This window comes from Streptomyces sp. Ag109_G2-15 (genome assembly GCF_900215565.1).
In the GTDB taxonomy this organism is placed as follows: domain Bacteria; phylum Actinomycetota; class Actinomycetes; order Streptomycetales; family Streptomycetaceae; genus Streptomyces; species Streptomyces diastatochromogenes.
In genome coordinates, this window is the sequence record NZ_OCNI01000002.1 from 1,938,714 (window position 1) to 1,995,204 (window position 56,491).

50 protein-coding genes (2 of these 50 only partly in view) are annotated in these 56,491 nt (G+C 72.1%); 23 read left to right on the forward strand and 27 right to left on the reverse strand.

Annotated features, from left to right (window positions below; translation table 11 throughout):
• The 5 genes from CRP49_RS44975 to CRP49_RS44995 form a co-directional block, all read right to left on the reverse strand.
• Positions 1-1,442, reverse strand: the 5' portion of a protein-coding gene (locus CRP49_RS44975) for a glycosyltransferase family 2 protein (protein ID WP_373560435.1). 154 nt of this gene lie to the left of the window's left edge; the window shows 1,442 of its 1,596 coding nt (coding positions 1-1,442); it begins with the start codon at positions 1,440-1,442; its stop codon lies beyond the left edge, outside the window.
• 124 nt (positions 1,443-1,566) lie between these two features.
• The gene (locus tag CRP49_RS44980) at positions 1,567-2,286 is read right to left on the reverse strand and encodes a class I SAM-dependent methyltransferase (RefSeq protein ID WP_097259083.1); all 720 of its coding nucleotides are present in this window, start codon (positions 2,284-2,286) and stop codon (positions 1,567-1,569) included.
• A gap of 77 nt (positions 2,287-2,363) precedes the next feature.
• Entirely contained in the window at positions 2,364-4,814 is a 2,451-nt protein-coding gene (locus CRP49_RS44985; RefSeq protein WP_097259084.1) for a SpoIIE family protein phosphatase, read from the reverse strand.
• A gap of 153 nt (positions 4,815-4,967) precedes the next feature.
• Entirely contained in the window at positions 4,968-7,364 is a 2,397-nt protein-coding gene (locus CRP49_RS44990; protein ID WP_097259085.1) for an MFS transporter, read from the reverse strand.
• Positions 7,365-7,518: 154 nt separating this feature from the next.
• The gene (locus CRP49_RS44995) at positions 7,519-7,962 is read right to left on the reverse strand and encodes an SRPBCC family protein (RefSeq protein ID WP_097259086.1); all 444 of its coding nucleotides are present in this window, start codon (positions 7,960-7,962) and stop codon (positions 7,519-7,521) included.
• A gap of 134 nt (positions 7,963-8,096) precedes the next feature.
• Here CRP49_RS44995 and CRP49_RS45000 point away from each other — a divergent pair, with 134 nt between their 5' ends.
• The 4 genes from CRP49_RS45000 (at position 8,097) to CRP49_RS45015 (ending at position 11,881) form a co-directional block, all read left to right on the forward strand.
• Positions 8,097-9,170 carry an Rv2578c family radical SAM protein gene (locus CRP49_RS45000; protein WP_097259087.1) on the forward strand — a complete coding sequence of 358 codons (1,074 nt, stop codon included), beginning with the start codon at positions 8,097-8,099 and terminating at the stop codon, positions 9,168-9,170.
• A gap of 136 nt (positions 9,171-9,306) precedes the next feature.
• Complete coding sequence (locus tag CRP49_RS45005; RefSeq protein WP_097259088.1) at positions 9,307-10,869, forward strand: alpha/beta hydrolase; 1,563 nt, start codon at positions 9,307-9,309, stop codon at positions 10,867-10,869.
• Positions 10,870-10,924: 55 nt separating this feature from the next.
• Entirely contained in the window at positions 10,925-11,323 is a 399-nt protein-coding gene (locus CRP49_RS45010) for a RidA family protein (RefSeq protein ID WP_097259089.1), read from the forward strand.
• A gap of 39 nt (positions 11,324-11,362) precedes the next feature.
• Positions 11,363-11,881, forward strand: coding sequence for a GNAT family N-acetyltransferase (locus CRP49_RS45015; protein WP_097259090.1), 519 nt, complete (start codon positions 11,363-11,365; stop codon positions 11,879-11,881).
• Positions 11,882-11,888: 7 nt separating this feature from the next.
• On the opposite strand, the gene CRP49_RS45020 is transcribed toward CRP49_RS45015, so the two are convergent.
• Positions 11,889-12,470 carry an adenylosuccinate lyase gene (locus CRP49_RS45020; protein WP_097259091.1) on the reverse strand — a complete coding sequence of 194 codons (582 nt, stop codon included), beginning with the start codon at positions 12,468-12,470 and terminating at the stop codon, positions 11,889-11,891.
• A 379-nt stretch (positions 12,471-12,849) separates the two neighbouring features.
• On the opposite strand from CRP49_RS45020, the gene CRP49_RS45025 reads away from it, so the two are divergent.
• The 9 genes from CRP49_RS45025 (at position 12,850) to pssA (ending at position 23,822) form a co-directional block, all read left to right on the forward strand.
• On the forward strand, positions 12,850-14,655 hold the full coding sequence (locus CRP49_RS45025; protein ID WP_097259092.1) for a 3-hydroxyacyl-CoA dehydrogenase family protein: 1,806 nt from the start codon (positions 12,850-12,852) through the stop codon (positions 14,653-14,655).
• 169 nt (positions 14,656-14,824) lie between these two features.
• Positions 14,825-15,643 carry a TetR family transcriptional regulator gene (locus CRP49_RS45030; RefSeq protein ID WP_179852059.1) on the forward strand — a complete coding sequence of 273 codons (819 nt, stop codon included), beginning with the start codon at positions 14,825-14,827 and terminating at the stop codon, positions 15,641-15,643.
• Positions 15,644-16,080: 437 nt separating this feature from the next.
• Complete coding sequence (gene ccrA, locus CRP49_RS45035; protein WP_097259366.1) at positions 16,081-17,418, forward strand: crotonyl-CoA carboxylase/reductase; 1,338 nt, start codon at positions 16,081-16,083, stop codon at positions 17,416-17,418.
• A gap of 9 nt (positions 17,419-17,427) precedes the next feature.
• A complete protein-coding gene (locus CRP49_RS45040; protein ID WP_097259094.1) occupies positions 17,428-19,455 on the forward strand; it encodes a protein meaA in 2,028 nt (675 codons plus the stop codon).
• Positions 19,452-20,411, forward strand: coding sequence for a CoA ester lyase (locus tag CRP49_RS45045; RefSeq protein ID WP_094220830.1), 960 nt, complete (start codon positions 19,452-19,454; stop codon positions 20,409-20,411). The genes CRP49_RS45040 and CRP49_RS45045 overlap by 4 nt, the downstream gene beginning before the upstream one ends.
• Positions 20,412-20,416: 5 nt before the next feature.
• On the forward strand, positions 20,417-20,944 hold the full coding sequence (locus tag CRP49_RS45050) for a MaoC family dehydratase (protein ID WP_097259095.1): 528 nt from the start codon (positions 20,417-20,419) through the stop codon (positions 20,942-20,944).
• Between the two features lie 4 nt (positions 20,945-20,948).
• Positions 20,949-22,154 carry an acyl-CoA dehydrogenase family protein gene (locus CRP49_RS45055; protein ID WP_031168227.1) on the forward strand — a complete coding sequence of 402 codons (1,206 nt, stop codon included), beginning with the start codon at positions 20,949-20,951 and terminating at the stop codon, positions 22,152-22,154.
• 170 nt (positions 22,155-22,324) lie between these two features.
• Positions 22,325-22,981, forward strand: coding sequence for a phosphatidylserine decarboxylase (locus CRP49_RS45060; protein WP_094220828.1), 657 nt, complete (start codon positions 22,325-22,327; stop codon positions 22,979-22,981).
• Positions 22,982-23,003: 22 nt separating this feature from the next.
• Entirely contained in the window at positions 23,004-23,822 is an 819-nt protein-coding gene (gene pssA / locus CRP49_RS45065; protein ID WP_097259096.1) for a CDP-diacylglycerol--serine O-phosphatidyltransferase, read from the forward strand.
• Positions 23,823-23,959: 137 nt separating this feature from the next.
• Here the strand turns inward: pssA and CRP49_RS45070 are convergent, their stop codons facing one another.
• Positions 23,960-25,111, reverse strand: a complete 1,152-nt coding sequence (locus CRP49_RS45070; RefSeq protein ID WP_257033847.1) for a glycerate kinase — start codon at positions 25,109-25,111, stop codon at positions 23,960-23,962.
• A 149-nt stretch (positions 25,112-25,260) separates the two neighbouring features.
• On the opposite strand from CRP49_RS45070, the gene CRP49_RS45075 reads away from it, so the two are divergent.
• From CRP49_RS45075 to CRP49_RS45090, 4 genes are all read left to right on the forward strand, one after another.
• On the forward strand, positions 25,261-26,334 hold the full coding sequence (locus CRP49_RS45075) for an ADP-ribosylglycohydrolase family protein (RefSeq protein WP_097259098.1): 1,074 nt from the start codon (positions 25,261-25,263) through the stop codon (positions 26,332-26,334).
• A 28-nt stretch (positions 26,335-26,362) separates the two neighbouring features.
• Positions 26,363-26,857, forward strand: a complete 495-nt coding sequence (locus CRP49_RS45080; protein ID WP_097259099.1) for an NUDIX hydrolase — start codon at positions 26,363-26,365, stop codon at positions 26,855-26,857.
• 3 nt (positions 26,858-26,860) lie between these two features.
• Positions 26,861-27,172 (forward strand): hypothetical protein, encoded by a 312-nt coding sequence (locus CRP49_RS45085; protein ID WP_097259100.1) that lies wholly within the window; start codon positions 26,861-26,863, stop codon positions 27,170-27,172.
• 106 nt (positions 27,173-27,278) lie between these two features.
• On the forward strand, positions 27,279-28,031 hold the full coding sequence (locus CRP49_RS45090) for a Sir2 family NAD-dependent protein deacetylase (RefSeq protein WP_097259101.1): 753 nt from the start codon (positions 27,279-27,281) through the stop codon (positions 28,029-28,031).
• A 13-nt stretch (positions 28,032-28,044) separates the two neighbouring features.
• Here the strand turns inward: CRP49_RS45090 and CRP49_RS45095 are convergent, their stop codons facing one another.
• Both CRP49_RS45095 and CRP49_RS45100 read right to left on the reverse strand, forming a co-directional pair.
• A complete protein-coding gene (locus tag CRP49_RS45095) occupies positions 28,045-28,536 on the reverse strand; it encodes a methylated-DNA--[protein]-cysteine S-methyltransferase (RefSeq protein WP_097259367.1) in 492 nt (163 codons plus the stop codon).
• A gap of 22 nt (positions 28,537-28,558) precedes the next feature.
• Positions 28,559-30,046 carry an AlkA N-terminal domain-containing protein gene (locus CRP49_RS45100; RefSeq protein WP_097259102.1) on the reverse strand — a complete coding sequence of 496 codons (1,488 nt, stop codon included), beginning with the start codon at positions 30,044-30,046 and terminating at the stop codon, positions 28,559-28,561.
• A 182-nt stretch (positions 30,047-30,228) separates the two neighbouring features.
• Between CRP49_RS45100 and CRP49_RS45105 the strand changes: the two genes are divergently transcribed.
• On the forward strand, positions 30,229-31,383 hold the full coding sequence (locus CRP49_RS45105) for an MFS transporter (protein WP_097259103.1): 1,155 nt from the start codon (positions 30,229-30,231) through the stop codon (positions 31,381-31,383).
• Here the strand turns inward: CRP49_RS45105 and CRP49_RS45110 are convergent.
• Genes CRP49_RS45110 through CRP49_RS45120 form a run of 3 tightly spaced genes read right to left on the reverse strand, consistent with a single transcriptional unit; the run spans position 31,368 to position 36,459 of the window.
• Complete coding sequence (locus CRP49_RS45110; protein WP_143670119.1) at positions 31,368-33,122, reverse strand: hypothetical protein; 1,755 nt, start codon at positions 33,120-33,122, stop codon at positions 31,368-31,370. The genes CRP49_RS45105 and CRP49_RS45110 overlap by 16 nt on opposite strands.
• 26 nt (positions 33,123-33,148) lie before the next feature.
• A complete protein-coding gene (locus CRP49_RS45115) occupies positions 33,149-34,705 on the reverse strand; it encodes a serine/threonine-protein kinase (protein ID WP_097259105.1) in 1,557 nt (518 codons plus the stop codon).
• Positions 34,702-36,459 carry an FHA domain-containing protein gene (locus CRP49_RS45120; RefSeq protein ID WP_097259106.1) on the reverse strand — a complete coding sequence of 586 codons (1,758 nt, stop codon included), beginning with the start codon at positions 36,457-36,459 and terminating at the stop codon, positions 34,702-34,704. The genes CRP49_RS45115 and CRP49_RS45120 overlap by 4 nt, the downstream gene beginning before the upstream one ends.
• 83 nt (positions 36,460-36,542) lie before the next feature.
• Here CRP49_RS45120 and CRP49_RS49010 point away from each other — a divergent pair, with 83 nt between their 5' ends.
• Positions 36,543-38,261 (forward strand): hypothetical protein, encoded by a 1,719-nt coding sequence (locus CRP49_RS49010; RefSeq protein WP_179852060.1) that lies wholly within the window; start codon positions 36,543-36,545, stop codon positions 38,259-38,261.
• A gap of 151 nt (positions 38,262-38,412) precedes the next feature.
• On the opposite strand, the gene CRP49_RS45130 is transcribed toward CRP49_RS49010, so the two are convergent.
• The 6 genes from CRP49_RS45130 to CRP49_RS45155 form a co-directional block, all read right to left on the reverse strand.
• Positions 38,413-39,288, reverse strand: coding sequence for a methylenetetrahydrofolate reductase (locus CRP49_RS45130; protein WP_179852061.1), 876 nt, complete (start codon positions 39,286-39,288; stop codon positions 38,413-38,415).
• 142 nt (positions 39,289-39,430) lie between these two features.
• A complete protein-coding gene (locus CRP49_RS45135; protein WP_218893032.1) occupies positions 39,431-40,858 on the reverse strand; it encodes an MFS transporter in 1,428 nt (475 codons plus the stop codon).
• Positions 40,851-42,770, reverse strand: coding sequence for a glycoside hydrolase family 15 protein (locus tag CRP49_RS45140; protein ID WP_097259107.1), 1,920 nt, complete (start codon positions 42,768-42,770; stop codon positions 40,851-40,853). Before CRP49_RS45140 ends, CRP49_RS45135 begins: the two co-directional genes overlap by 8 nt.
• A gap of 33 nt (positions 42,771-42,803) precedes the next feature.
• Positions 42,804-43,256 (reverse strand): hypothetical protein, encoded by a 453-nt coding sequence (locus CRP49_RS45145; protein ID WP_097259108.1) that lies wholly within the window; start codon positions 43,254-43,256, stop codon positions 42,804-42,806.
• 33 nt (positions 43,257-43,289) lie between these two features.
• A complete protein-coding gene (locus CRP49_RS45150; RefSeq protein ID WP_097259109.1) occupies positions 43,290-43,757 on the reverse strand; it encodes an SHOCT domain-containing protein in 468 nt (155 codons plus the stop codon).
• 198 nt (positions 43,758-43,955) lie between these two features.
• Positions 43,956-44,603 (reverse strand): HdeD family acid-resistance protein, encoded by a 648-nt coding sequence (locus CRP49_RS45155; protein WP_097259110.1) that lies wholly within the window; start codon positions 44,601-44,603, stop codon positions 43,956-43,958.
• Between the two features lie 242 nt (positions 44,604-44,845).
• On the opposite strand from CRP49_RS45155, the gene CRP49_RS45160 reads away from it, so the two are divergent.
• Entirely contained in the window at positions 44,846-46,255 is a 1,410-nt protein-coding gene (locus CRP49_RS45160) for a DUF2252 domain-containing protein (protein WP_097259111.1), read from the forward strand.
• Between the two features lie 26 nt (positions 46,256-46,281).
• On the opposite strand, the gene CRP49_RS45165 is transcribed toward CRP49_RS45160, so the two are convergent.
• The 5 genes from CRP49_RS45165 to CRP49_RS45185 all read right to left on the reverse strand — a co-directional run bounded on the left by CRP49_RS45165 (position 46,282) and on the right by CRP49_RS45185 (position 52,657).
• Complete coding sequence (locus tag CRP49_RS45165) at positions 46,282-46,479, reverse strand: hypothetical protein (protein WP_097259112.1); 198 nt, start codon at positions 46,477-46,479, stop codon at positions 46,282-46,284.
• A 101-nt stretch (positions 46,480-46,580) separates the two neighbouring features.
• Positions 46,581-47,093, reverse strand: coding sequence for a hypothetical protein (locus tag CRP49_RS45170; protein ID WP_257033848.1), 513 nt, complete (start codon positions 47,091-47,093; stop codon positions 46,581-46,583).
• 14 nt (positions 47,094-47,107) lie between these two features.
• Positions 47,108-49,819 carry a LuxR C-terminal-related transcriptional regulator gene (locus CRP49_RS45175; RefSeq protein ID WP_097259370.1) on the reverse strand — a complete coding sequence of 904 codons (2,712 nt, stop codon included), beginning with the start codon at positions 49,817-49,819 and terminating at the stop codon, positions 47,108-47,110.
• 481 nt (positions 49,820-50,300) lie between these two features.
• Positions 50,301-51,632, reverse strand: coding sequence for a hypothetical protein (locus tag CRP49_RS45180; protein ID WP_097259114.1), 1,332 nt, complete (start codon positions 51,630-51,632; stop codon positions 50,301-50,303).
• A 110-nt stretch (positions 51,633-51,742) separates the two neighbouring features.
• Positions 51,743-52,657, reverse strand: a complete 915-nt coding sequence (locus CRP49_RS45185) for a YhjD/YihY/BrkB family envelope integrity protein (RefSeq protein WP_097259115.1) — start codon at positions 52,655-52,657, stop codon at positions 51,743-51,745.
• 265 nt (positions 52,658-52,922) lie between these two features.
• Here CRP49_RS45185 and CRP49_RS45190 point away from each other — a divergent pair, with 265 nt between their 5' ends.
• Together CRP49_RS45190 and CRP49_RS45195 are read left to right on the forward strand one after the other, a co-directional pair.
• A complete protein-coding gene (locus CRP49_RS45190; protein WP_257033849.1) occupies positions 52,923-53,348 on the forward strand; it encodes a DUF6325 family protein in 426 nt (141 codons plus the stop codon).
• Between the two features lie 148 nt (positions 53,349-53,496).
• Positions 53,497-53,805 carry an SHOCT domain-containing protein gene (locus CRP49_RS45195; RefSeq protein WP_097259116.1) on the forward strand — a complete coding sequence of 103 codons (309 nt, stop codon included), beginning with the start codon at positions 53,497-53,499 and terminating at the stop codon, positions 53,803-53,805.
• 12 nt (positions 53,806-53,817) lie between these two features.
• Here CRP49_RS45195 and CRP49_RS45200 read toward each other — a convergent pair whose 3' ends face one another.
• Together CRP49_RS45200 and CRP49_RS45205 are read right to left on the reverse strand one after the other, a co-directional pair.
• A complete protein-coding gene (locus tag CRP49_RS45200) occupies positions 53,818-54,231 on the reverse strand; it encodes a CBS domain-containing protein (protein ID WP_097259117.1) in 414 nt (137 codons plus the stop codon).
• Positions 54,232-54,348: 117 nt separating this feature from the next.
• A complete protein-coding gene (locus tag CRP49_RS45205; RefSeq protein WP_257033850.1) occupies positions 54,349-54,828 on the reverse strand; it encodes a flavodoxin family protein in 480 nt (159 codons plus the stop codon).
• A 181-nt stretch (positions 54,829-55,009) separates the two neighbouring features.
• Here CRP49_RS45205 and CRP49_RS45210 point away from each other — a divergent pair, with 181 nt between their 5' ends.
• Entirely contained in the window at positions 55,010-55,486 is a 477-nt protein-coding gene (locus CRP49_RS45210; protein WP_094215051.1) for an SRPBCC family protein, read from the forward strand.
• Between the two features lie 203 nt (positions 55,487-55,689).
• Here the strand turns inward: CRP49_RS45210 and CRP49_RS45215 are convergent, their stop codons facing one another.
• Entirely contained in the window at positions 55,690-56,118 is a 429-nt protein-coding gene (locus CRP49_RS45215; RefSeq protein WP_097259118.1) for a VOC family protein, read from the reverse strand.
• 96 nt (positions 56,119-56,214) lie between these two features.
• Positions 56,215-56,491, reverse strand: the 3' portion of a protein-coding gene (locus tag CRP49_RS45220; protein ID WP_097259119.1) for an O-acetyl-ADP-ribose deacetylase. Its footprint extends 233 nt past the window's final position; the window shows 277 of its 510 coding nt (coding positions 234-510); the start codon falls outside the window, past its right edge; it ends in the stop codon at positions 56,215-56,217.

The window sequence follows — 56,491 nt, forward strand, 5'->3', positions numbered from 1 at the left end:
CACAGCCACATCCCGCCCCAGAAGCGGCGGGTCTTGTTCTTCTTGGCACCGCTGGATCCGGTGGGCTGCCAGCCCATCGGGCGGCGGCGTACGACGTCCCAGATGGCGAAGACGTGCGCCCATCCGTACATCACCCGGGTCGCCCAGGCCTCCAGCCGGTAGGGGTTGCGGTGCCACAGGGGGTAGACCACCGTCAGGTAGAGCACGCTGGGCAGGACCATCCAGTAGTTGGTGGCCTGCAGCTGGTCCGGGTAGTGGATCAGCAGGGTCAGCGCGATGAGCGGGGTGGTGAAGGTGAGCAGGGCCGTCTCGATGTAGTAGATGAATCCGGACATGTAGCAGAGGCGGCTGGCGAAGCGCATCCGCACCTGCCAGAAGTCGCGCAGGCTGCCGAGCATGCTCATCGAGGCCATGCACCAGCGGTACTGCTGGTTGTAGTAGGCGCCCACGGTGTCGGGGCAGATGCCGGTGGACAGCGCGAGCGGTACGTAGCGCAGGTCCCAGCCGCGGGCCCGCAGGTCGAAGCCGGTGTGCATGTCCTCGGAGTGCTCGATGAGGCTGGTGCCGCCGATCTCGTCCAGGGCCGCGCGCCGGTAGACCGCGCAGGAGCCGACGCAGATGGAGCCGTCGCTGCGCTGCCGGGAGACCTGCACCGAGCGGTAGAACAGCTCCTGGACGGCGCCGGCGCCGCGCTCGATCCAGTTCTGCTGGTCCAGCACCCGGAAGAACTGCGGGGACTGGACGATGGCGCAGCGCGGGTCGTCGTCCAGGTACGGCATCAGCTCGTGCAGCAGGTCCGAGCGCGGGACGAAGTCGGCGTCCAGGATGAGGATCGCCTCGCCGGAGGAGTTCTCGAAGCCGTGGCGGAGGTTGCCGGCCTTCTTCATCCAGCCCCGGTTGGGCCGCACCAGGTGACGGAAGCCGAAGTCGGCGGCCATGGCGGCCGCCTCCGCACTGTCCCCGTCGTCGAGCACCAGGACCTCGACCTGGCCGGGGTAGGTGTCGGCCAGGATCCGTACGTGGCGCCAGGTGTTGTGCAGCACCTCCAGGGGCTCGCCGCACACCGGCAGGAAGACGTCGACGCTCGGGTAGTGCTGCGGCTGCCAGCGGCGGACCAGACGCCGGTGCGCCTTGAGGTCGAAGCTGGGCGCGAACGCCTCCAGGCGCAGGGATATGAGGAAGCCGACGACGGCCAGCAGCAGGGTGGGCGCGAACACCCAGATCCACCCGCTGTGCCGGGCGGTGTCGGCCTGGCTGTACAGCACGCAGGCGAAGCCGAGGAAGGAGCTGGAGGTCAGCACCCACGTGTGGCGCTTGACGTAGCTGTACTTCTCCCGTTCGTCGGGGGGCGTGGGCAGCAGCCCTGCGGGGGCCTTCGGGCGCCCGGAGCGCGGAGCACGCCGCCGCCCTCGGCTGCGCACTTCGGCCGTACGGACGGTCACGGCTAAGGGCCCCCTCTACACCTTCGGGTGAATCAGCGAAGGGAATGCTATAGGAGGGATCTTCACGCAAGGGACACGGCTTAGTCACGGCCGGACCATCCCGTTCCGGCCGTGACGGGCCTGCTTACTTTCCGGCCAGGACGAACCAGCGCGCAGGCAGGTCGATGCGGGTGCCGTCGGCGTGGTACTCGGTCTGCGGCAGGGTCGTCTCGCCGCTCGCCAGGACCTTGAGGCCGGCCTCGCCGAGCAGCTGGGGGATCTCCTCGTCCTCGGCGTCGGCGGGCTTGAGGCCGTGGTGGAAGACGCGGCGCAGCTTGGGCGGCGGGCCGTCAGGGCCGGTGGCCGCCCGCTTGAGGACATCGCGTGAGCCGGAGGTGAGTTCGACGACGAAGGCGCGTCCCTCGGTGCCGATGATCTCGGCGACCGCGGCGGCCACCGCGGCGCGTGCGTCCGGTTCGCTCTGGTGGATGACGGCCCGCATGTACACGTTGCTGTCGCCGAGCCGCTCGTGGAGGGCCCGTACGGCGTCGGTGTCGGTCAGGTCGAGCTGCTGGAACTCGACGGTGTCGCCGTGGCCGACGCGGCGGGCGTGCTCGATGGCGGCGGGCGAGAGGTCGACGCCGACGGCTCGGGCGAACCGGGTGGCCAGGTAGCGGGTCTGGGTGCCGTTGCCGCAGCCCAGGTCGACGATGGCGCGCGCGGTGTCCGCGTACGGCAGGAGCAGCTCGCTGTGCGGCTCGGCGGTGAGGGAGGGATCGGAGTCCCAGATCGCCTCGCCCGTCGCGTCGGAGGTCTCGCGCCAGTAACTCTCCCACGCATCACGGTAGTTGTCCGAAACGTTCATGTCGATCTCCCCACGGTCGGTTCCGTGATCGGGATATCGCGACGGCCGTCAGTGGGGCAAGGGGCGGGCGGTCACCTTCACCTTCCGCTGACCGCCTGTTCGAACCAGACGGTCTTGCGGTGCCCGGTCGCGCTGGCGCCCCACTCCCGGGCCAGCCGGCTGACCACGCGCAGACCGCGGCCCGATTCGTCGTACGGTCCGGTGGCGAGCATGGCGGGCAGGCCGGGTTCGTCGTCGGTGACCTCGAACAGCAGGGCGTCGGTGCGGACCACCCGCAGTCCGACCCGGCCGCCTCCCGCGTGCTGGACGGCATTGGTGACGACCTCGCTGACCAGCAACTGCGCCGTCTCCACCGTCTGCGGCAGGCCCCATTCCAGCAGCCGGTCCCGGACCAGGCGCCGGGCCCGGGCCACTTCGCGCGGGTCGGCGTCGAGGTGCCACTCGGCGACGTGGTCGTCGGGGATGCCGTTGAGCCGGGCCATGAGCAGGGCGACGTCGTCCTTGCGGCCGCCGCGCGTGTTGAGGGCGCGGATGATGGTGTCGCAGGCGACGTCCATGGAGGCCGCGGGGTGGGCGGCGGACTCGCAGAGCGCGGCGAGGCCCTCCCCGATGTCGGAGCCGCGCACCTCGACCAGCCCGTCGGTGCACAGCACCAGCCGGTCGCCGGGTGAGACGCGGACGACGGTGGACTCGAACGGGACGCCGCCGACCCCTATGGGAGCGCCGGTGGGCAGGTCGAGCAGTTCGCTGCGGCCGTCCTCGGCGCGCACCAGGACGGGCGGGATGTGTCCGGCGTTGGCCAGGTGCAGTTCGCCGCGGATCGGATCGTAGACCGCGTACAGGCAGGTGGCGAGGTAGTTCTCGCCGAGTCGCCGGGCCAGGTCGTCGAGGTTGCGCAGCAGTTGGGCCGGCGGGGTCTCCATGGTGGCCATGGTCTGTACGGCCGTACGCAACTGGCCCATCATGGCGGCCGAGTTGAGGCCGTGGCCCATGACGTCGCCGACCACGAGGGCGGTGCGCGAGCCTGGCAGCTTGATGGTGTCGAACCAGTCGCCGCCGATCCGGCCGAGCCGGGTGCCGGGCAGATAGCGGGTCGCCACGTCACAGCCGGCCATCCGCGGGTTCACCTGCGGCAGCATGCTGTCCTGGAGGGTGTCGGCGACGTTCTCCTGGTACGTGTACATGCGGGCGTTGTCGAGCACGAGCCCTGCGCGGGCGGCGAGTTCGGCGCCGGTGGTGCGGTCCATGTCGTCGAAGGCCGGGCGGTCGGGGCGGCGCATCAGCACCATGAAGCCGAGCACGACGTTGCGTGCCTTGAGCGGCACGATGAGCAGGGAGCGGCCGGTGATGAGCGGCCTGAGGTCGCGCTTCTCGAACTCGCCGGAGATGCGGTTGGAGAGTTCCTCGGTGACCCTCGGGATGAGGACCGGTTCGCCCGTGACCATGCACTTGTAGAACGGGGTGTGTTCGGGGAAGGCGAAGGCCTCGCCGACCGGCACGGTGTCGTCCCAGCGGCCCGGTTCGTCGTTGTGCTCGACCCAGACGCGGAACATCACGGTGCTCGTGTCCGGCGGGCCGTCCGGGAAGCCCTCGCCCGCGAGGACGGCGGCGCGCAGATGGGTGCCGGCGAAGTCCGCGAAACGGGGCACGGCGGCGCTGGTGACCTCGCGGATGGTCTCGCCGAGGTCGAGTGAGGACCCGATGCCGGAGCTGACCTCGTTGAGGAACTCCAGCCGCTCGCGCACGGCGACGTACTCGAGGTCCTGCTCGGCGCCGACCGGGATCACGGCCGCCGTGCGCTGCTGCGGTACGACGGCTTCGGCGGGGCCGCGGCCGAGGCGGCGCGGGACGCCCCAGTACGGGGTGACGGGCACCCGGTCGTACTGGCTGAACTCCAGGACGGGATAGCCGAGTTCGAGGACCTGGGAGACGATGCGGCCGCTGAGTCCGGGGCCCATGTTGGGCAGGATCTCGGGGAGCCGGCGCTCCAGTTCCGCGGAGGCGGGCAGTTCGGTGTGGCGGGCGAAGCCGGGCGAGATGCGTTCGACGGTCTCGTCGTCGTACCCGCGCTCGTCGCGCAGCCGGGTGGCGTCGGCGGCGAGCACCAGCAGCCGCGAGGGCCCCGGGCCGACCAGCGGGTAGGCCCACCACAGCACGTCGATGCGGGTGCGGTGGTCCGCGTGCGGGAAGAGGCGGGCGCGGCCCGCCGTCGCGTAGCCGGTACGGCCGTCGAGGGAGGCCTCCAGGTCGGGGCCGAGCCCGTCGTGCGCCTGGTGGAGGCCGTAGGTGTCCGGCAGCGCGTCGCCGGGGAGGTCGTCGGCGAGTGCGCCGGAGACCGGGAGCAGGTCGGCGGCGGGGTGCCCGATCGCGTCGTCCCGCTGCACGCCGAACAGGCGGCGCGCGCCGCTGCTCCAGTGGGACACCAGGCCGTCGCGGTCGACGACTACCACGGCCAGCGGAACCCGGCCCGCGGCCGCGTCGCCTGCGCCGCGGCCGGGAGGTTCGTCCCGCTCGCTGCCACGGTCCATGGCCCAGACCCTCTCTCCCCACGGCTGTTCGCAAACGATCTGTGCTGCCCGTCACTACGGTACGGCGGCGGCCGGTAGCAATGTGTGGCAATCCTGGAATTGGTTTCACCGGATCACCCCGGCGCGCAGCTCAGCGCCCTGCGGGCGCCCCCCTCAGTCCTCGTGGCCCAACTGCAGGTCACGCTCGGTTCGGCCGCCGCCAGCGACCCGGAGGACCGTGGCGACCGGTGGGTAACCTGCGGCGATGACGGTGTACTCGCCGGAGGAGAGATCCACGAACCGGAACGTTCCGTCCGTTCCGGTGGTGAGGGTGTCGACGACGTTGCCGGCGGCGTCCAGGAGCGTGACGCGCGCGTCCTCGACGGGGCGGCCGCCGTTCGCCCGGACGGTGCCCCTCAGGACGGCGCCGCCCGCGAGTTCGATGTCCTGCCGGGTCTCCCGGGCGGCCTGGACGGTGACCGGCAGGGCCGCGGGGCGGAAGGCGGGGGCACTGGCGGCGAGGGTGTACTCGCCGGCGACCAGTTCGGTGATGACGTAACTGCCCTCGCGGCCGCTGCGGGTGGCGGCGACGACCTCGCCGTGCACGTTGGTGAGGGTGACGGTGGCGTCCCGGACGGCGCTGCCGTCGGCGGTGAGCACGCTGCCGGCGAGGCGTCCGGCGCCGCCGAGGACGACGTCGAGTTCGACGGGCCGCTCGCCTACGGTCACGGAGACGGCCTGCGGCTGGTGGCCGCCCGCGGCGGCGATCAGGACGTACGAGCCGGTGCCGGGGGTGGCGAGCGCGTACCGTCCGTCCTCGCCGCTCGCGCCCCGGCCGACCTGCTGTCCGGCGATGTCGATGAGGGTGAGCGCCGCGCGGGGCACCACGGTCCCGTCGGGGTGCTGCACCGTGCCGCACACCGGGATTCCGGCGGTGTGCGGCGAACGGGCCTGCGGGATGGGGGCGTTCACGGTGACGGGCTCCGTCTCGGTGGTGTGGTGGGACACCAGCGGTTTCTCCTTGAGGAAGCAGGCGATGACCAGGCCGAGGACGAGCACCGGGACGAGGTAGAGGAAGATCCGGGGCATCGCGTCGGCGTAGGCGCGGATGTAGGCGTCGCGCAGGGCCGGCGGCAGCGCGTGGACGAGCTGCGGGGTGAGCGACTCGGGGTCGGGCAGCCGGACGCCCGCGCGCGGGGGCAGTTCCTCGCGCAGGGAGTCGGTGAGCCGGTTCGCGAAGAGGGTGCCGAAGACGGCGGCGCCGACGCTGCCGCCGATCTGCCGGAAGTAGGTGTTGGCGCTGGTGGCGGTGCCGAGGTCGGCGGGGCGCACGGAGTTCTGCACGGCGAGCACGAGGACGGGCATCACCAGGCCGATGCCGGCGCCGAGGACGGCCATCCAGATGCTGTAGTGCAGCCGGGGTGTGTCGGTCTCCAGGCGGGACAGCAGCCACATGCCGACGGCGGAGAGGGCGCCGCCGAGCAGGGGGAAGATCTTGTAGCGGCCGGTGTGGGTGATGAGCTGCCCGCCGATGACCGAGGCGCCGACGATGCCGGCCATCATCGGCAGCATCAGCAGCCCGGACTCGGTGGCGCTGGCCCCGTCGACCATCTGCAGGAAGGTCGGCAGATAGCTGGCCGCGCCGAACAGGGCGACACCGATCACCAGGCCGACCAGGCCGGTGACGTTGAAGACGGAGTCCCTGAACAGCCGGAGCGGGATGAGGGGTTCGGCGGCGAAGTGCTCGGCGACGAGGAAGAGGACGGTGGCGGCGAGGGCGCCCGCGCCGAGGCCGAGGATCTCCCGGGAGTCCCAGGCGTACTCGGTGCCGCCCCAACTGGTCAGCAGCACGAGGCAGGTGGAGGCCGCGGCGAGCAGCAGGGCACCGAGGACGTCGAGGCGGGCCTTGGCAGCAGGCTTGGGCAGCTTGAGGACGACGGTGACGACGGCCAGGGTGACCAGCCCGAAGGGGACGTTGACGTAGAAGCACCAGCGCCAGGAGAGGTGGTCGGTGAAGTAGCCGCCGAGCAGCGGTCCGGCGACGGAGGCGAGGCCGAAGACGGCGCCGATCAGGCCCATGTAGCGGCCGCGCTGCCGGGACGGCACGATGTCGGCGATGATCGCCTGCACGCCGATCATGAGCCCGCCCGCGCCCACGCCCTGGAGGGCGCGGAAGGCGATCAGCTGGTCCATGGTCTGCGCCCGCCCGGCGAGCGCGGAGCCGACGACGAAGACCAGGATCGCGAACTGGAAGACGCCCTTGCGGCCGACGAGGTCGCCCAGCTTGCCGTACAGGGGCAGGCCGATGGTGGAGGTCAGCAGATAGGCCGTGATGGCCCAGGACATCCGGTCCAGGCCGTGCAGCTCGCCGACGATCTTCGGCAGCGCGGTGGCGACGATCATCTGGTCCAGCGCGGCGAGCAACAGCGTGAGCATGAGCCCGAAGAAGACCAACCGCACTCGGCGCGTGCCGAGTTCGGCGGCCGGGGCGGGGGGCGGAGGTTCGTCGGCGGTCTCCGCCGGGGCCGGCGCCACGGCCGGCTCGTGCTGCACCAGAGTCGTCCCGCCCACGTACGGCTCCCCTCGTCGCGCCTGTCACACATTTCCCGCGTTAAGCGACAACTGCGAACAAGTACGGCGAGTTACGGCGCAATTCCGGACGGCGCCGAGAACCACCCGAACCGGTGAGGGGGCGCAACGCCCCCTCACCGGCCGGTGTTTGACGTTACTTCTCCACCTGGGCGGCGAGGTTGGCGAGGATCGCGTCGTAGATCCGGCCGAGACCCTTGGGGGCGAAGGTCTTCTCGAAGAAGCCGCCGATGCCGCCGGCGCCCTTCCACGTGGTGGTGACGACGACCCGGGAGCTGCCCTCGCCGGCCGGGGTGACGCGCCAGGTGGTGACCATGGAGGAGTTGCGGTCCTTCTCCACGAGCTCGCCGTCGGTGGGCTCGCTGACCTCCAGGAGGCAGTCGCGCACACGCTTGCTGGTGGCCTGGAGCTTCCAGTGGACGAGGGTGCCCTCGCCGTCGCCGCCCTCGCGCACCTCGTACTCGCTGAAGTGTTCGGGCAGCAGCTGCTGCCGCGTACCGCTGTAGTCGGCGAGCGCGTCGAACACCTTCTCCGCGTCCGCCGCGACGACCCGCTCCGTGGTGGCCTCGACCTGCGCCATTGCGTTCCTCCAGGACCTGGTTTCTCGGGGTTGGGGCAAGCCAACCACCCCGGCGCCCGGCCGCCCAAATCGGGGTCGCACGATCATGGGAACGTATGTTCTATTCTGTGCCCGAGCGCTACCTAGGAGGCGTCATGCGCTGGGAGAACCTCACCGTGGAATCCGGGGAGTCCGGGGAGTCCGGCGGTCACGGCCGGGCCGCCGATGCCGCGCTGTTCGGCGCGGACGCCGTCGTCACCCGCACCTTCGACACGCCCGAGTTCCGCGGGATCACCTTCCACGAGGTGCGGGCCCGCTCGATCCTGAACCGGGTGCCGGGCGCCTCGCGCATGCCGTTCGAATGGACGGTGAACCCCTACCGCGGCTGCACGCACGCGTGCGTGTACTGCTTCGCCCGCAAGACGCACAGCTACCTGGACCTCGACACGGGGCTCGGCTTCGACACCCAGATCGTGGTGAAGGTGAACGCGCCCGAGGTGCTGCGCCGCCAGCTGGCCTCGCGCCGCTGGCAGGGCGACCACGTGGCGATGGGCACCAACGTCGACTGCTACCAGCGCGCCGAGGGCCGCTACCGGCTGATGCCGGGCATCATCACGGCCCTCACCGAGCACGCGAACCCGTTCTCGATCCTGACCAAGGGCACGCTGATCCTGCGCGACCTGGAGCTGCTGACCCGGGCGGCCCAGGTGACGGACGTCGGCATCTCGGTCTCCGTGGGCTTCACCGACACCGAGCTGTGGCGCACGGTGGAGCCGGGCACACCGGCGCCCGAGCGCCGCCTGGACGTCGTGCGCACCCTCGGCGAGCACGGCATCGGCTGCGGGGTGCTGATGGCGCCGGTCATCCCGTTCCTGAGCGACCATCCGGCCCAACTGCGGGACACCGTGCGGGCGATCGCGGCGGCCGGGGCCACCTCGGTCACCCCGCTGGTGCTGCATCTGCGGCCGGGCGCCCGGGAGTGGTTCATGGCCTGGCTCGGCCGGCACCACCCGCATCTGGTGCGCCGCTACGAGCGGCTGTACGCGGAGGGCGCCTACGCGCCCAAGTGGTACCAGCGCCGGATCACCCGTCAGGTGCACGAGCTGGCCCAGGAGTACGGCATCGGCCCCACGCGCGCGGGGACGGCCCGGCGAATCCGGCCGACCGAGGCCTCCGCTGCCGCCGAGCCTCCGGCCACGTCCGAACCGACCCAACTCACCCTCATTTGAGAGCGTTAGAGCGCATCCCTCGACCCAATTGGGTCAACTATTGACAGAACGGGTTCTTCAGGGCGCTCTCTTCGGGACGATGCGGCGAGAACCGTGACCCTCGCGGTTCGCATCACCCTCCGTCCCGGGAGGACCCATGAGGACACGCGCAGCCATGCTGTGCGCAGCCGCCGCCATGGTGGCGGGCTCGGTCACGGCCGTGCCCGCGCAGGCGGCCCCCACCGCTCCGGCGGCGAAGCTCGCCTGGAAGACCTGTGGCACCAGCGACTACCCGACGCTCCAGTGCGCGTCCGTGAAGGTGCCGCTGGACCACACGCACCCGTCCGGCAAGCAGATCACCCTCGCCCTGTCCCGCGTCCCGCACACCGCGGAGACCTCCCAGGGCCCGCTGCTGGTCAACCCCGGCGGCCCCGGCGGCAGCGGTCTGACGCTCGCCGGATTCGTCGCGGCCGCGCTGCCCAGGAGCGTGGCGGCGCAGTACGACGTGATCGGCTTCGACCCGCGCGGGGTGGGCCGCAGCACCCCGGCCCTCGACTGCTCGCCCCGCCACTTCAAGACGGTGCGTCCGGACACCGTCCCCGCCACCACCGCGCTGGAGCAGAAGAACCTGCAGCGCGCGCGGTCCTTCGCCGCCGCCTGCGGCCGCAAGTACGCGAGCGTGCTGCCGTACATCAACACCGCCGAGGCGGTCCAGGACATGGACTCGATCCGGCAGGCGCTGGGCGCGCGGAAGATCAGCTACTTCGGCTACTCCTACGGCACCTACCTCGGCGCGGTCTACGCCAAGCTCTTCCCCGAGCGGGTCCGCCGCCTGGTGCTGGACTCGATCGTGAACCCGACCGGCGTCTGGTACGAGGACAACCTGGGCCAGGACTACGCCTTCAACGACCGCCACCGGGCGCTGATGGCGTGGATCGCCAAGTACGACTCCACGTACCGGCTCGGCAAGGACCCCGAGAAGGTCGAGGCCGCGTGGTACGCGATGCGGGCGGCCCTGGCGAAGAAGCCGGCCGGCGGCAAGGTCGGCGCCGCCGAACTGGAGGACACCTTCATCCCGGGCGGCTACTTCAACGGCTACTGGCCCTACCTCGCCCAGGCGTTCTCGGCCTACGTCCGCGACGGGAACGCCGAGCCGCTGGTGGAGGCGTACCAGAACTTCGCCGCCGTGGACGCCTCGGGCGACAACGGCTACAGCGTCTATACGGCGGTGCAGTGCCGTGACGCCTCCTGGCCGCGCTCGTGGAACCGCTGGCGGACGGACACCTGGGGGGTGTACGCGAAGGCACCCTTCATGGCCTGGAACAACGCCTGGTACAACGCACCCTGCGCGTACTGGCCGGCCAGTACGCGCAAGCCGGTGAACATCGCCAACAGCAAGCTGCCCCCGACGCTGCTGTTCCAGGCGACGGACGACGCGGCGACCCCGTACCCCGGCGGGGTGACGGCTCACCACCTGCTGGCCCGCTCCAGCCTGGTGGTCGAGGAGGGCGGTGGCAACCACGGCGTCACGCTGAGCGGCAACAGCTGCCTGGACAAGTACCTGGCCGCCTACCTGACGAGCGGCACGCTGCCGCACGGCACCGGCACGGTGGACGCGGTGTGCCAGAAGTCCCCGGACCCGAAGCCGCTCAAGTCGAAGGCGGCCTCGACGTCGTCGCACGGCTCGACCCTGCACGGCCTGCTGGGCTTCCGCCGGTAGCCAACCCTCCCGGCCCGTCGGGGGCGTTGTCGGACCCGTGGTCCACCATGGAGCCATGAGTGAACCGACCCGGATCCCCGCCCCCGACGGGGTCGCGCCCGCGGCCCAGTACAGCCACGTGGTCTCCGCGACCGGCCGCTTCGTCGCCGTCTCCGGCCAGCTCGCCCTGGACGAGGACGGCAAGCTCGTCGGCGAGGGCGATCCGGCCGCGCAGGCCCGGCAGGTGTTCGAGAACCTGAGGCGCTGTCTGGCCGCCGCCGGGGCCGGTTTCCAGGACGTCGTCAAGCTGACCTGCTTCGTCACGGACGTGGCGTACCTGCCGGCGATCCGCGCGGCCCGCGCCGCGCACATACCCGACGACCGGCTTCCGGCGGCCTCGGCCGTCCAGGTGGCCGCCCTGGTCGCTCCGGAGTTCCTGATGGAGGTCGAGGCGTTCGCGGTGGTCGGCGAATAACCACGGGCGCCCGCGGGAGCGGCTCTCTAGGGTGCCGGCATGGACACCCCGCTCCCACACATCCGTCCGATGACCCTCGGCGACTGCGACCGCGTCTCGGAGATCCGTATCCGTGGCTGGCAGCACGCCTACCGGGGGCTCATGCCGCAGCCGTACCTCGACGCGCTCAGCGTGGCGCGGGACGCCGAGAAGCGGCGGGCCTGGTTCGGGCAGGGGGACGGCTCCGTGGTGAACCTGGTCGCCGAGCGGGGCGGCCAGGTCGTCGGGTGGGCGGCGTACGGGCCGTACCGGGACGGTGGAGTGCGGACCGGGGACGCCGAGTTGTACGCCATCTACATCGATCCCGTGCACCTCGGCAGCGGGGTCGGGCGGGCGCTGCTGGCCGCGTCGGTCGAGCGGTGCTCCGGGTTCCCGCGCATGTTCCTGTGGGTCCTGAAGGAGAACACGCGGGCCCGCCGCTTCTACGAGCGGGCCGGTTTCCGTGCGGACGGCGCCGAGGAGCCCTTCGACGTGGACGGGGTGGCCGTCCCCGAGGTGCGGTACGCCAGGGAGCTGTGAGCGGGCGTCACCTCTGCCTCTGCTGCGGGATGCGGGCCAGCGCGTGCACCGCCGCCTCGGCGAGCGCCGGATGCGCGAGGGCCTCGCTCAGGACCCGGCGGGCGCGGGCGTCGCCGAGGGTGCCGAGGCCCTCCACGCAGGCCAGGGCCACCCGCCGGTACGGGTCGTGCGGGCTCAGCCGCCGCTCCAGGGTGGTGATCAGCGCGGGCACGGACTCGGGCGCGCGCAGCTCGACCAGGAGCCGTACCGGGTGCAGGGCGTAGGCGACGCGCAGTTCGTTGGTGGCGAGGGCGGCGGCCGCGCGGGCCGTGCGCGGGTCGCCGAGCCGGGCGAGGGCGTGGGCGGCGGAGGCGCAGCGCGGCGGGTCGCGGTGGTTGAGCAGCAGCACCAGGGACTCGAAGGCGCGCCGGTCGCCGGCGACGCCCAGCCGGAAGGCGGCCAGTTCCCTGGCCCACAGCGGCTGTCCCGGCGCGATGAGCACCTCCGCCAGTTCGTCGTGGTCCTCGGTCGCCGCCAGCCGCTCGTACGCCACCGAGCCGCGCGACTCCTGCCGTACGCGTTCCGTGAGTGATCGCCACTCTTCGTCCACGACGACCAGCGTAGGCGGGTCACCCCCGCCGAGGGAGCTACATCACAAACTCGGTCCGGCTCAGGGCTGGCGCGCTCGTTACCCGCCAGTTAAGCTCATTCGAGCGAGTTACCCACTCGCACATCCACTGACGACGGTTTGGTGACGCAGCCGTCGTGAGCGTGGTCGGTTCGGTACATCGGTACCGCTTGCACGACCCGGCTCCGGGACAGGGCCGGTCGGATTCAGCCGCTCCCGGGCGTGTGCACGCCCGCGGCGACGGCCCCCGGGCGTGTGCGCTCGCAGCCCGGCAACACCCGCACTTCTTTCCGCACCGGTGTGCGCCTTCCGGCGCACCCGGCGCGTTCCCAGTCGTCACCCTCATTCCTGGAGTCCCGCGATGGCCACTCCCCTGTCCGACACCCCTCTGTCCCCGCTCAAGACGATCGCCGTCGTCGGTCTCGGCACCATGGGCACCGGCATCACCGAGGTCCTCGCGAAGGCCGGCCGCGAGGTGATCGGCATCGACGTCAGCGAGGCCCAGGCCACGAAGGCCGTCGCCGCCCTGGAGGCCGCCACCGCCCGCGCCGTGGAGCGCGGCCGGCTGACCGAGCAGGAGCGCGCGGACCTCCTGGCCCGGGTCCGCACCTCCACCGACCTCGGCGCGGCGGCCGACGCCGACCTGGTCATCGAGGTGGCCCCGGAGTCGTACGAGATCAAGCACCAGATCTTCCGCGAACTGGACGGCATCGTCCGCCCCGAGACGATCCTCGCGACCGGCACCAACGCCCTGTCGGTCACCCGGCTCGCCGCCGACTCGGCCCGCCCGGAGCGCGTGCTCGGCCTGCACTTCTTCAACCCGGCCCCGGCGATGAAGCTGGTCGAGGTGGTCTCCTCGGTGCTGACCGCGCCGCAGGCCGTCGCCGCGGTCACCGACCTCGCGATCGAGCTGGGCAAGGAGCCGGTCGCGGTCGGCGACCGCCCCGGCTTCGTCGCGGACGGGCTGCTGTTCGGCTACCTCAACCAGGCCGCCGCGATGTACGAGGCCCGGTACGCCTCCCGCGAGGACATCGACGCGGCCATGCGGCTCGGCTGCGGCCTGCCGATGGGCCCCCTCGCCCTGCTGGACCTCATCGGCGTCGACACCGCGCGTACGGTCCTGGAGGCCATGTACGCCGAGTCCGGCGACCGGCTGCACGCCCCCGCCCCGATCCTGAAGCAGCTCAGCGAGGCGGGCCTGACCGGCCGCAAGTCGGGGCGCGGCTTCTACACGTACGAGGCACCGGGCAGCGCCGTGACCGTCCCGGACGCGCTGACCCCGCAGGAGGGGAACACGCAGGTCGCGGCCCGTTCCGTGCGCTCCGTCGGCGTCGCGGGGTCGGGCACGATGGCCTCCGGGATTGCCGAGGTGTTCGCCAAGGCCGGGTACGAGGTCGTCCTGGCCGCCCGCAGCGAGGAGAAGGCCCAGGTCGCCAAGGCCCGGATCGGCAAGTCGCTGGCCCGCTCCGTCGACAAGGGCCGGCTGACCGCCGAGGCCGCCGCCCAGGCGCTGGAGCTGATCACCCCGGCGGGTTCGTACGACGCCTTCGCCGACGTCGACCTGGCCGTCGAGGCGGTCGCCGAGGACCTGGAGATCAAGCAGCAGCTGTTCGCGACGCTGGACAAGGTCTGCAAGCCGGGCGCGGTGCTCGCCACCACCACCTCCTCGCTCCCCGTGGTCGCCTGCGCCCGCGCCACCTCGCGCCCGCAGGACGTGATCGGCATGCACTTCTTCAACCCGGCCCCGGCGATGAAGCTGGTCGAGGTCGTGCGCACGGTCCTGACGGCCGACGACGTCCACGCCACCGTCCGCGAGGTCTGCGCGAAGGTCCGGAAGCACGCCGTGGACTGCGGCGACCGGGCCGGGTTCATCGTGAACGCGCTGCTGTTCCCGTACCTGAACAACGCGGTCAAGATGGTCCAGGAGCACTACGCGTCCCTGGACGACATCGACGCCGCGATGAAGCTGGGCGGCGGCTACCCGATGGGCCCCTTCGAGCTGCTGGACGTCGTCGGTCTGGACGTCTCGCTCGCGATCGAGAAGGTGCTGCACCGCGAGTTCCGCGACCCGGGCCTGGCCCCGGCCCCGCTGCTGGAGCACCTGGTGGCCGCGGGCTGCCTCGGCCGCAAGACCGGCCGCGGCTTCCGCGAGTATGCCCGCCGCTGACGGGCTCGGTGACTGGTTCGACGGTGCCTCGGAGGGCGCGGACTGGGGCGGGCTGCTGGATCCGGTGGCGTTTCCCCCGCTCTCCCGAGCCGGCGGTCCCCCGCCCTCCACGGGCGGGGGAAACCCCGGACCTGCGCATCGAGCTGCGGACATGCAGTACGTTCGGGTCATGCCCCAGCCCGCCAAGTCCTCACGTACACCAGCCACGCCCGACGCGCCGGAAAGTGCCGCAGGCAGTCGCGCCGCCGCCCAGCGGCTGAAAATGCGCCGGGAACTGGCGGCCGCAGCGATGGAACTGTTCGCGACCAAGGGGTACGAGGCGACCACCGTCGACGAGATCGCGGCCGCGGCCGGGGTCGCGCGCCGTACCTTCTTCCGCCACTTCCGCTCCAAGGAAGAGGCGATCTTCCCGGACCACGACGACACGCTGATCCGCGCCGAGGCGGTCCTCAACGCCGCCCCCGCGCACGAGCACCCGCTCGACACCGTGTGCCGAGGCATCAAGGAAGTCATGAAGATGTACGCGGCCCGGCCGGAGATCTCGGTCGCCCGCTACAAGCTGACGCGCGAGGTGCCCACCCTGCGCGAGGCCGAGATCGCCTCGGTCGCCCGTTACGAGCGTCTGTTCACCCGCTATCTGCTCGGCCACTTCGACGAGCACGCGCACGCCGACGACGCCAACGACGACCCGCTGCTCGCCGAGGTGGCCGCCTCGGCCGTCGTCACCGCCCACAACCACGTCCTCAGGCGCTGGCTGCGGGCCGGCGGCCAGGGCGACGTGGAGGCCCAGCTCGACCACGCCTTCGCGATCGTGCGCAAGACCTTCGGCACCGGCATCGGCGCCGGACGCGGCTCGGCGCACAGGCCCGCCGCCGCGGCCCCGGCGACGGTCTCCGCGCACGGCGAGGTGCTCGTGACGGTCGCCCGCACGGACGCCCCGCTGGACGAGGTGATGCGCACCATCGAGGAGGCGCTCAAGGAACGCTGAGCGCGCTGAGCACGCGTTCCCCGCTGTGACGACGGCCACCCCACCGGGTGGCCGTTTTGGCATGTCAGGGGCCCTTTTCCAGCAGATTTCAGAGGCCGTTCGATCGATCATCGCTCATTTGTTACGTAAAGATTTCATCTGAGGCCATCTTCTGGCACTCAGTGCCTTGCGACCTGACACGCGGTGTCATACGTTGAAGGAGTCCGGGCGGCCGGCGCGCAGAGACCAATCGCGCGTCGGCTGTCCCAGCAAGCCGATGGCCTGCACGCCCGGACGCCTGCGTCACAGGCAACCTCCCGCGCCACAAAGCGCTGCCGAAGCACCACCCGCCGAACCGACGGCATCACCCAAAACCCTCAGCAGCACTCTCAGCAGCACCGACGAACCCTCAGCGCCCCTCCCTCAGGGCGCTCACCGCCGGAGGCAATACCGTGACCATGAAGGACATCCTGGACGCGATCCAGTCGCCGGAATCGACGCCGGCCGACTTCGCAGCCCTGCCGCTCCCCGAGTCGTACCGCGCGATCACCGTGCACAAGGACGAGACGGAGATGTTCGCGGGCCTGGAAACCCGCGACAAGGACCCGCGCAAGTCGATCCACCTGGACGAGGTCCCGGTGCCCGAACTGGGCCCGGGCGAGGCCCTGGTGGCCGTCATGGCCTCCTCGGTCAACTACAACTCGGTGTGGACCTCGATCTTCGAGCCGCTGTCCACCTTCGGGTTCCTGGAGCGCTACGGCCGGCTCAGCGAGCTGACCAAGCGCCACGACCTGCCGTACCACATCATCGGCTCCGACCTCGCGGGCGTCGTCCTGCGCACCGGCCCCGGCGTGAACGCCTGGAACCCCGGTGACGAGGTCGTCGCGCACTGCCTGTCCGTCGAGCTGGAGTCCAGCGACGGCCACAACGACACGATGCTCGACCCCGAGCAGCGCATCTGGGGCTTCGAGACCAACTTCGGTGGTCTCGCCGAGATCGCACTCGTCAAGTCCAACCAGCTGATGCCGAAGCCCAAGCACCTCAGCTGGGAGGAGGCCGCGGCCCCGGGCCTGGTCAACTCCACCGCCTACCGCCAGCTGGTCTCCCGCAACGGCGCCGGCATGAAGCAGGGCGACAACGTCCTCATCTGGGGCGCGAGCGGCGGACTCGGCTCGTACGCCACGCAGTTCGCGCTCGCGGGCGGCGCCAACCCGATCTGTGTCGTCTCCAGCGACCAGAAGGCGGACATCTGCCGGTCCATGGGCGCCGAGGCGATCATCGACCGCAACGCCGAGGGCTACAAGTTCTGGAAGGACGAGCAGAACCAGGACCCGCGCGAGTGGAAGCGCTTCGGCAAGCGCATCCGTGAACTCACCGGCGGCGAGGACGTCGACATCGTCTTCGAGCACCCCGGCCGCGAGACCTTCGGCGCCTCGGTCTACGTCACGCGCAAGGGCGGCACCATCGTCACCTGCGCCTCGACGTCCGGCTACAACCACGAGTACGACAACCGCTACCTGTGGATGTCGCTGAAGCGGATCATCGGCTCGCACTTCGCCAACTACCGCGAGGCCTGGGAGGCCAACCGGCTCATCGCGAAGGGCAAGATCCACCCGACCCTGTCGAAGGTCTACTCCCTGGAGGAGACCGGCCAGGCCGCCTACGACGTGCACCGCAACCTCCACCAGGGCAAGGTCGGCGTGCTGTGCCTCGCCCCCGAGGAGGGCCTGGGCGTGCGCGACGAGGAGATGCGCGCCAAGCACATCGACGCCATCAACCGCTTCCGGAACGTCTGAGAGCCTTAGATGACAGAGCGTCAGAAGGACCGTCCGTGGCTGATGCGGACGTACGCCGGCCACTCCACGGCCGAGGCGTCCAACGAGCTGTACCGGCGCAACCTCGCCAAGGGCCAGACCGGTCTGTCGGTGGCGTTCGACCTGCCGACGCAGACCGGCTACGACCCCGACCACATCCTCGCCCGCGGCGAGGTCGGCCGGGTCGGCGTGCCCGTATCGCATCTTGGTGACATGCGCCGTCTCTTCCAGGACATCCCCCTGGAGCAGATGAACACCTCGATGACGATCAACGCCACCGCCATGTGGCTGCTGGCGCTCTACCAGGTCGTCGCCGAGGAGCAGGGCGCGGACATCACCAAGCTCCAGGGCACGACCCAGAACGACATCGTCAAGGAGTACCTGTCCCGGGGCACCCATGTGTTCCCGCCGGGGCCGTCGCTCCGTCTGACGACGGACATGATCGCGTACACGGTCTCCCACATCCCGAAGTGGAACCCGATCAACATCTGCAGCTACCACCTGCAGGAGGCCGGGGCCACGCCGGTGCAGGAGATCGCGTACGCGATGTCCACCGCCATCGCCGTCCTCGACGCCGTGCGCGACAGCGGCCAGGTGCCGCAGGAGCGCATGGGCGACGTGGTCGCGCGCATCTCCTTCTTCGTGAACGCGGGCGTCCGCTTCGTCGAGGAGATGTGCAAGATGCGGGCGTTCGGCCGCATCTGGGACAAGGTCACGCGTGAGCGGTACGGCATCGAGAACCCCAAGCAGCGCCGGTTCCGCTACGGCGTCCAGGTCAACTCGCTCGGCCTGACCGAGGCGCAGCCGGAGAACAACGTCCAGCGGATCGTGCTGGAGATGCTGGCCGTGACCCTCTCCAAGGACGCACGCGCGCGTGCCGTGCAGCTGCCGGCCTGGAACGAGGCCCTGGGCCTGCCCCGGCCCTGGGACCAGCAGTGGTCGCTGCGCATCCAGCAGGTCCTCGCGCACGAGAGCGACCTGCTGGAGTACGAGGACATCTTCGAGGGCTCGCACGTCATCGAGGCGAAGGTCTCCCAGCTGGTCGAGGACTCCCTCGCGGAGATCGAGCGGATCCAGGAGATGGGCGGCGCGATGGCGGCCGTCGAGTCCGGCTACCTCAAGTCGCAGCTGGTTTCCTCGCACGCCGAGCGCCGGGGCCGGATCGAGTCCGGCCAGGAGAAGATCGTCGGCGTCAACATCTTCGAGACGACCGAGCCGAACCCGCTCACCGCCGACCTGGACGCCGCGATCCAGACGGTCGACCCGGCCGTCGAGGCCCGGGTGGTCGCGGCCATCGGGACCTGGCGCGACACGCGCTACCAGCCGCCCTTCAACCACCCGCGCCCGTGCAAGGCGCTGGAGCGGCTGAAGGAGGCCGCCAAGGGCACCGGCAACCTGATGGAGGCCACCCTGGAGTGCGCCCGTGCCGGGGTCACGACCGGCGAGTGGGCGGGCGCCCTGCGGGAGGTGTTCGGCGAGTTCCGGGCGCCGACCGGGGTCTCCTCCGCCCCCATAGCCGTCCCCGTCGAGGCGGGCTCGGCACTCGCCGAGGTCCGTGCCAAGGTGGACGCCACCGCCCGCGAGCTGGGCTCCGGCAAGCTCCGCTTCCTGGTCGGCAAGCCCGGCCTGGACGGGCACTCCAACGGCGCCGAGCAGATAGCCGTCCGCGCGCGTGACGCCGGCTTCGAGGTGGTCTACCAGGGCATCCGGCTCACCCCCGAGCAGATCGTGGACGCCGCCCTGGCGGAGGACGTGCACGCCGTGGGCCTGTCGATCCTGTCCGGCTCGCACGCCCAGCTGGTGCCGGACGTCCTCGAGCGGCTGCGTGTGGCCGGTGCCACAGATATACCGGTGATCGCCGGTGGCATCATCCCCAACGGTGATGCCGAGCAGCTCAGGGAAGCCGGAGTGGCCGCGGTCTTCACCCCGAAGGACTTCGACATCACCGGGATCATCGGCCGCATCGTCGACGAGATCCGGAAAGCGAACAAGCTCGACCCCCTGGAGGTCCCCGCATGACCGTCAACCGTCTTCGTCCGCGGCGTTCCTGCCTCGCCGTGCCGGGGAGCAACCCCCGCTTCCTGGAGAAGGCGCAGGGCCTCCCGGCCGACCAGGTCTTCCTGGACCTGGAGGACGCGTGTGCGCCGCTCGCCAAGCCGGAGGCCCGGCACACCATCGTCAAGTTCCTCAACGAGGGCGACTGGACGGGCAAGACGCGGGTCGTGCGCGTCAACGACTGGACGACCGAGTGGACGTACCGCGATGTCGTGACGGTGGTCGAGGGCGCCGGCCAGAACCTCGACTGCATCATGCTGCCGAAGGTGCAGAACGCCGAGCAGATCGTCGCCCTGGACCTGCTGCTGACGCAGATCGAGAAGACCATGGGCTTCGAGGTCGGCAAGATCGGCATCGAGGCGCAGATCGAGAACGCCCAGGGCCTCAACAACGTCAACGCGATCGCCCAGGCCTCGCCGCGCGTCGAGACGATCATCTTCGGCCCGGCCGACTTCATGGCCTCCATCAACATGAAGTCGCTGGTCGTGGGCGAGCAGCCGCCCGGCTACCCGGCGGACGCCTACCACTACATCCTGATGAAGATCCTGATGGCCGCCCGCGCCAACAACCTCCAGGCGATCGACGGCCCCTACCTGCAGATCCGCAACATCGACGGCTACCGCGAGGTCGCCCAGCGCGCCGCGGCCCTGGGCTTCGACGGCAAGTGGGTGCTGCACCCGGGCCAGGTCGAGGCGTCCAACGAGATCTTCTCGCCCTCCCAGGAGGACTACGACCACGCCGAGCTGATCCTGGACGCGTACGACTACTACACGTCCGAGGCGGGCGGCAAGAAGGGCTCCGCGATGCTCGGCGACGAGATGATCGACGAGGCCAGCCGCAAGATGGCCCTGGTCATCTCCGGCAAGGGACGCGCCGCCGGCATGCAGCGCACGTCGAAGTTCGAGATCCCGGAGGCCTGAGCACGATGCAGTTCGGACGCACCTACGAGGAGTTCGAGGTCGGGGCGACGTACAAGCACTGGCCGGGGAAGACGGTCACGGAGTACGACGACCACCTGTTCTGTCTCCTCACCATGAATCACCACCCGCTCCACATGGACACCAACTATGCGGAGAAGACGACGGACTTCGGCAAGAACGTCGTCGTCGGGAACTACATCTACTCGCTGCTGCTCGGCATGTCCGTCCCGGACATCTCCGGCAAGGCGATCGCCAACCTGGAGATCGAGTCGCTCAAGCACGTGGCGCCGACCTTCCACGGCGACACGATCTACGGCCAGACGACCGTGCTCGACAAGTGGCCGTCCAAGTCGAAGAACGACCGCGGCATCGTCTACGTCGAGACCAAGGGCTACAAGCAGGACGGCACCCTGGTGTGCGTCTTCCGCCGCAAGGTCATGGTGCCCACCGAGACGTACATCAAGGAGCGCGGCGGCGAGCAGCCCGGCCGCCCGGAGCTGCGTGACATTTCAAAGCGTGAGCAGGAGAAGTAGAGCCATGGCCCGTCTCGCCCAGACCGCCGGTCTGACCGACGTCCAGCAGGAGATCCTCTCCACCGTTCGGGACTTTGTCGACAAGGAGATCATCCCTGTCGCGACCGAGCTGGAGCACCGCGACGAGTACCCGCAGCAGATCGTGGACGGCCTGAAGGAACTCGGCCTGTTCGGTCTGATGATCCCCGAGGAGTACGGGGGCCTGGGCGAGTCGCTCCTCACCTACGCGCTGTGCGTGGAGGAGATCGCCCGTGGCTGGATGTCGGTGTCCGGCATCATCAACACGCACTTCATCGTCGCGTACATGCTCAAGCAGCACGGCACGCAGGAGCAGAAGGACCACTTCCTGCCGCGCATGGCGGCCGGCGACATCCGGGGCGCGTTCTCGATGTCGGAGCCGGGCCTGGGCTCCGATGTGTCGGCCATCACATCGAAGGCGGTCAAGGACGGCGACGAGTACGTCCTGAACGGTCAGAAGATGTGGCTGACCAACGGCGGCACCTCGTCGCTGGTGGCCGTCCTGGTCCGAAGTGACGAAGGACACCCCGAGGGGACGGCGCCCCACAAGTCGATGACGACCTTCCTGATCGAGAAGGAGCCCGGCTTCGGCGAGGTCCGCCCCGGCCTCACCATCCCGGGCAAGATCGAGAAGATGGGCTACAAGGGCGTCGACACCACCGAGCTGATCATGGACGGCCTGCGCCTTCCGGCCGATCGGGTGCTCGGCGGCGTCACCGGCCGAGGTTTTTACCAAATGATGGACGGAGTCGAGGTCGGCCGCGTCAACGTGGCGGCGCGCGGCTGCGGTGTCGCCCAGCGCGCGTTCGAGCTGGGTGTCCAGTACGCCCAGCAGCGGCACACGTTCGGCAAGCCGATCGCCCAGCACCAGGCCATCCAGTTCAAGCTGGCGGAGATGGCCACCAAGGTCGAGGCCGCGCATGCCATGATGGTCAACGCGGCACGCAAAAAGGACTCCGGAGAACGAAACGACCTCGAGGCAGGGATGGCGAAGTACCTCGCCTCCGAGTACTGCAAGGAGGTCGTGGAGGATGCCTTCCGGATCCACGGCGGCTACGGCTTCTCCAAGGAGTACGAGATCGAGCGCCTCTACCGGGAGGCTCCGATGCTGCTCATCGGTGAAGGTACCGCCGAGATCCAGAAAATGATCATCGGGCGCAGGCTGCTCGAAGAGTATCGATTCCAGGGCTGATTGTCCGGATACGGGGTGTTTTCTTCGAGAAGAAGATCACACCCCGTAGGCACTCTTCAGCCGCCGACTCGGCTTCCTGGCTTGCCCAGTTGTAGCCCACGCCCGGTACGATCCCGGGAAAGCCGCCGTCCCCCGTCAGAGCGCGGCATCATCCGCTACGAAGGTCATCCATGCCCCACAGCCAAACCTCTGCACCTCGCGACCGCCAGGTCGGCGTACGCCTCGCGCGCGGAGCATCGCCGTGGCTTCTCCCGACCGTCGCCACCGCAGCCCTCAGCCTGGCCCGCGCCCGTCGCTCCGGCGCCGCCAAGGCCGTCGCCGTGCCCGCCACCGCGCTCGCGGCGGGCATGCTGTGGTTCTTCCGCGACCCCGAGCGTGAGATCGCCCAGGGCCGTGTCATCTCGCCCGCCGACGGTGTGGTGCAGAGCATCATGCCCTGGAAGGACGGCCGCACCCGGGTCGCGATCTTCATGAGCCCGCTCAACGTCCACGTCAACCGCGCGCCCCTCGCGGGCACGGTGACGTCCGTCGAGCACATCCCCGGCGGCTTTGTTCCGGCTTTCAACAAGGAGAGCGAGAACAACGAGCGCGTAGTCTGGCATTTCGACACCGAACTCGGCGACATCGAGATGATCCAGATCGCCGGCGCGGTGGCCCGCCGCATCGTGCCCTACCTCCCGGAGGGCACGAAGGTCGAGCAGGGCGACCGAATCGGTCTGATCCGCTTCGGCTCGCGTGTCGACCTCTACCTGCCCGAGGGCGTGGAGGTCGCGGTCGAGGTCGGCCAGAAGACCGTGGCTGGGGTGACTCGCATTGACCGTGATTGATCCGGAGACCCAGGCGGGCTGGGTGCCCGAGGCCGACGAGGTGGACGACGAGGAGGAGATGCCCCTTTCTCTCCGCCTCTCAATAGCGGACACCCTGACGCTGGGCAACGCCACGTGCGGCTTCATGGCGGTGTACTTCACCACCACCGGCATCCTGATCCCGCACCTCACGGGCGACCAGGAGACGGGCATGGCCCGCCACAGCGCGGCCACGGCGGTCATCCTGATGCTCTGCGCGGCCGTCTTCGACCTGTTCGACGGACTGGTCGCCCGCAAGCTGCGCTCGTCGCCGATGGGCGCGGAGCTGGACAACCTGTCCGACCTGATCAGCTTCGGCCTCGCGCCCGCGTACTTCGTCCTCGTCTACGGCATGGTCGCGGACGACGCGCACCAGCGCATGGCGGCGCTCGGGGCAATCGTGGTGCTCCTGGCCGTCGTACTGCGGCTGGCGCGGTTCTCGTGCGTGACGCCGAGGAACGGCATGTTCCAGGGCATGCCGTCGCCGTTCGGCGCGCTGACGGTCGTCTCGATCGTGCTGCTGGAGCTGCCCTTCGTGGCGACGCTGCTGGCGATCCTGGGCACCGCGTGGCTGATGGTGAGCCGGGTGGAGTACCCGAAGCCGCGGGGTCGCCTCGCCGGCGCCATGCTGTCCTGGATCGTCCTGTCCATGGGCCTCCTGGCCGCCTGGGCGTTCGACGCCCCCAGCGGTCAGCTGCTCCTCCAGACGGGCTGCGCCCTGCAGCTGGTCATGGGCGCGGTGATCCCGCTGTTCGCCACGGCTCGCCGGGTGAACAACTTCCGCGACAACCGGCGTGAGGCGCGGGCTGCGCAGTTGCCGTAGCGGCGCCTATGCCGAGGGCCCCGGACCCAAGTTTGGGTTCGGGGCCCTTCGCTTTGTGCGCGCCCGGCGTCCGGGTGGCCGGTCTGAGGGCTCCGCCCCCAGACCCCGGGTCCCTGGGGACGGAGCCCCCAGGGGCCTCAGCCCAGGTAGTCCTCGGCGATGCGGGCGGCGACGCGTTCCAGGATCGGGCCGGCGTCCGCGATGCACTTGGCGACGTCGGGCTCGACCGAGGTGAGGGGGTAGGCCCGCCCGATACCGGCCCGCAGCAACGCCTCCTCCGGGAGGGCGAGCCGGCCGCACACCGCGACGACCTCCTTGCCCGCGGCCCGGGCGGCGGCGGCGACCCCTGCGGGTGCCTTGCCGTGGAGGGTCTGCGCGTCCAGCGAACCCTCACCGGTGATCACCAGCGAGGCCCGCTCCAGCGCCGGTGCGAAGCCCAGCACGTCCAGCATGACCTCGATGCCGGGCCGGAAGCGGGCGCCCAGGAGCAGGGCGCCGTACCCGATACCGCCGGCGGCGCCCGCGCCAGGCGCCGCCGCGTGCTCGGCGGCACGCGACCCCACGGCCGCCTCCAGGACCTTGGCGAAGTGGGCGAGCGCCGCGTCCAGCGTCGCCACGTCGTCCGGTGAGGCCCCCTTCTGCGGGCCGTACACCGCGGGCGCGCCCTTCGGCCCGGTCAGCGGATTGTCGACGTCGCTGGCGAGCACCAGCTCCACGGAGGACAGACGCGGGTCCAGGCCGGACAGGTCCGCGCGGGCCAGTTCGGCGAGACCGCCGCCGCCCGGCGGGACCGGATCCCCGTCCTCGTCCAGGAAGCGGGCGCCCAGCGCCGACAGCATCCCGGCACCGCCGTCCGTCGTGGCGCTCCCGCCGACGCCGAACACGATCGTCCGCGCGCCCGCGTCCAGCGCGGCCCGCAGCAGCTCCCCGGAGCCGTACGTGGAGGCGGTCAGCGGCGCGAAGACACCGGCCGGCAGCCGCTGCAGGCCGCTCGCCTCGGCCATCTCCACGACCGCGGTGTCGCCGCGCAACGCGAACGCGGCCGTGACCTCCTGGCCCAGCGGCCCGGCCACCCGGATCTCGCGCCGCTCGAAGCCGGCCGCGACCGCCGCGTCGACGGTGCCGTCGCCGCCGTCGGCCACGGGCAGCGCCTCGACCTCGACGCCGGGCACGACCCGGCGCAGCCCGGCCGTCACCCGCTCGGCGACCTGCACGGCCGTCAGCGAGCCCTTGAACTTGTCCGCGGCGATGAGCACCCTGCGGGTCTCGTTCACTGCAGCGTCCGCCACCTTGCTTTCCCCTTGCTCTCCGGGCCCCGCGCACGTCAGGGCCAGTCGCGCCGCTGCGACCTTAACCGGAGGACACCCCCGCCGTCATGCTCCGACCGAACCCTGAGCAGCCCCTGGGAGCCGGCTGGGAAATCGGGTAGACCCCAGCCATGAGCAATCAGGGCACCGCGGCGGACCTCGCCGACCGCATCCACGGGGGCTGGCTGGGCCGGATCGCGGGCAACATGCTCGGCAAACCGGTCGAGCAGGGCGAGGTGTGGACCCGCGAGCGCATCGACCGCTATCTGCGGCAGGCCGCCGCCCTGCCGCTCACCGACTACCTGCCCGAGCCCGCCGACGCGGCCGACGGCGCCGTACTGCGCCCGGAGTGGCACCAGTGCGTGCGCGGCCGTATCCACGGCAGCTGCCGCGACGACGACGTCGACTACGCCATCCTCGGCCTGCACCTGCTGGAGACCCACGGCTTCGGCTTCAGCACCGAACAGGTCGGCGACCTGTGGCTGCTCAGACTGCCGTACCTGCAGACCTTCACCGCGGAACGGGCGGCGTACCGCAACCTCGCGAACGGTCTGAAGCCGCCGCTGACGGCGACGTACGACAACCCGTACCAGGAGTGGATCGGTGCGCTGATCCGCGCCGACGTCTACGGCTGGACCTGCCCCGGCGACCCGTCCCGCGCCGCCTCGCTGGCCCGTCGGGACGCCGTGCTCTCGCACACCGGCAACGGCGTCTACGGCGCGATGTTCGCGGCCGCGCTGATCTCGGCGGCCTTCACCGCGCCGGGTGTGCGGGAGGCGCTGGACACCGCGCTCGCCGTGATCCCGGCGAGCAGCCGCCTTGCCCGTACCGTGCGCCGGGTCGTGTCCCTGCACGAGACCCGGCTGCCCTGGGAGGAGACGCTGGCCACGGTGTCCGCGGAGACCGCCGGCCTCGGCTGGATCCACACCGTCCCGAACGCGGCCGTCCTCACGGCCGGGCTGCTCTACGGCGACGGCGACTTCACCCGGACCCTCGCCCTCACCGTCCGCGGCGGCCTGGACACCGACTCCAACGGCGCCACGGCCGGCTCGGTGGCCGGGGTGCTCAGCGGTGCGGCGGCCATCCCCACCCAGTGGAAGGACCCGCTCGAGGACACGGTGCGGAGCGCGGTGTTCGGGTTCGACGGCGTACGGATCAGTGCGCTGGCCGAGCGCACCCTGCGCCTGGTGTCACCGGCGCCGTAGCCGTCCGGCACTTGGCTACGCTTCCCGGGTGACCACGACTGACGACTTCGCCACGTACATCGCGAGCCTCCCCCGTGTCCTCGCCGGTGCCGCCGCGCTCTTCCGGGACGACGAGGGGCGCGTGCTGCTCGTCGAGCCCAACTACCGTGAGGGCTGGGCCCTTCCGGGCGGCACGATCGAGTCGGACGACGGCGAGACGCCCCGCCAGGGGGCGCGCCGCGAGACGCTCGAGGAGATCGGCCTGGACCGGGAGCTGGGCGGACTCCTGGCGGTGGACTGGGTGCGCGGCGCGGGCCGGCCGCCGCTGGTGGCGTACCTGTACGACGGGGGTGTCCTGCCCGAGGCCGACTTCAAGGCCATCCGGCTGCAGGAGGAGGAGCTGCTGTCCTGGCGCCTGGTGCCCCGCGAGGAGATCCCCGACTACCTGCCCGACGCCCTCGGCCGCCGCGTCCTGGCCGCGCTGGACGTCCTGGCCCAGGGCACGGGCACGGTGGAACTGGAGAACGGCCACCCGGTGGCCTAGGCGATGTCCCGCCCCGCCCACCCGGACGACGACCGCGGCTGCATACGCCTGGTCCTCGCCGTACCCCTGGCCCTGCTCACCCTCACCGCCGCGTTCTTCTGCTGGACCGCGCTGACCATCCGTCCCTCGGGCCCCTGGGACGACGAGGCGTACGCCGGGATCGTCCTGTCCTGCGTCCTGACGCTCACGGCCACGGCCGCCGCGCTGCTCCTGCGGCTGCTGCCGTCGGTACGGCGGTTCGTGGGGTGGGGCTGGGTGACGCCGGCGCTGGCCCTGGGGGTGGTGGCGGCGGTGCGGTGGGCTGGGGTCGGCTGAAAGGTGGCCTGAGGGACGCGGGGCGACTCGGCCGGGCGGCACCGGCTCCCCTGGCCGACCGATATCCGTTCGCGGCCCCCGGCCCGCCCGGCCTACCCTCGACCGCATGAGCAAGCCCAAGCCCCTCGTCGCCGTGCTCAGCGGGGCCGGCATCTCCACCGACTCCGGTATTCCGGACTACCGCGGGCCCAACGGGCTGTGGCGGCGGGACCCGGAGGCCGAGAAGCTGGTCACGTACGAGTACTACATGAGCGATCCGGAGATCCGGCGGCGCTCGTGGCAGATGCGGCGCAAGAACCGGACGCTGCACGCCGAGCCCAACGCCGCACACCTGGCGATCGCGGAGCTGGAGAGGTCCGGGGTCCCGGTGCGGGTGATCACGCAGAACGTGGACGGACTGCACCAGCTGGCCGGGCTGCCCGCCCGCAAGGTCCTGGAGCTGCACGGCACCGCACGCAGTGTCGTCTGTACGAACTGTCACGCCCGCGGTCCGATGGAGGACGCGCTGGCCCGGGTCGAGGCCGGTGAGGAGGATCCGCCGTGCCTGGAGTGCGGCGGGATCCTGAAGTCGGCGACCGTGATGTTCGGTCAGCGGCTCGACCCGGTCGTCCTCGGCGAGGCGCTCGCCATCACCAAGGCCTGCCAGGTGTTCATCGCGGTCGGCACCAGCCTGCAGGTCCAGCCCGCCGCCGGACTCGCCGGCGTCGCCGCCGACAACGGCGCCCGCCTGATCATCGTGAACGCCGAGCCGACGCCGTACGACGAACTCGCCGACGAGGTCGTACGGGAACCGATCGGCACGGCACTGCCGAAGCTGCTGCGCCGCTTGGGCGAGGGGGACCAGGGCCTGTCCGGCTGATCGGCACTCGACGCTAGAACAGGGCCGTCCCCCGCTCGAAGTCCAGCAGGCGGCGCTTGCGGTCCAGGCCGCCGCCGTAGCCGGTGAGGTCGCCGCCCGCGCCGATGACGCGGTGGCAGGGCACGATGATGCCGATCGGGTTCTTGCCGTTGGCGAGGCCGACCGCGCGGGAGGCCCTGGGGTTGCCGAGGGCGTCGGCGAGTTCGCCGTAGGAGCGGGTCTCGCCGTACGGGATGCGGGTCAGCTGGTCCCAGACGTCGCGCTGGAACGGGGTGCCGTGCAGCCGGAGTTCGAGGGTGAAATCCGTCAACTCGCCCGCGAAGTAGGCAGACAGCTGCTCGACGGCCTCGGTGAACGGGGTGTCGTCGGGCGTGCCGAAGGTCTCCTCCGGCGGGCGGTGGCGCTGGTCGGTCATGTAGAGGCCGCACAGGACGCCGTCGTCGGCGACGAGGGTGAGGGGGCCGTAGGGGCTGTCGATGACGGTGTGCCGTTTCGTCTCGCTCATGTCGCTCATCTCGCGGAGATCCTTACACAGGCAGGAAGTTGATCGGGTGGCTGTCCGTGGCCCACAGATACTGGACCGCGTAGGCCCGCCAGGGTCGCCAGGCCTCGGCGCGGGCGGTGAGCGCGGCCGGGGTGGCGGGCAGGCCCAACTCCCCTGCGGCGCGGCGGATTCCGAGGTCGGTGGCGAGGAAGGCGTCGGGGTCGCCGAGGGCGCGCATGGCGATGACGTCGACCGTCCAGGGTCCGAAGCCGGGCAGCTCCAGGAGCCGGGCTCGGGTTTCCGCCCAGTCGGAGTCCACTCCCAAGTGGATTGTTCTGTCAGCGAGTTGACGGACGAGGGTGGTGAACGTGGTGCGCCGGGTGCGGGGCATGGCCAGGGTCTCGGGGTCCACTGCGGCCAGCGCCTCGGGGGTCGGGAACAGGTGGGTGAGTCCCCCCTCGGGGTCGTCCAGGGGCTTGCCGTGGGCGGTGACCAGGCGGGCCGCGTGGGTGCGCGCGGCGGCCGTGGAGACCTGCTGCCCGAGCACGGCCCGGACGGCGAACTCGGCCTCGTCGACCGTGCGCGGCACCCGGCGGCCCGGCGCCTTGTCGACCAGGGGCGCGAGGAACGGGTCGGTGCGCAGGTGGTCGTCGACCGCCACCGGGTCGGCGTCGAGGTCGAGCATGCGCCGGCAGCGGCTGGTGGCCACGGTCAGATCGCGCAGGTCGCTGAGGGTGAGGCGGCAGGCGATGTGGTCGGGTTTCGGGGTGAGCGCGACGATTCCGTGTCCGTACGGCAGCCGCAGCGCGCGCCGGTAGGCGCCGTCCCGCCACTCCTCCACGCCCGGTACGGCCGTGGCGGCCAGGTGGCCGAAGAGGTTGTCGGGGTTGAGCGGGGCACGGAACGGCAGCCGCAGCACGAGGGTCCCGGGGGTGCCCGGGGCACTGGTCCGGCCCTTCGGCGCCCGGGCGCGCAGCTCGCTCGGGGAGAGGGCGAAGACCTCGCGGACGGTGTCGTTGAAGGTGCGGATGGAGGAGAAGCCGGCCGCGAAGGCGATCTCCGCCATGGGCAGCGGGGTCGTCTCGACGAGCAGCCGGGCGGTCTGGGCGCGCTGGGCGCGGGCGAGGGCGAGGGGTCCGGCGCCCAGCTCGGCGAGCAGCTGCCGCTCCACCTGCCGGGTGCTGTAGCCGAGCCGGGCGGCGAGCCCGGGCACGCCTTCGCGGTCCACGACCCCGTCGGCGATCAGCCGCATGGCCCGGGCCACCAGGTCGGCGCGCTGGTTCCACTCCGGGGAGCCGGGGCTGGTGTCGGGGCGGCAGCGCTTGCAGGCCCGGAAGCCGGCCTGCTGGCAGGCGGCCGCGCTCGGGTAGAAGGTCATGTTCTCCGCCTTGGGCGGGACGACCGGGCAGCTGGGCCGGCAGTAGATGCGGGTGGTCAGGACGGCCGTGAAGAACCACCCGTCGAACCGCGCGTCCTTGGACTGCACGGCGCGTACGCAGTGCTCCCGGTCGAAGTGCGTCCCTGTCTGCATGCGTCCAGCATCGACCAGCGTCCGGGTCGTCCGCTGGCGAGAATCCGACATGTACCTGGCGGTGACCAGGGATCACCGGGAGCCCCGCGGGCCCTGGCTACGATGCCGCCATGGGCCACGGAGCCGTCACTCCCGCACCCGGTGACGCCTCCGCACACCCGGAAGGCGGGTCCCGGGCCCGGATGTGGCCGCTGTACGCCGCCGGTTTCACCACCGCGTTCGGCGCGCACGGGGTCGCCGCGAGCCTCGGGGCGCGTTCTGCGGACGCGGTCACCTCGCTGCTGGTGCTGGGCGGCCTGCTCGCGCTGTACGACGGCGCGGAGGTGCTGCTGAAACCGGTGTTCGGCACGCTGGCCGACCGGGTGGGGGCGCGCCCGGTGCTGCTCGGCGGGCTGGCCGCGTTCGCCGCCGCCTCCGCGCTGTACGCCGTCGCGGGCAGTCCCGGCTGGCTGTGGGCGGCCCGCCTGGGCCAGGGGGCCGCCGCCTCCGCCTTCTCCCCCGCCGCCTCGGCGCTGGTCGCCCGGCTCAACCCGGGGGTCCGGCACGGGCGGGCGTTCGGGAGCTACGGCTTCTACAAGTCCCTCGGCTACACGCTCGGCCCGCTGCTCGGCGGAGTGCTGGTGTGGGCGGGCGGGCTGCGGCTGCTGTTCGCGGTGCTGGCGGTGCTGGCCGCGGTGGTGGCGGGCTGGGCGCTGGCCGCCGTACCGCGCGTGCCGCCGCTCCCCCGGCGCCGGCAGACCCTGCTGGACCTCGGGCGGCGGCTGGCTGACCCGGTCTTCCTGGTGCCGACGGCCGCGCTCGCCGGGGCGACGGCCGCGTTGTCGGCCGGGGTGGGCTTCCTGCCGGTGTCGGGTGCGGCGGCGGGCCTGGGCACGGTGGCGACGGGGGCGGCGGTGTCCGTGCTGGCGGCCTGTGGGGCGGTCGTCCAGCCGCGCGCCGGGCGGGCGCTGGACGCCGGACGCCTCGGCCTCCGCACCGGTCTCGTCTGCGGTCTGCTGCTCGCGGCGGCGGGGCTGGCCGCGGCGATGCTGCCCGGCCTCACCGGCATCCTCCTCGCCGCGACCCTGATCGGCACCGGCACCGGCCTGATCACCCCGCTGGGCTTCGCGGCCCTCGCCTCGGGCACGCCCGCCGAGCGGCTGGGCCAGACCATGGGGGCGGCGGAGCTGGGCCGTGAACTGGGTGATGCGGGCGGGCCGTTGCTGGTCGCGGTGGTTGCCTCTGCCACGACCCTGGCGTACGGCTTCGGAGCGCTTGCGGTGGTTCTGGCCGCGGGGCCCGCCGTTGCGGCGGGCGTGGCGGTCAGGGGCAGGCGTGATGTTCAGGGGCAGACGTAGGTGAAGCCCGCCTTCGCCTCCAGCGGGGCTCGCTGGTGCGCGATCCGTAGCCGGGCGGTGCCGCGGAAGCGGCCGGGGCCGCGGACCGTCCAGCGCAGGTGCACCCTGAGCCGGCGCTCACCCTTGTGGGCGGTGCGGACCAGCTCGCCCGAGTCCTGGCCGTCCCCGCGCAGCCATCGGTACGTGACGGGTCCCGCCTGTCCGTCGGTGGTGACGACACCGACCAGGTCGGCCGTCTGGCCGCAGTGCAGGGTCCCTGCGGGGGCCTGGACCTGGACGGCGACGACCGCGGGGGTGGGGGTGGGGCGCATCAGCAGCCAGAGCAGGACGGCGGCTATCGCCACGACTGCGGTGCTGATGAGCCAGCCCCGGCGTCTTCGACGCGGGGGCTGCGGCGTGGGTACGGGGGCTTCGGTACGCCACCGGGCTCGCAGCGCGTGCTGTTCGTCGGCGGGGATCCCGGGGCCGAACCGGAGCAGGATCTCGCCGGAGTTCTCCCCAGGAGGTGCTGGGGGCGAGGTGACACGGTGGCGCTTGCCGAGGACGGTGGCCTGGGTGTCCGGGGGTGTCTTGCCGGGTGCGGGTGCGGGTGCGGGTGCGTTGTGGGGAACCCATACCCGGCCTTCGGCCGGGTATGGGTTCCCACCCGCACCACCCGTGCGGCTTTCGTGGTCGGGTGCGGGTGGCCCCTGTGGGGCGGAAGCGCCGTCGGCGGGTGCGGGGCGTGGGTGGGGCGTGCGGGGGGCGTGGTCCGGGGCCGGTGGCCCCTGTGGGGCGGAAGCGCCGTCGGCGGGTGCGGGGCGTGGGTGGGGCGTGCGGGGGGCGTGGTCCGGGGCCGGTGGCCCCACTGGGGCGGAAGCGGCGTCGGCGGGTGCGGAGAGTGGGTGGGGCGTGCGGGGGGCGTGGTCAGGTGCCGGTGGCCCCACTGGGGCGGAAGCGGCGCCGGCGGGTGGGGGTGTGGTCCGTGGGGCGAATGGTGGAGTCGCCGCTGCCGCTGCCGTGCGCAGGGCCGTGCGGCGTAGGAAGTTCGCCGGGAGGGCCGCGTGCCCGGCAACCAGGGCGGCCCGGGCCGCCGGTAGTCCCTCGGACTCGGCGGTGGTGGCGCAGTGGGCGAACAGGTCCGCCGCGGGGGTTCCGGCCTGGGTCCAGGCGGCGCCGAGGGTGCGGGCCAGGGCGGCCCAGGCGGCGGTGTCGGCCGCCCGGCGGTCCGGGTGCGGGAGGTCACCCGGCAGTCGTACGGCCGCCGCCGGCGCGTCGCCCAGCACCGCGCTCAGCCCCGTCTCGGCCAGCAGGGCCACGCCGTCCACGGCCAGGACCACGGTGTCCGGGGCGAGTGAGCCGTGGGTCAGGCCTGCCGTGTGCAGGGCCAGCAGGGTCTGTGCGGTCTCGTTGAGGATGCTCGCCGCGCTGCCCGCGTCCGGGCGGGGGCCGTCGGCGGACAGGATGTCGGCGAGCGTGGGGGCCGGCGGCCGGGCCGTGAGCAGCCACACCGCGTCGGCTTCGGCGACGAGGTCGACCGTGCCGAGCAGCCCGGGCAGCCGGAGCTTCGCTGTGGCGAGCACCGCGGCGGCCAGGCGCTCGCGCGTGCCCTGCGGCCCGAGCAGGGCCGGGTCGATGCGCAGCGCCCCGCGCACGGGCCCGCCGGAACCGTCCGGGAGCAGGGCGTGCCAGGTGCCGAAGCGCGCGTCCCGTGACCAGCCGGACAGGGGCCGGCCGGCCACTGCGGTGGCTGTCGTCATGTCGATCCGTTCTCGTGGGGCGGTGTTCAGCACGGCGGTGCGTCCAGGGAGGCCGTCTGGGGGCCGTTGGCGGCTGCCGGGTCGCTGCTGAGCGTGACGTCCCAGGTCCCCCGGCAGGGGTGGTTGGAGAAGTCCGCCTCGAAGGTCAGGTCGTAGCGGGTGCTCCCGGACAGGGGCTGGGACTGGGAGCCGTACGGGTCGGCGGGTGTGTCGACGTAGTAGTTCGCGGTGACGGTCAGCGGACCGGTGCCCGTCGTCTCGACCGTCACCGCCGCGACGAGCGTGCCCGGTTTCTGCCCGCGCTGCCATGAGCCGATGGTGATGGTGATCGTGCCGGGGGTTGCCGCGGGCGGGGCCGCGGTGGTCGGGGGCCCGGCCGGTGCGGTCGTCTCGGTGGACGGGGTGGGCGAGGACGACGGGATGTCCGTGGGGGTGGTGGAGGGCGAGGTGTCGGCCGTGGGTGAGGGGCTGCTCGGCGACGATGTGGAGGGAGTGGGTGAAGTGCCGGGTTTCGTAGGCGAGTTGACGGATGTGGGGGTCGAACTCGCGACCGTCGTCGACGTGTCGTGCGGGCGGCCCGTCGCGTACGTCGCTCCGCCCGCGACGACCGCCAGCGCGGCCACCCCACCGGTCGCCACCTTCCATCCCCCGCGCTTGATCCGGCCGAGCAGGGTGAGTGCGGTGGCCGAGCCGTCGAGCGTCGCGGTCGCGGTGAACGGGAACAACAGGGCGAGCAGCGCGGCGAGTTCGGCGAGCCGACGGCGGCCACGCTCCTCCCAGCCGGCGCCGTAGCCCTCCCCGGCGGCCCGTTCCAGGTCGGCGAGGAAGGACTCGACGCCGGGCCGGTCCGCAGGGTCCTTCGCCAGGCCTGAGCGCAGCAGCCCACGCACCGGCGCGGGTACGTCGTCCAGCGGGGCCGGTGCGCGCAGGTGCTGCAGGCGCAGTGCGGTCATGTCGTCGGCGGGGAAGGGCCGTCGTCCGGTCAGGCACTCGAAGAACACCACGGAGGCCGCGTAGACGTCGGCGGCCGGGCCGGCCGGCTCGCCGTCCCACTGCTCGGGTGCCATGTAGGCGGGTGTGCCGGCGGCCTCGGTCTCCCGGCCGCTGCGCACGGCGATGCCGAAGTCGGCCAGCGCGCTGGTGCCGTCGGCGCGGACCAGGACGTTCTCCGGCTTGTAGTCGCGGTGCACCACCCCGGCCGCGTGGGCCGCGCCCAGCCCGAGCAGGGAGCCCTTGAGCAGGACGAGCGCGGCCTCGGGGCCGGTCGCCCCGTGCCGGCGAAGCAGTTGGCGCAGGCTGACGCCGTCGACCGCCTCCATCACGATCGCGGCGCCGGCGCGTGCCTCGATGTACTCGTACAGCCGCACCACGCACGGGTGCCGCAACTCGCCCAGCAGCCGGGCCTCGGCCCGGAAGCGGGCGAGGAACTCCCGGTCCGCACGCAGGCGTTCGCCCAGGTACTTGATCGCGACGGGCACGCCGGTCGCGGTGTGCCGGGCGAGGACGACCTTCCCGCCGGCTCCCTCGCCGAGCGTGCGGACGGTCTCGTAGCCGGGTACGGCCCAGCCCGCTTCGTCGGTCATGCCGTCCCCTCCGCGGGCGCGGCGATCCCGGCGCCCTGTCGTACGTCCTTCGCGTCCCGGCGGCGCCGTATCCGGCGCAGCAGCCAGCGCACGGGTGCGGCCCACACCGGGAAGGCGACCAGGGCGACCACGGCCGCCTCGATCACCGTGGTCCACGGCTCGGCCAGTCGGCCTTCCAGCAGGTCACCGATCCGGGAGCGCCAGGCCAGCAGGGCGAGCGCGAGGAAGCCGTAGGTGCCCACGACGACGGCGAGGCCGTAGGCGGCCATGCCGGCCTGGCGCGGCCCCGGCCGGTTGCCCGCGCGCAGGTCGCGCCACAGGCCCGTGCGGAAGTAGGCGCTCGCCTCCTCGCGCAGCCGGGGCACCCGCAGCGCGTCCGTCAGTGCCTGGTAACCGTCCAGCGGCATCAGCGGGTTGAAGTTGTAGAGGGTGTTCAGGTAGAGGCCGAAGGCCAGGTGGTAGAGGACGGCCGAGGCGGGTCCGGCGGGCAGCAGGGCGGCGCCCGTGGCGCACCAGCCGGCCAGCACCGCCGTGGACAGCGGCCCGGACAGGGCCACCACGACCCGTGACCAGCGGGAGCCGAACCACATGTCGCTGGTGTCCACGAACGCGAACGGCATGCCCATCATCAGCAGGAACCCGCCGCGCCGGACCTTGCGGCCGTACGACTTCACGGCCAGCGCGTGCGTCAGCTCGTGCACGAGCAGCGCGGTGACGTATCCGGCGGCCAGCAGGACCGGCCCCCACACGCCCGCCCCGCCGAAGTCCAGCAGGTGGTGCCGGCCCTGGGCGGCGAAGAACGCGACCAGGCCGCCGGCCACCGACAGCCAGGCGAGCAGCACCCCGGTCCGGGTGAACAGCCGCCAGCCGTAGGCCTGGTAGAGCCGGGTCACCAGCCGGTCGAGGCCGGGGACGGAGACCTCCAGTTTCAGCAGCGCCCGGTACACGGCACCCGCCGCCCGGCGCCAGCCTTTCGGCCGCTCCTCCTCCGGCCGGCCGGGCAGACCGCGCAGCAGGCCGGCGCCCGCGAACGCGGCCAGCGCGGACTCGATGCGGGGCAGGGCGAGTTCGCCGTAGCGCTCGGCGTAGGCGAACAGCAGGTCCCGTACGGTGTTCTCGCCGTCGACTGCGTGCCACAGGAAGACCTGGCGCTCGTCCAGTTCCAGATACCGGCCGGTGCGGGTGGAGCTGAGCACCCAGCGGGGTGCGCCGCGTTCGGTGGGGATCTGCTTGAGGGCCCAGCCGGAGCGGCGGCGGGGGCGCGCGGTGAGCGGGCCGCCCGCCTCCGGGGCCTCCTCCTGTCCGGCGGTGGGCAGTTGGGTCAGCTGGGTGCCGACGACCATCGTGCGGGAGCCGATCCGGGCGTCGCGGGGCTGCTCGAAGACCAGGCGTACGTCGCCCACGGACAGCTCGGTGCCGTCGGCCAGCCGGGCCGCGCCGCCGTGCAGGTCGACGCCGGCCACCGCGGTGCCGTTGAAGGAGTCGAGGTCCTCGATCCGGAAGCCCTCAGGGGTGCGGACGACACGGGCGTGGCGGCGCGAGACGCTGCCGTCGGACAGGACGACGTCGTTGTCCTCGCCGCGGCCCAGCGTGGTGACCGGGCCGGTCAGCGGGACGAGCAGCGTGGGGTCGTCGAGGCCGCGCAGCTGGGGCGCGGCGTACGACGTCGGTGCGGCACCCCGGCGCGGGGTGCCGCAGTGCAGGCAGTACGGGAAGTCGCGCCGCACATGGACGCGGCAGACATGGCAGAGCATGCGGTGGCTCAGCCTCCGCCGGAACCGCTGAGGAACGTACCGCCGTTGAAGCCGCCGTCCGCGTCGGGTGCGGAGGGCGACAGGTGGGTGGCGATGTCGCCGGTGCCGGGCAGGTCCATGCCGCCGCGCACGGTCGTCCCGGCGCGGCCGAGCGTGCCTTCGCCGCCGATGCGCCGGCCGTTGCCCGGGTCACCCCCGCCTTCGCCACCGCCGGGTTCACCGCCGCCGCTGGGGCGCCGACCGTTCTCCGATCCACCGCCACCACTCTCGCCACCCCCGCCGCCTTCACCGCCGCCGCCGGGTACACCGCCACCACTGGGGCGCCGACCGTTCTCCGATCCACCGCCACCACTCTCGCCACCCCCGCCGCCTTCACCGCCGCCGCCGGGTACACCGCCACCGCTCGGGCGCCGACCGTTCTCCGATCCACCGCCTTCGCCACCCCCGCCGCCTTCACCGCCGCCGCCTTCGCCACCGCCGCCGCCGCCGGGTACACCGCCACCGCTCGGGCGCCGACCGTTCTCCGATCCACCGCCTTCGCCACCCCCGCCGCCTTCACCGCCGCCGCCTTCGCCACCGCCACCGCCACCGGGTACACCGCCACCGCTCGGGCGCCGACCGTTCTCCGATCCACCGCCTTCGCCACCCCCGCCGCCTTCACCGCCGCCGCCTTCGCCACCGCCACCGGGCTCACCACCGCCGCTGGGGCGCCGGCCGTTCTCCGAGTCACCGCCACCACTCTCGCCGCCGCCCTCGCCGCCACCACCTTCACCGCCACCGCCACCGCCGTCGCCGCCGTCGCGGTCGTAGATGCCGCCGTGGCCGAAGTGACCGGCATCGCCGCCGCCCTCCCCACCGGCGCCGCCGAAGCCGCCGTGACCGCCCAGGTCACCGAACCCACCGGAACCGACGCCACCGTCACCGAAGCCGCCGTCACCGAAGCCCCCATGGCCGCCGAACCCACCGGAGCCCAGCCCACCGTCCCCGAAGCCGCCGTCGGCTCCACCGAACCCGCCATCGGCACCGCCGCCGAAGCCACCGTCAGCCCCGCCGAACCCGCCGAAGCCTCCCTCGGAACCGCCGCCGAACCCGCCGTCGCCCCCGGCGCCGAAGTCGCCGAAGCCTCCCTCGGCTCCTCCGCCGAAGTCCGCGCCCGGCCCCTCGTTCCCGTGCTCGCCGAACCCGCCGAAGTCACCGAAATCGCCGAAGCCACCGAACTCACCCGGCCCGCCAGCCACTTCGGCAGGCGACTGGTCCAGCAGGGGGCCGCCCAGCAGGCTGTGGGAGCCGGTCGGGGTCACCGCGTGGCCGCTGACGTCCTCCTGGCCCTCGGCGGGACCGGACAGGTCGGACGAGTGGTCGGCGGAGACATGGTCCGCCGGAACGGAGTGGTCGGCCGGAACGACGTGGTCCGCCGGGACGTCGTGGTGCGCCAGCGCATGCGCCGCGCTGCCGAAGAACAGGGACGACTTGGACAGCCGTGGGTCGAGTGCGGCCGGTCCCCCGTCGGTGCCGGACTCGACGCGGAGGGAGCGGAGTTCGGCGACCTGCGCGGGCGAGAGGCCAAGTCTTCGCGCCACCGCGTCGGTGTCACCGTCGAGTTCGGCACGGAAGGTCGGGTCTACGGCCAGCCGGGTCAGGGCAGCACGATAGGCGTCGTCGGTCATGGTTCGGTCTCCGTCGGTCTGCGGGCACTGGTGCCGATCGCGGCGGAGCCGAGGATCCCCCCTGGTCGGCGGCTACTGCCATTTCCGGCCATCCCCGCCGATACCTGCTGGAGACGTTATAGAGCTATGGCATGAGCAGCGCAAGTGCAACAAGCAGGGAGGTCGACGGGTCCCGGGCGCCCGGCCGCGCCACGCGCCCACCGATCAGAACTGGCCACCGACCCACCGGCATGCCGCCGAAATACCGAACAGAACAGCGGGAGCCTGCCTCCTGCCAGCCGCCCGGTCAGCCCTCCTGGTCTCCCCGCCGGAAGCGGGCGATCCACTCCGCGGTGGTCCGCAGGCCGCCGAAGGTGTAGAAGTGCACCTTCACTTCGCCGTGCCGCGCGGGGTCGTACCCATCGGCGAGCGCGTGCAGGAAGCGGTCGGGGCCGGCCGTGCCCATGAGGTTGGTCAGCGAGAAGCCGTACTTGCGGGCGATGGAGGCGCTGGTGCCGACGCCGAAGCGGGTGGCGTAGGTCATCAGCCGGCGCACGCCGGCCGGGCCGGGGACGCCGATGCGGACGGGCAGGCCGACGCCCCGGGCGCGGACGTCCTCCACCCAGCCGAGCACCCGGTCGGCGTCGAAGCCGAACTGGGTGATGACGTCGCCCGCGATCCGCTGTGCCCCGAGCACCGCGCTCTTGTCGCCCAGTGCCGACCACAGGGAGTGCTCGGTGATCGCCGGGTGGCCCTCCGGATAGCCGCTGATGCCGACGTGCCGTACGCCGTGCCGCTGGAGCAGCCCCGTGCGGATGACGGCGAGGGCGTCCTCGTACGGGCCCTCGGGGCGGGCCGGGTCGCCGCCGACGACGAAGACGTTCTCGGCGGTGCCGTCCGCGTCCAGGCCGGCCAGGAACTCCTCCAGGTGCCGCTGGGAGGGCAGCCGGCGGGCGGAGATGTGCGGGACGGGGACGAAGCCGAGCCGTTTGACCGCGCGGGCGGCCGCGAGCCGCATGCCGGGGTCCTCGCCGGCGAGGAACGTGACGTTGATCCGCGTGCCCCGGGGGATGCCGGCGTGCGCCTCCTCCAGCTTCGGCACGTCCTTGCCGGTCATCTCCAGGGAGAAGTCGTCCAGCAGCGAGGTGCCCACCGCGGGCCGGGCGGTGGCGGTGGGGTTCATCGTGCTCCTTGTACGACTGCCTGCGACCGCGTACGGGCGTCATCGGCTACGTACGGCTACGGTCCTTACGTCGGCCGATAATGCCACGCGCGCCCGCGGGCAACGCACCCGGGAGCGGGTCCGGGTCCTGTCCGGCGGAGCCCTAGGCGTGGGTCCCCGGTGCCGTGGCAGGGGTGCCGCGGGTCGCCGGGCCGCCCGGCTTCCGTGGGAGGAGCGCCGCCGCGGCGAGGCCGCCGAGGCCGATCACCGCCAGCGTGATCATCGCGGCGGCGTACGCGCCCTTGCTGAGGCCGGAGACCAGGATGGTGCCGGCGATCGCCGTGCCGAAGGACGAGCCGAGGTTGGACACACTGCGGGACAGGCCGGAGATCTCGCCCTGCTGTTCCTCCGGGAAGGCCGACTGGACGACGTTCACCGACGGGGTCAGCATCACGCCCAGGCCGAGCCCGATCAGGAGGAGCCCGGGGACGAAGGCCCAGGCCGTGGAGTAGCCGCCGACCAGGCCGACCAGTACCGCCACGCCCGCGACAGCGACCACGAAGCCGGTCATGATCAGCGTCCGCTGGGACCGCCGGCGCGCCAGGGCCTCGGCGGACAGCGACGACGCGAGCAGGCCGAGCGTGGCCGCCGTGAAGATCACTCCGGTCTGGATGGCGTCGTAGCCGCGGACGACCTGGAGGTAGGCGGCCACCGTGAAGGACGTTCCCATCAGCAGCAGCCACTGCACGTTCTGCGTGACCAGTCCGAGGTTGGAGGTGCGGTTGCGGAACAGGCCGAGCGAGAGCAGCGGCTCCTGGCCTGCCTGTTCCTTGGCCCGCGCCGAGCGGAAGAACCATGCCAGGACGAGGACGCCGAGGACGATCAGGGCGATCATCAGCCAGATGTTGTTGTCCGCCGCCAGGATGCCCATGACGACCAGGATCAGGCCCGCCGCGGACAGGATCGCTCCGGTGGTGTCGAAGGAGCGGGTCGGGTCGGGGGGCAGGGGGTCCTCGATACGGCGGCTCAGCCAGACGATCACCGCGATGACCAGCGCCTGGAACACGAAGGCCGCGCGCCAGCTGATGGCGGTCGTGATGAGCCCGCCGATCAGCGGTCCCGCCGCGGCCCCGATGCCGCCCAGCGCCATGATGATCCCGAACGCCCGGGCGCGGGAGGTCAGGTCGCGGTAGAGCAGTGTGGTGAGGATGTAGACGGGCGGGATGAGCAGGGCGGTGCCGACTCCCTCGAGGATGGAGTTGCCCAGGATGAGGACGCCGAGTCCCGGTGCCGCCGCGCTCAGCAGCGCGCCGACGGCGTAGACGACGAGACCGACGACGAAGCACCGCTTGCGGCCGTAGCGGTCGGTCAGTTTGCCGCCGGGGATCATCAGCGCGGCCATGACCAGCAGGAAGACGGTGATGGCCACTTGGACGCCCTGGACGGTGGTGTCCAGGTCCTTGCTGATGTCGTTGATCATCACGTTCATGTTGGAGCCGGCGAAGCTGCAGATGAACTGGGCGAGGGCCAGCGCGGCGAGTACCCGCCGCTGCCCCGGCGGCGCCTTCGTCGGCCCTGCCCGGTCAGCCACCTCCGGCGCCCCCGCCCGTGGTTTCGGGGGGCGCCGTGAGGCCGTGCACGACGGGGTGCCGGGTGCCGCCGGTCTCGGGCCGTGTCGTGGCCCGGCCCAGCTCCTCGTCGAGCGCCATGGCCGCGGTGACCAGGGAGAGATGGGTGAACGCCTGCGGGAAGTTGCCGAGTTGCTCGCCCGAGGGCCCGATCTCCTCGGCGAACAGGCCGACATGGTTGGCGTAGGTGAGCATCTTGTCGAAGGCGTGCCGGGCCTGGTGGAGCCGGCCGCTGCGGGCGAGCGCCTCGACGTAGAAGAAGCTGCACAGGTTGAACGTGCCCTCGGAGCCGCGCAGTCCGTCGGGCGAGGCCGCGGGGTCGTACCGGTAGACCAGGCTGTCGCTGACCAGTTCCTCGTCCATGGCGTCCAGGGTGCTGATCCAGTCCGGGTCGTGCGGGGAGAGGAAACCGACCCGCGGCATGAGCAGCAGCGAGGCGTCCAGGACGTCGGTGTCGAAGTGCTGCACGAACGCCTGCCGCTTCTCGTGCCAGCCCCGCTCGATGATCTGGCGGAAGACCCCGTCCCGGGCGGCCGTCCAGCGCGCGACGTCGGCGGGTCGGGAGAACCGGGTGGCCGCACGGATGCCCCGGTCGAACGCCACCCAGGTCATCAGCCGGCTGTAGGTGAAGTTCTGCCGGCCTCCGCGGGTCTCCCAGATGCCCTCGTCCGGCCGGTCCCAGTGGTCGGCCAGCCAGTCCAGGACGCCGTTCAGCGCCTTCCAGCCGCGCACCGCCCCGATGTCCCCGCCGACCGCCAGGGCGTCGCAGGCCTCGCCGTAGATGTCGAGCTGGAGTTGGTCGGCGGCCGCGTTGCCCGCCCGTACCGGCCGTGATCCCCGGTAGCCCTCCAGGTGGTCGAGGATCTCCTCGGTCAGGTGGGGGTCGCCGTCCACCCGGTACATGATCTGCAGCGGGTCGCCGGAGGTGGTGCCGCCGGCCTCGACGCGGTCGCGCAGCCAGTGGCGGAAGGCGAACGCCTCCGCCTCGAAGCCCAGCTCGATCAGGGCCCCGACGGACAGCGAGGCGTCCCGGACCCAGGTGTAGCGGTAGTCCCAGTTGCGCTCGCCGCCGACCTGCTCGGGCAGTCCCATGGTGGCCGCGGCGATGGGCGCCCCCGTCGGCGCGTAGGTGAGCAGCTTGAGGGTGATCGCCGAGCGGTTGACCATGTCCTGCCAGCGTCCGCGGTACGTGCAGGAGCGCAGCCATGTCAGCCAGAAAAGGCGGCACTTCTCCACGTCCTCGGCGATGTCGTACAGGGACGGCGCGGGCGGGGCCTGGCCGCCCTCCGCCGTGGTGGTCAGGACGACGGCGGCGGCCTGTCCGGCGGAGAGGGTGAAGCGGGCGGTGACGTCGTCGCCGTCGGCCCGCAGGCGGATCCCGGGGGTGGACCGCACGTGCAGATCCTGGCCCGGGCCGCGCAGGACGGCCGCGTGGTCGTCGATGAGGCCGAGCGTGTGCGGGGCGCGGCCGTAGTCGAAGCGCGGCCGGCAGGCGAAGGCGAAGGGCAGGCTGCCCCGCACGACCCGGGCCACCCTGATCAGGCGGTGCCGGTCGGTGGGCGCCGGGGCGTCGACGGGTGGCATGAAGTCGGCGACCTCGCCGACGCCGCCGGGTCCCATGAACCGGGTGATCAGGACGGCCGTGTCGGACAGATACAGCTGCCGGACCGACATGCCCTGGCCGTTCCCGTCCGGTGGCTCCGCCGCCAGCCGGCAGTGTCCGCCGCGCTCGCTGTCGAGGAGCGAGGCGAACACGCTGGGCGAGTCGAAGCGGGGAGTGCACCACCAGTCGACGGTTCCGTCGGACGACACCAGAGCCGCTGTCTGGAGGTCGCCGACCATGCCGTGGTCGGCGATGGGCGGATACCGGTCCATGATTCTCCTACGGCCGGGTCGATTCTCCATCGGTTATGAACCGGTGGCGGACTCTTCCCCCTGGACCACGCACAGGGCCCAGATGATGAAGCCGGACAGCGCGATCATCACGACCGACCAGACCGGGTAGTAGGGCAGGGACAGGAAGTTGGCGATGATCACCAGCCCGGCGATGCCCACACCGGCGACGCGTGCCCAGGGCGCCGGCCGGACCAGGCCGAAGCTGACGACGACGGCGAGCGCGCCGAGGACCAGGTGGATCCAGCCCCAGCTGGTGAGGTCGAACTTGAAGACGTAGTTGGGGGTCGTGACGAAGACGGCGTCATGGGCGATCGCCATGATGCCCCGGAACACACCGAGCAGTCCGGCGAGCAGGAGCATGACGCCCGCGAAGGCCGTCAGGCCGCCCGCCCACTGCTGCTTGGCGGTGTGCGTGCGTGCCGCGCGCGTCGTTTGGGTGGGGCGTGTGGGATGTGTCGCGGCCATGAGGCTGCCTCGATTCGTATCCGTGGGTCGTGCTCAGTGTCCGGACGAGGTGGGTGTGGAGCCGGGGCGCTGTGCCGGTCCGGCGCCGCTGAGGACCAGCTCCTTGGCCCTGCGGTACTCGTCGTCGGTGATGTCGCCGCGGGCCCGGATCTCGGAGAGCTTGGCCAGTTCGTCGACGCTGCTGGTCGGGGCGGCGCCCTGTGCGGTCTCCCGGACGTAGCTGTCGAAGGCCTGCTGCTGTGCGCGTGCCTGCGCGATCTCCCGCTTGCCCATGCCCTTGCCGCGGGCGATCACGTAGACGAGGACGCCCAGGAAGGGCAGACAGATCACGAAGAGCGTCCAGCCGGCCTTGGCCCAGCCGCTCAGGTCGTCGTCCCGGAAGATGTCGACGACGATCCGGAACAGCAGGACGAACCACATGATCCACAGGAAGAACCACAGCATCGTCCAGAAGGCGCTCAGCAGCGGATAGTCGTACGCGAGGTAGTTCTGCGCGCTCATGCTCTCTCCTCCGTCCGGGGCACCGGCCCGGTAAAGCTCCTCCAGGCCGGTCTCTGCCGTTTTCAGCCTGCACACGGCGCGGGAGGCGCGGCCTCACCCGAGGCGGGTGATCGTGGCGGGTGACCGTGGTGGGTGACCGTGGTGGGTGACGACGGCCGGCGGGACGGCCCGTCGGCTCACCCCGAGGGGCTCGTCGGCTCACGTCGCCGAGTCGAACGTGCCCGGCAGCGCGCCGCTTCTGCGCAGCGCATGCCGCCACGCGAAGGCGACCGCCAGCTCGACCAGGCCCAGCAGCACGAGCCACAGACCGAGCAGCCGGGTCAGCACCCGGGCCGACTCGGTGGGCAGGACCAGCACCACGATCCCGGCGACGATGCCGAGCACCGCCGCGGCCAGGACGACTCCGCGGTGCGGGAGGTTCTCGGCCGAGAGCGCCGTGTAGAGGGTCACGATGCCGGACGCCAGCCAGGCGAGCCCGACGATCAGCGACAGCGCGGTGATGGTCTGCAGCGGGTTGCGCAGGCAGAGCACGCCGGCCAGGACGTAGAACACCGCGATCAGCAGTCCGGCGAGCCGTTCGCCGGGTCCCTCGCGGGCGAAGGCCATGACGAACCGGAGCGCGCCGGCGAGCAGCAGATAGAGGCCGATGACCACGGCCAGGACGTGCAGCGTCTCGTCCGGCCAGACGAGGATCAGCACACCCGGCACGAACGTCACCACGGCCGACCCCAGGATCCAGGTCCACGACCCGGCGAGCGCCGTCATGGCGTCCCCGGGGCCGGCTGCCGTCCCAGCGGACAGGTGTGGCGGTCCGGTACGCGGTGCCGGACCACGCGACTCGGTCATGGCTCCTCCTCGCGCGATCGAACGGGTCGCCTCCGGACCGCCGGCGGGGGCGGCGTGTGCAACCCCTCACCGGGACAGCGTGCCGCGCCCGGCCGGTGCGCCGGGTCACCCACCACGGGTGATCCCTCCGCCCGGCCGGGGCGGTGGGGTGGGTCCACGGGCGGACGGCCCGCGGTCCTCCCGCCGCCGCGGCAGCCGGTTCCGGGAGCGGACGGCGGGCCGCCGGACCAGGAGGCTGGATCATGGCCGCACCGAATGCCCTCACCGGCTCTGCGTCAGTGGCCGACCGAGCGGCCTACGGCCGCAACGCCCGTACGCGTGCCCCGCGTTCGGGCCAGGGCGTGTTCGCGCCGGCGCCGGACCGGCCCGACGTGATCGAGGTGCTGGAGCGTCAGTCGGCCACCCGTATCCCCGAGTTGGTGCCGATCCGCTACGGCCGCATGCTCGAATCGCCGTTCCGCTTCTACCGGGGCGCGGCCGCGGTCATGGCGACAGACCTCGGCCCGCAGCCCGACACCGGGCTCCGGGTGCAGTTGTGCGGAGACGCCCATCTGCTGAACTTCCGCCTGCTGGCCTCGCCGGAACGCCATCTGGTCTTCGACATCAACGACTTCGACGAGACCTTTCCGGGGCCGTTCGAATGGGACGTCAAACGGCTGGCGGCCAGCTTCGTCATCGCGGCCCGCGCCAACGGCTTCGCGGCCAGGGAGCAGAACGACGCCGTGCGCACGTGCGTACGGGCCTACCGGGAGCGGATGCGGGAGTTCGCCGGCATGCGCACGCTGGACATCTGGTACGCCCAGGACGACGCCGACCAGATGCGCGCGCTGCTGGCCTACGCGATGGACAAGAAGGGCAGGCGCCGTACCGCCGAGGCGACCGCGCGCGCCCGCACCCGCACCTCACTGCAGGCCTTCGCCGAGCTCACCCGGCGCACGCCCGAGGGCCGGCGGATCGCCGCGGACCCGCCGCTGATCATCCCGCTGCGGGATCTGCAGGACCGGACCACCCGGGAGGGCGAGGACAAGGAGCTGCAGACGCTGCTGGAGGGGTACGCGCGCACCCTGCCCTGGGACCGGCGGCATCTGCTGCGTCACTACCGGCTGGTGGACCTGGCCCGGAAGGTGGTGGGCGTCGGCAGCGTCGGCACCCGGTGCTGGATCCTGCTCCTGCTCGGCCGGGACGACGACGATCCGCTGCTGCTGCAGGCCAAGGAGGCGCAGGAGTCGGTGCTCGCGGCGCACACGGGCGGCGAACGGTACGACAACCAGGGCCGCAGGGTGGTCACCGGGCAGCGGCTCATCCAGACCACCAGCGACATCTTCCTGGGCTGGACACACGTGGTGGGCCTCGACGGGCGTGACCGGGACTTCTACGTACGTCAGCTGCGCGACTGGAAGGGCATCGCCCGGCCGGACACCATGGAGCCGGCTCTGCTGAACCTGTTCGGCCAGGTGTGCGGGGCCTCGCTGGCCCGGGCCCACGCCCGCTCCGGAGATCCCGTCGCCCTCGCCGCGTACCTGGGCGGCGGCGACCGCTTCGACCGTGCGCTGACCGGTTTCGCGCAGGCGTACGCGGACCAGAACGAGCAGGACTTCGCGGCACTGGGCAAGGCGGCGCGCTCGGGCCGGATCAAGGTGGCGAAGCTGTGAGGGTGACTACGGCGGTTCCGTGAGCGTCACTCCGGCAGTTGCCGCATCTCGACGACCCGCAGCCCCAGCGACTGGAAGCGGGTCAGCAGCCCGTAGAGATGGGCCTCGTCGATGACGCGCCCGAACAGCACCGTCTGCCCGGACATCCTCACGTGGTCCAGCTCCGGGAAGGCCTTGGTGAGCGTCTCCGACATGAGTCCATCGACACGGATCTCGTAGCGCATGTGCCGTTCTCCCGCTGCGGGCCTGCTGCGGTCTTCTTGCGATGCTGCTCCGCACGGCGTCGCGCGGCCTCACCCGGCGCAGGTGATCCGGGGTCCGGGGTTCAGTGGGTGAGAGCGATCTTGAACGAGATGATCACCAGGCCGAGCAGCAGATTGATCGTGGCGGTGGCCGACACCAGCCGCCAGGAGGCCCCCGCCTGCCGTGCCCCGGCCGCGGACCACCCCACCTGCCCGGCCACGGCCACCGCGACCGCCAGCCAGACGGCACCCTCCACGTCCAGGCCCAGCAGCGGGCTCACGGCGACGGCGAGGGCCGGCGGCACGGCCGCCTTGACGATCGGCCACTCCTCACGGCACACCCGCAGGATCGTCGGGCGGTCCAGGGGCCGTTGCGCGAGGCGCGCGCCGAACAGCTGCGCGTGGACGTGCCCGACCCAGAAGACGAGGCCGGTGAGCACCAGCAGCACCACCAGTTGCAGCCGGGGGAAGTGACCGAGGCTGCCGGCGCCGATCACCACCGACGCGGCGAGCATCGACCCGTAGACCGCGCCCGTGTAGTCGGCGTGGGCGCGGCGCTCGGTACGGCGGCGTACCCCCGCTGAGGTGTCTCCCACGGCTCCACCTCGCCTCATATCAGCCCGCGCTCACGGGCCCGCCGTACCGCCTCGCCGCGCCGGTTCACGCCGAGCTTCCGGTAGACGCTCTTGAGGTGGGTCTTCACGGTGTTCACGGAGACGTACAGGTCGGCGGCGATCTCCTCCGTGGACATCATCTGGGCGAGCCGCCGCAGCACTTCGCGCTCGCGTCCGCTCAGTTCCTCGACGACCAGCGGCGCACGCTCCTCGGGCGCGCGGGGAGCGGGGCCGCCGGGGGTGAGCCAGCCCGCGGCGAGGCTCTGCAGCGGCGGGGTGTCCAGCAGGTGCCGGAGACGCGGTCCGGCATCGAGGAACGGGCGTCGCAGCCGCTCCCGCCGGGCCTCCAGCAGGGCCCGGGCGAGCAGCTTGCGGGCGGTGGCCACGTCCCCGGCCTCCTGCGCGGCGCGGGCGCGCACCAGCGCGGCACAGACGCTCACCCCCGGGCCGGTACGGCTCCGGGTGCGCAGGTGGTCCACCAGGTCGAGCGCCGCGTCCCGGTTGCCCACGGCGAGCTGGGCCCACGCCAGCTCCGCCGCGTACGCCGGCTCGGTGCCGTAGGGCACGTCGTCCAGCACCTTCGCGGCGGTGTCCGGCCGGCCCTCGGCCAGATGGGCGGCGGAGGTGACCAGTGCCGTGTGGACCTCGGCCCACGGGGAGGCCACGTCGGCCGGGACGGCGGGGTCGGCCGCCGCCGCGGCGGCCCGTGGGTCGCCCCGCGCCAGCAGCAGCCGGGCCGCCACGAGGGATCTGCCCGCCGCCGTCACCGGGTCGAGCGCGGCGGGTGCGGAGTCGGCCGCCTCGTCCAGGAGGGCCTGGGCCTGCCCGAGGTCGTCGCGGTCGACGGCCACCGCGGCCAGCACCAGCCGCCCGAGATCCGCACCGGGGGGCCGGTGCAGACCGAACTGCTCGGTCTCGGTGAGGGCCGCCAGCGCCTTGCGCTCGGCCCTGCTGAGCCAGCCGTTCAGGTAGTCGATCAGCGCCAGGTGTCCGAGGGAGTCCTGGCGGGGCAGGGCGGTCGCGACGCCGCTGGGGCAGCCGGCCACCTCGGACAAGGCGGCCCGCGCCTCGTCGAAGCTGCCGGCCCACAGCCGGGTCGACCCCAGATGGGTGAGCAGCAGGGCGGTGAGTTCGGGGTGCTTGTCCAGCAGGTGGGCCGGGACCTCGTGGCGCAGTTCCTCGGCCGTGGCCACGGCCTTCTCCGCCCGGGAGGGAGAGCCGGTCAGCCGGGCCGCCAGGGATTCCAGCAGTACGCAGCTCAGCCGGAGCGCGGGATCGAGCGCCTCCTCGGCCAGGTGTTCCTCGGCGAGGCGCAGATGGTTCAGGCCGCGTTCGAGATCGTGCTCGGCCAGGTCGCGGGCGGCCCGTACGACGTCCGGGGCCGCGCCCGTGACCTCGGGCCCCATCCGGGCGAACAGTTCGGCGAGGTCGTCCGCGCGCAGGCCGGTGAAGAGCTGCCCGATCGCGAGGTCGTCGACGAAGGCACCGGCGGTGAACTCCCAGTCTCCCGCGGCGGCGCCGTGCGCCAGCGCCTCCGGCAGGGCCCCGGTGGCCCGCAGCCACTGCCCGGCCCGCCGGTGGAGTTCCGGTTCGAGGCCCGGATGGCGCGCCCGCAGATGGGCCCGGAGGATCTCGCCGAACAGCGGATGCAGCCGGTACCACGAGTGGCCGAGGTCCTCGACGAACGCGTTCTGCCGGTGCAGCCCGGCCAGCACCGGTTCGAGACCGCCGCGGCCCGTGAGCGCCTCCGCGAGCGCCGGGCAGAAGCGGTCCACGACGCTGACCCGCAGCAGGAGGTCCTGGGTGCGGGCCGTCTGCCGTTTCAGCACCTCGGCGAGGAGGAAGTCGGCGACCGCGCTCCGGCCGGCCTCGAACTCCCTGAGGTACGCCTCGGGATCCTCGCTCTCCTGGGCGGCCATGGCACACAGCCGCAGTCCGGCGGCCCAGCCCCGGGTGCGCTCCACCAGGGCGCGGGTCGCCTCGGCCGGAAGCCGCAGGCCGTGCAGGTCCAGGAGGTCGGCCGCCTCGTCGGGGGTGAAGGCCAGCTCGGCGTCGCGGATCTCGGTCATCGCCGCGGCCGCCCGGTACCGGTGCAGCGGCAGCAGCGGTTCGGTCCGGGTGACCAGGATCAGCCGCAGTCCGGGCCCGGCGTGGTGCAGGACGAACTCCAGCTGCTCCGCGGTCTGGGGCGCGGTCTGACGGTCGAACTCGTCGAGCACGAGGATCGCGGGCCGGTCATGGCCGCTCAGTTCGTCGGCGAGGCGTGCCAGCAGCTTGTGGTCCACCCGGCTCGCGTCCGCGGGGCAGCCGATGTCGGCGCAGAGCGGTACGCCGGCGGCCTGCAGGGCGTGCAGCACATAGGCCCAGAACATGCCGGCGCCCTGGTCCCCCGCCTCGTTGGTGAACCAGGCGACCGGCCGCCCGAGCCTGGCGGCCCAGTCCGCGACCAGCAGGGTCTTGCCCGCCCCGGCCGAGCCGTTGACCATCGTCAGCGGCGTGTCGAGGGCCCGGTCGAGGTGTTCGACCAGCCGAGGGCGACGCAGGAACGTGGCCGGCCTGCCCGGCGGGGCGAGCCGTGTCTGCAGAAACGGCTCGCCCAGCGGATCGGCGGCAGCGACGGCCGGTCCGCGCGTGTTCTCGTTCCTCGTGGCCACTGAGTCACCACCACGCTCCGTGAAGCTCTGGACGACGCTCCACTCGATCAGCATCCCAGCCTTCGCGACCCGGCGCAGTTCACGCGGGCCGAGCGGGCCGCCGGCGCTGTGGGTCGGGGCCGGTCTGCGGACGGATCCGGCGCCGGACGCGTCCCGTCCCGCACGGTACGGCCGCCGGCGGCCCGCCCGCACTGTGGGTCAGGGTCCGTCGGCGGACGGATCCGGCGCCGGTCGGGTCGCCTCCCGCTCAGTACGGCCGCCAGCAGCCCGCCCGCGCTTCGGGTCAGAGCCGGTCAGCGGACAGATTCGGCGCCGGACGGGTCGCGTCCCGCACGGTACGGCCGCCGGCGGCCCACCCGCGCTTCCCATCAAGGCCGGTCGGCGGACGAATACGGCGCAAGTCGGGTCGCCTCCCGCTCAGTACGGCCGCCAGCAGCCCGCCCGCACTTCGGGTCAGAGCCGGTCGGCGCACAGATTCGGCGCCAGTCGGGTCGCATCCCGCTCGGCGCGACCGCCGGCGGCCCCGTACTTCCCATCAGGGCCGGTCGGCGGACGGACCCGGCGCCGGACGGGTCACGTCCCGCACGGTACGGCCGCCCGCGGCGAGCAGCGCGAGCACGGCCAGGACGGCGAGCAGGACGACGACCAGGAGCAGGATGGTGAGCACGGTCGGGTGGTTCCAGAGCGCGAAGACGAGCGCGATGATCAACAGCGCGGCGAGGGTGAGGCCCCGGCGGTAGGCCAGCGCCCAGGTGCCGGCGCGCCCGGCGCGGACGTGGTGGGCGGCCGCCCACCGGGCCGCGGAGTCCGCGGTGTTCTCGGAGGCGCCCCGGACGGCCACGGGCAGGCGGCCCGGCCCGACGAGGTAGGCACCCAGGGCGATGACCACGCCCAGGACGACGGCCGTCCGCAGGCTGACCTTCAGAAAGCGGAGCAGGGTGTCGAAGACGGCCGCGGCGGCGGCCTTCGACTGAACCTGGGGCGGCAGGTGGTCCAGGTAGTAGCGGCGGGCCACGACCAGCGCGACGGCCACCACCAGGCAGGCGAAGGCGGCGCCCAGGGCGGTGCGTGCCAGGGCCCGGCGTCGGTGACGGGCCAGGAAGACACCCAGGGCACCGAGGACGACGACGATTACGGGGAACCAGTTCCCGACGACGTTGAGCAGGTGCGCGCCCTTACGGGCCTTGGCGAGCTGGTCGGAGTGGAAGAGCACCATCTGCTTGTCCACGTCCGGGATCTTCTCGGCGGGTTTCAGACCCGCGTCGACCAGCTCCTTCTTCACCTCGTCGACGGCCGTACCGACGTTCAGGGTGACCTCGCCGTCACTGACCCCGACGGCACCGCGGCCCTCGCCGGTCAGGGCGTGCACGACGGCCTGGTGGGCGGCGCGGTTGGCGGTCCGCCAGGTCGTCGCGAAGAGGTCGCTCTCGACCACACGGGTGGCGACCTTGGTCACCGCCTGGTTCACGGCGGAGTCGATCTGTGGCCCCAGGCCCTTGAGCGCGTCGGCGGCGCGGGCTGGCAGCCCCTGGGACTGAAGCCAGGTGGCGATGTCGGCGGCGACCTGCGGGCCGTCCACCCGGGCGCCCACAGCCTCGGTGATCCGGTGGACCGCCGCGTCCTGGATGGCGGGTTCCGTGGCCAGCGGCGCGACCGTGGACACGTACCGGTCGGTGTCGAGGGCGATGTCCTTCACCCAGACCGCGAGCAGGGCGACGGGCACGAGGATGCAGGTCAGCACGATCAGCACGGCCGAGGCGGTGCCGCGCGCGGCCGCCCCGCCCCCGCTCCGGCGCGCCCTTGCTTCGCCGCCGGCCGCGGGCTCGTGGTCCGGGCTCGGGGGGTGCGGGGCGGGCGGCTCGGTCACTGTGCCTCCGGCGCGGTGTGGGTGCCTGAACCCCCATTTCGTCAGCCCCACGGGCACCGCGCGCGCTGGGCAGGCCGAATGGACGACGGGAAGGGGCGGTCAGACAGGCCCTAGATCTCCCGGCTCCACTGCGGCGGCGGGCTGCCCAGGCGCTTCGCCAGCGGGGGCTCCTGTGCGGCGACGGCGCCCACGCTGATGCTGATGGCGACCGCGACGCAGACCACGATCAGCCAGGACAGCAACAGGAACACGGAACCGAGGGAGCCGTACTCGGCCAGGGCCCGGTTGAGGGCCCGGGGCATGTACAGCGGCGCGGTGCTCGTCAGGACGGTCACGACGACCGCCGTGATGACGGCGCCCGGCAGCAGGGGCATCCAGGGGATCCGGCCGCCGAGCAGCAGATGCTGCGTCCACCACCACAGGCCCACCGCGGTGATCACAATGAGGGGGATGCCCAGCCAGGCGCCCAGGCCGAACCCGTCGCGCATCGGACCCTGTACGAGCATCGCGCCGAGCCACAGGACCAGCCAGGCCACCCAGCGCCAGGGGGCGACACGGGTGCCCGCCCTGGGGATCTCCCAGGCCCGTTTGCACAGCCGTTGCATCGCCCGGCTGACAGCGGTGGCCGACAGCAGCACCATCAGTCCGCCGACGATGCCCGTGGCCTGCCGGAGATCCTGTGTGGTCGGCTGGAGCACCTGCTCCAACTGGGTCTGGGCGGCTCCCGTCAGGCCCAGCAGCGAGTGCACGGAATTGGACAGCTGCTGCCTCAGCGGCTTCGGAGCGTAGGCCGCGACCACGAACAGCAGCGGGACGGCGGTCAGGAAGCACTGCGCGGCCAGCCGGGTGGCGGAGTCGAAGATGTTCACGGACACCATGCGGTCCGCGAGATGTGTGACGACCGGGAAGCGGGTCTCCGCGTCTCGGTGCAGCGACTTCGCCCGGGCCGTGAGCGCGGTGGTCCGCCGCTTCCACCACCCCGGCTCGGGACGCCGCTTGCCGTGCCCGTGCCCGCGCCGTGCCATCAGGGTCCCGGGAGCGCGCTTCGGCGGTACGACCGTCGCATGGCGTAGCTCATGTCCCTTCGGCGCTCCTCTCCTTCCGATCCTTCCGACCAGGGTGGGGGCCGGGGCACTCGGCGGCACCCGGAGGCCGGGGCGGAGAGGGCGTCGTGCGCGGATGTGCGAGGCACCGGGGCGCGTGCTGGAATGGCCGGGAGGGCTGACGACCGCCGACGCGGGGGCGTTGCCAAGGAGCTGCGCGGACGGCCCCCGTTCCCGAGGAGTGGCCATGAACGGCATCGAAGAAATGGGCCCCGTCGACTATCTGGTCATCGAGTTCCCCGGCAACCGTATGACGGGCGAGGCGTTCCCCCTGCTGGTGGATCTGGTCGAGCGCGGCCTCGTCCGGATCATCGACCTCGCCTTCCTCCGCAAGGAGACCGACGGCTCGGTCGTCGCACTGGAGTTGCGGGACCTCGGTGACGAGGTCGATCTGACCGTCTTCGAGGGCGCCTCGGCCGGAGTGCTGGACCAGAGCGACCTGGACGAGGCCGGCAACGCGCTGGAGCCCGGCAACTCGGCCGCGGTGCTGGTGTACGAGAACGTGTGGGCAGCTCCCCTGGCCCGCGCGCTCAGGCGCAGCGGCGCCCAGCTCGTGGCGAGCGGCCGTATCCCGGTGCAGGCCCTGCTGGCGTCCCTGGACGCCACGGAGTAGACGGCTCCCCTCGGCGGCCCCGCAGTCGCCTGAACGGCCGAGCCGGCACCGGTCGCCCGAGCGGCCGCACCGACACCGGCCGCCTGAAACAGCCGTACCGACACCGGTCGCCCGAACGGGCGGACCGACCCATGGGAGATGACCGAACATGCCTGGACTGCTTCGGGGCGTCGCACGCACCGCCGTCGTCGCCGGAACCGCCACCGCCGTGTCCAACCGCGTCTCGCGGCGGCAGGCGGGCCGATGGGCGCAGCAGGACTACGAACAGCAGCAGCGGCAGGCCTACGAGCAGCAGCAGGAGCAGGCGCCGCCGCCCGCTCCTCCCGCACCGCAGCCCGCCGCTCCCGACGAGATGACCCACAGGATCGACCAGCTCAAGCAGCTGGCCGACCTGAAGGCACAAAATGTGCTGACGGAAGAGGAGTTCGAGAGCCAGAAGCGCCTGCTCCTGGGCTGAGCCCGGTCGGCGTCAGGCGTAGACCTTCTCGACGAAGTCGTGGATCTGGCGGTCCGTCAGATGCTTGGACAGATCGGCCTCGCTGATGATGCCGACGAGCTTCTTGTTCTCGATCACCGGCAGCCGGCGTATCTGGTGCGTCTCCATCTGGTCCAGCACCTGCTCCACGGTCGCGTCCGCGGCGATCCAGCGCGGCGTGCCCTTGGCCAGGTCTCCGCACGTCACCTTCGACGGATCGCGGCCCTTGGCCACACACTGCACAACGATGTCACGGTCCGTGACGATGCCGCACAGTCGCTCGTTGGCATCGCTGACGGGCAGCGCACCCACGTTCAGGCGCGCCATCAGCTGCGCGGCCCGGTCGAGGGTCTCGGTCTCCGGGATCCACTGGGCCCCGGAATGCATGATCTCTGCGGCGGTGGTCATCGGTTCAACCTCCTGAGGCACACGCCCGTTCGGATGACAAGGGCGTCCTTTTTTCACCCTTTCACCGTACGAGCATGTCCGCGCCCCCGCGCGGCATCCCGGACCGGCCGCGCCGCCCTACCGGTGTTCGAGGTTCTCGTAGTCACGGCGGCAGCCGGCGTCCTCGTTACCGGTGATCAGGCAGCCGCCGACGCGGCCGTAATAGGCGTACTGACCGGCTTCGTTGAGCAGGCTGGAGCAGGCGTAGAGGCGTTCGATCACCCGCTTCGTCACGGAGCTGTTGTCGCCCAGCCAGATGGGGCCGGCCAGGACGAGGATGTCGGCCGCCATGACCCGCTGGTACAGGTCGGGCCAGGCGTCCGTCGCCCAGCCGTGCTCTCTCATGTCGGGCCACACACCGGTGGCGATGTCGTGGTCCACCGCCCGTACGACATCGACCCGCACTCCCTGCGCGTCCATGATGGCCGTGCTCCGGTCGATCAGCCCCTGGGTGTTGCTGATCCCCGGCGAGCGCTCGAGGGTGCAGTTGATCACCAGGGCCCGCAGGTCGTCGTAGCTGGCCGGGGGCGCGTCGGTGGCGGGCGACGAAGAGGTCACACGGTCCTCCAGGAGCTCTGCGCGGCACGATGCGCGAGGGCGCGTCGGCATCCGGCTCCAGCCGGCGGGACGACCACGGCGGCCGCCACCACAGTGCCTCCGGATGCCCGTGGTGTACCGCGCCGCTAGTGTCGAGAGGGCGCCTCCCTTGTCCCCATCCTCCAGAAGGAGTGTGGTCGGCGTGGCCCGGAACCGCCGTCTGATCCTGAGCTCGCCGTCCGAGGTCTGGAGCCTGCTCTCCGACGGCCACCGCTACGGGGAGTGGGTGACCGGAACCCAACAGGTCCTCGCGGCGGACCCGCACTGGCCGGCCGTGGGCGCGCGCCTGCGGGTCCGGGTCGGCGCCGGCCCGTTGACGCTCGACGACACCTGCGTCGTCCGCGTCTGCGAGCCGCGGCACCGCCTGGAACTGGAGGCGAAGGCGGACCCCTTCGGCGCGGCCCGCATCGCCATGAACCTGATTCCCTGGGGCGAGCACACCCTCTTCGTCCTCGACTGGCACCCACTCCGCGGCCCCGGCACCCGGATGCACGGACTCCCCGTCGACTACATCGTCCGGATCCGCAACGGCATGATGCTGACGAAGCTGGCCCGGATCGCGCTGCGCGAACACGGCGAACGCGCCGAAGGCACCCTGCTGCACACAGGAAGCGACTGACACCGCCCCGGCCTCCTGCCCCCGGGTGACACCCTGGTCGCCCGCTGCGCTGTAGGGGACGGCCCCTCCCCAGGGCCGGCGATATCCCTCCTGCCCCTGACCACCGGGCGGGTATCGCGAGCCAGGGCAGGCAGGCGCACTCCCCCTTCGCCTGCCTGCCCTGGCATCACCCGACTTCACGACCTCGCGGGCTCGGAGGTTGCTCAGTCGAGACAGAACTCATTGCCCTCGATGTCCTGCATCACGATGCACGAATCGTTGCCGTCATACAGCAGTCGCACGCGTACCGCGCCGAGCGGGACCAGTCGTGCGCACTCGGCTTCGAGCGCGGCGAGGCGCTCTTCCCCCACGAGCCCGGTGCCGACCCGCACGCAAAGATGCACCCGATTCTTGACGACCTTGCCTTCGGGAACGCGCTGAAAGAACAGTCGCGGGCCCACACCTGAGGGATCACTGCAGGCGAACCACGAACCCTGATCCTCAGGCGGCCGCGAGCGATCGAAATTGTCCCAAGTGGCAAACCCCTTCGGTGGCGGCGGTACGACGTACCCCAACACCTCGCACCAAAACCGAGCGACGCGCTCAGGTTCTGCGCAGTCGAAGGTGACCTGGAACTGCTTGACCAATGACATCGGCGCACCATAACAGGGGGCTCTGCTGCTCATCTCCCGGTAGGCGTACCCATGTTGGCCACCTTGGACATCAAGTGATCAAACCGGAGCGTTCCGTCACCCGACCTGCCGGGCGAACGCCTCGTACGCCGGCTCGTCGAAGAGGACGAACGTGACCTCCTCGACCGACGTCTCCGTCGCCCGCACCGTCTCGACCGCGATCCGGGCGGCGTCGTCCATCGGCCAGCCGTAGATGCCCGCGGAGACCGCCGGAAAGGCGACCGTGCGGGCGCCGAGTTCGTCGGCCACCCGCAACGACTCCCGGTAGCACGAGGCCAGCAACTCCGAGCGGTCCTCCTCGCGGGTGAAGCGCGGACCCACCGTGTGGATGACC

What these genes read in the sequence shown, in the direction of transcription:
- CRP49_RS45050 (WP_097259095.1), top strand. Translation starts at nt 20,417, where the DNA reads ATGCAGTTCGGACGCACCTACGAGGAGTTCGAGGTCGGGGCGACGTAC.
- CRP49_RS45005 (WP_097259088.1), top strand. Translation starts at nt 9,307, where the DNA reads ATGAGGACACGCGCAGCCATGCTGTGCGCAGCCGCCGCCATGGTGGCG.
- CRP49_RS45060 (WP_094220828.1), top strand. Translation starts at nt 22,325, where the DNA reads ATGCCCCACAGCCAAACCTCTGCACCTCGCGACCGCCAGGTCGGCGTA.
- CRP49_RS45090 (WP_097259101.1), top strand. Translation starts at nt 27,279, where the DNA reads ATGAGCAAGCCCAAGCCCCTCGTCGCCGTGCTCAGCGGGGCCGGCATC.
- CRP49_RS45215 (WP_097259118.1), bottom strand. Translation starts at nt 56,118, where the DNA reads ATGTCATTGGTCAAGCAGTTCCAGGTCACCTTCGACTGCGCAGAACCT.
- CRP49_RS45175 (WP_097259370.1), bottom strand. Translation starts at nt 49,819, where the DNA reads ATGCTGATCGAGTGGAGCGTCGTCCAGAGCTTCACGGAGCGTGGTGGT.
- CRP49_RS44980 (WP_097259083.1), bottom strand. Translation starts at nt 2,286, where the DNA reads ATGAACGTTTCGGACAACTACCGTGATGCGTGGGAGAGTTACTGGCGC.
- CRP49_RS45095 (WP_097259367.1), bottom strand. Translation starts at nt 28,536, where the DNA reads ATGAGCGAGACGAAACGGCACACCGTCATCGACAGCCCCTACGGCCCC.
- CRP49_RS45140 (WP_097259107.1), bottom strand. Translation starts at nt 42,770, where the DNA reads ATGGACCGGTATCCGCCCATCGCCGACCACGGCATGGTCGGCGACCTC.
- CRP49_RS45200 (WP_097259117.1), bottom strand. Translation starts at nt 54,231, where the DNA reads ATGACCACCGCCGCAGAGATCATGCATTCCGGGGCCCAGTGGATCCCG.
- CRP49_RS45165 (WP_097259112.1), bottom strand. Translation starts at nt 46,479, where the DNA reads ATGCGCTACGAGATCCGTGTCGATGGACTCATGTCGGAGACGCTCACC.
- CRP49_RS45105 (WP_097259103.1), top strand. Translation starts at nt 30,229, where the DNA reads ATGTGGCCGCTGTACGCCGCCGGTTTCACCACCGCGTTCGGCGCGCAC.
- CRP49_RS45110 (WP_143670119.1), bottom strand. Translation starts at nt 33,122, where the DNA reads ATGACGACAGCCACCGCAGTGGCCGGCCGGCCCCTGTCCGGCTGGTCA.
- CRP49_RS45085 (WP_097259100.1), top strand. Translation starts at nt 26,861, where the DNA reads ATGTCCCGCCCCGCCCACCCGGACGACGACCGCGGCTGCATACGCCTG.
- CRP49_RS44985 (WP_097259084.1), bottom strand. Translation starts at nt 4,814, where the DNA reads ATGGACCGTGGCAGCGAGCGGGACGAACCTCCCGGCCGCGGCGCAGGC.
- CRP49_RS44995 (WP_097259086.1), bottom strand. Translation starts at nt 7,962, where the DNA reads ATGGCGCAGGTCGAGGCCACCACGGAGCGGGTCGTCGCGGCGGACGCG.
- CRP49_RS45100 (WP_097259102.1), bottom strand. Translation starts at nt 30,046, where the DNA reads ATGCAGACAGGGACGCACTTCGACCGGGAGCACTGCGTACGCGCCGTG.
- CRP49_RS45030 (WP_179852059.1), top strand. Translation starts at nt 14,825, where the DNA reads ATGCCCCAGCCCGCCAAGTCCTCACGTACACCAGCCACGCCCGACGCG.
- CRP49_RS45185 (WP_097259115.1), bottom strand. Translation starts at nt 52,657, where the DNA reads ATGGCACGGCGCGGGCACGGGCACGGCAAGCGGCGTCCCGAGCCGGGG.
- CRP49_RS45130 (WP_179852061.1), bottom strand. Translation starts at nt 39,288, where the DNA reads ATGAACCCCACCGCCACCGCCCGGCCCGCGGTGGGCACCTCGCTGCTG.
- CRP49_RS45145 (WP_097259108.1), bottom strand. Translation starts at nt 43,256, where the DNA reads ATGGCCGCGACACATCCCACACGCCCCACCCAAACGACGCGCGCGGCA.
- CRP49_RS45010 (WP_097259089.1), top strand. Translation starts at nt 10,925, where the DNA reads ATGAGTGAACCGACCCGGATCCCCGCCCCCGACGGGGTCGCGCCCGCG.
- CRP49_RS45160 (WP_097259111.1), top strand. Translation starts at nt 44,846, where the DNA reads ATGGCCGCACCGAATGCCCTCACCGGCTCTGCGTCAGTGGCCGACCGA.
- CRP49_RS45155 (WP_097259110.1), bottom strand. Translation starts at nt 44,603, where the DNA reads ATGACCGAGTCGCGTGGTCCGGCACCGCGTACCGGACCGCCACACCTG.
- CRP49_RS45075 (WP_097259098.1), top strand. Translation starts at nt 25,261, where the DNA reads ATGAGCAATCAGGGCACCGCGGCGGACCTCGCCGACCGCATCCACGGG.
- CRP49_RS45045 (WP_094220830.1), top strand. Translation starts at nt 19,452, where the DNA reads ATGACCGTCAACCGTCTTCGTCCGCGGCGTTCCTGCCTCGCCGTGCCG.
- CRP49_RS45015 (WP_097259090.1), top strand. Translation starts at nt 11,363, where the DNA reads ATGGACACCCCGCTCCCACACATCCGTCCGATGACCCTCGGCGACTGC.
- CRP49_RS45040 (WP_097259094.1), top strand. Translation starts at nt 17,428, where the DNA reads ATGACAGAGCGTCAGAAGGACCGTCCGTGGCTGATGCGGACGTACGCC.
- ccrA (WP_097259366.1), top strand. Translation starts at nt 16,081, where the DNA reads ATGAAGGACATCCTGGACGCGATCCAGTCGCCGGAATCGACGCCGGCC.
- CRP49_RS45055 (WP_031168227.1), top strand. Translation starts at nt 20,949, where the DNA reads ATGGCCCGTCTCGCCCAGACCGCCGGTCTGACCGACGTCCAGCAGGAG.
- CRP49_RS45120 (WP_097259106.1), bottom strand. Translation starts at nt 36,459, where the DNA reads ATGCTCTGCCATGTCTGCCGCGTCCATGTGCGGCGCGACTTCCCGTAC.
- CRP49_RS45150 (WP_097259109.1), bottom strand. Translation starts at nt 43,757, where the DNA reads ATGAGCGCGCAGAACTACCTCGCGTACGACTATCCGCTGCTGAGCGCC.
- CRP49_RS45025 (WP_097259092.1), top strand. Translation starts at nt 12,850, where the DNA reads ATGGCCACTCCCCTGTCCGACACCCCTCTGTCCCCGCTCAAGACGATC.
- CRP49_RS45000 (WP_097259087.1), top strand. Translation starts at nt 8,097, where the DNA reads ATGCGCTGGGAGAACCTCACCGTGGAATCCGGGGAGTCCGGGGAGTCC.
- CRP49_RS45195 (WP_097259116.1), top strand. Translation starts at nt 53,497, where the DNA reads ATGCCTGGACTGCTTCGGGGCGTCGCACGCACCGCCGTCGTCGCCGGA.
- CRP49_RS45115 (WP_097259105.1), bottom strand. Translation starts at nt 34,705, where the DNA reads ATGACCGACGAAGCGGGCTGGGCCGTACCCGGCTACGAGACCGTCCGC.
- CRP49_RS45190 (WP_257033849.1), top strand. Translation starts at nt 52,923, where the DNA reads ATGAACGGCATCGAAGAAATGGGCCCCGTCGACTATCTGGTCATCGAG.